43 protein-coding genes, 1 tRNA gene and 2 riboswitches are annotated in these 40,549 nt (G+C 67.8%); of the genes, 17 read left to right on the top strand and 27 right to left on the bottom strand.

The features are described from left to right. Positions 1-37: 37 nt before the first annotated feature. The 5 genes from QP045_RS19770 to QP045_RS19750 are packed head-to-tail and all read left to right on the top strand — an operon-like array spanning position 38 to position 2,276. Complete coding sequence (locus QP045_RS19770; protein ID WP_422516726.1) at positions 38-499, top strand: hypothetical protein; 462 nt, start codon at positions 38-40, stop codon at positions 497-499. Continuing rightward, a complete protein-coding gene (locus QP045_RS19765; protein ID WP_422516725.1) occupies positions 496-642 on the top strand; it encodes a hypothetical protein in 147 nt (48 codons plus the stop codon). Before QP045_RS19770 ends, QP045_RS19765 begins: the two co-directional genes overlap by 4 nt. Next, entirely contained in the window at positions 642-953 is a 312-nt protein-coding gene (locus tag QP045_RS19760; RefSeq protein WP_422516724.1) for a hypothetical protein, read from the top strand. The genes QP045_RS19765 and QP045_RS19760 overlap by 1 nt, the downstream gene beginning before the upstream one ends. Beyond that, the gene (locus QP045_RS19755) at positions 950-1,204 is read left to right on the top strand and encodes a hypothetical protein (RefSeq protein WP_422516723.1); all 255 of its coding nucleotides are present in this window, start codon (positions 950-952) and stop codon (positions 1,202-1,204) included. The genes QP045_RS19760 and QP045_RS19755 overlap by 4 nt, the downstream gene beginning before the upstream one ends. After that, positions 1,188-2,276, top strand: coding sequence for a tyrosine-type recombinase/integrase (locus tag QP045_RS19750; protein WP_422516722.1), 1,089 nt, complete (start codon positions 1,188-1,190; stop codon positions 2,274-2,276). Before QP045_RS19755 ends, QP045_RS19750 begins: the two co-directional genes overlap by 17 nt. Positions 2,277-2,301: 25 nt before the next feature. Here the strand turns inward: QP045_RS19750 and QP045_RS19745 are convergent. Both QP045_RS19745 and QP045_RS19740 read right to left on the bottom strand, forming a co-directional pair. Further along, positions 2,302-2,376, bottom strand: a tRNA-Gln gene (locus QP045_RS19745). Between the two features lie 44 nt (positions 2,377-2,420). Then, entirely contained in the window at positions 2,421-3,521 is a 1,101-nt protein-coding gene (locus QP045_RS19740) for a branched-chain amino acid aminotransferase (RefSeq protein WP_422516721.1), read from the bottom strand. A gap of 76 nt (positions 3,522-3,597) precedes the next feature. Here QP045_RS19740 and QP045_RS19735 point away from each other — a divergent pair, with 76 nt between their 5' ends. Then, positions 3,598-4,089 carry a MarR family winged helix-turn-helix transcriptional regulator gene (locus QP045_RS19735; protein WP_422516720.1) on the top strand — a complete coding sequence of 164 codons (492 nt, stop codon included), beginning with the start codon at positions 3,598-3,600 and terminating at the stop codon, positions 4,087-4,089. Here QP045_RS19735 and proC read toward each other — a convergent pair whose 3' ends face one another. The 7 genes from proC to cobU all read right to left on the bottom strand — a co-directional run bounded on the left by proC (position 4,090) and on the right by cobU (position 9,406). Beyond that, positions 4,090-4,899 carry a pyrroline-5-carboxylate reductase gene (gene proC / locus QP045_RS19730; RefSeq protein ID WP_422516719.1) on the bottom strand — a complete coding sequence of 270 codons (810 nt, stop codon included), beginning with the start codon at positions 4,897-4,899 and terminating at the stop codon, positions 4,090-4,092. It abuts the gene before it with no gap. Further along, a complete protein-coding gene (locus tag QP045_RS19725; protein ID WP_422516718.1) occupies positions 4,896-5,396 on the bottom strand; it encodes a YbjN domain-containing protein in 501 nt (166 codons plus the stop codon). Before QP045_RS19725 ends, proC begins: the two co-directional genes overlap by 4 nt. Positions 5,397-5,502: 106 nt before the next feature. Then, a complete protein-coding gene (locus tag QP045_RS19720; protein ID WP_422516717.1) occupies positions 5,503-5,805 on the bottom strand; it encodes an accessory factor UbiK family protein in 303 nt (100 codons plus the stop codon). Positions 5,806-5,825: 20 nt separating this feature from the next. Further along, complete coding sequence (locus QP045_RS19715) at positions 5,826-6,380, bottom strand: TspO/MBR family protein (RefSeq protein ID WP_422516716.1); 555 nt, start codon at positions 6,378-6,380, stop codon at positions 5,826-5,828. An 87-nt stretch (positions 6,381-6,467) separates the two neighbouring features. Next, the gene (locus tag QP045_RS19710) at positions 6,468-7,223 is read right to left on the bottom strand and encodes a TlyA family RNA methyltransferase (RefSeq protein ID WP_422516715.1); all 756 of its coding nucleotides are present in this window, start codon (positions 7,221-7,223) and stop codon (positions 6,468-6,470) included. 40 nt (positions 7,224-7,263) lie between these two features. Continuing rightward, complete coding sequence (locus QP045_RS19705; RefSeq protein WP_422516728.1) at positions 7,264-8,649, bottom strand: L-serine ammonia-lyase; 1,386 nt, start codon at positions 8,647-8,649, stop codon at positions 7,264-7,266. A 101-nt stretch (positions 8,650-8,750) separates the two neighbouring features. Continuing rightward, positions 8,751-8,840: riboswitch (glycine riboswitch) on the bottom strand. A 44-nt stretch (positions 8,841-8,884) separates the two neighbouring features. Further along, positions 8,885-9,406, bottom strand: a complete 522-nt coding sequence (cobU, locus tag QP045_RS19700) for a bifunctional adenosylcobinamide kinase/adenosylcobinamide-phosphate guanylyltransferase (RefSeq protein ID WP_422516714.1) — start codon at positions 9,404-9,406, stop codon at positions 8,885-8,887. Positions 9,407-9,476: 70 nt separating this feature from the next. On the opposite strand from cobU, the gene QP045_RS19695 reads away from it, so the two are divergent. From QP045_RS19695 to QP045_RS19685, 3 genes are read left to right on the top strand one after another with little or no spacing between them, the layout of a single operon-like run. Further along, positions 9,477-10,463 (top strand): aminotransferase class I/II-fold pyridoxal phosphate-dependent enzyme, encoded by a 987-nt coding sequence (locus tag QP045_RS19695; protein WP_422516713.1) that lies wholly within the window; start codon positions 9,477-9,479, stop codon positions 10,461-10,463. After that, a complete protein-coding gene (gene cbiB / locus QP045_RS19690; RefSeq protein ID WP_422516712.1) occupies positions 10,381-11,394 on the top strand; it encodes an adenosylcobinamide-phosphate synthase CbiB in 1,014 nt (337 codons plus the stop codon). Before QP045_RS19695 ends, cbiB begins: the two co-directional genes overlap by 83 nt. Continuing rightward, a complete protein-coding gene (locus QP045_RS19685) occupies positions 11,382-12,851 on the top strand; it encodes a cobyric acid synthase (protein WP_422516711.1) in 1,470 nt (489 codons plus the stop codon). Before cbiB ends, QP045_RS19685 begins: the two co-directional genes overlap by 13 nt. Here the strand turns inward: QP045_RS19685 and cobS are convergent. The 14 genes from cobS to cyoA form a co-directional block, all read right to left on the bottom strand. Continuing rightward, positions 12,822-13,532, bottom strand: a complete 711-nt coding sequence (gene cobS, locus QP045_RS19680; protein ID WP_422516710.1) for an adenosylcobinamide-GDP ribazoletransferase — start codon at positions 13,530-13,532, stop codon at positions 12,822-12,824. The genes QP045_RS19685 and cobS overlap by 30 nt on opposite strands. Then, positions 13,529-14,098: a histidine phosphatase family protein gene (locus QP045_RS19675; protein ID WP_422516709.1), complete on the bottom strand. Its 570-nt coding sequence runs from the start codon at positions 14,096-14,098 to the stop codon at positions 13,529-13,531. The genes cobS and QP045_RS19675 overlap by 4 nt, the downstream gene beginning before the upstream one ends. Continuing rightward, positions 14,095-15,108, bottom strand: coding sequence for a nicotinate-nucleotide--dimethylbenzimidazole phosphoribosyltransferase (gene cobT, locus QP045_RS19670; protein ID WP_422516708.1), 1,014 nt, complete (start codon positions 15,106-15,108; stop codon positions 14,095-14,097). Before cobT ends, QP045_RS19675 begins: the two co-directional genes overlap by 4 nt. Beyond that, positions 15,105-15,512, bottom strand: a complete 408-nt coding sequence (locus QP045_RS19665) for a DUF1636 domain-containing protein (protein ID WP_422516707.1) — start codon at positions 15,510-15,512, stop codon at positions 15,105-15,107. The genes cobT and QP045_RS19665 overlap by 4 nt, the downstream gene beginning before the upstream one ends. Further along, positions 15,512-16,057 (bottom strand): hypothetical protein, encoded by a 546-nt coding sequence (locus tag QP045_RS19660; RefSeq protein ID WP_422516706.1) that lies wholly within the window; start codon positions 16,055-16,057, stop codon positions 15,512-15,514. Before QP045_RS19660 ends, QP045_RS19665 begins: the two co-directional genes overlap by 1 nt. Positions 16,058-16,069: 12 nt before the next feature. Further along, positions 16,070-18,028, bottom strand: coding sequence for a TonB-dependent receptor plug domain-containing protein (locus QP045_RS19655; protein WP_422516705.1), 1,959 nt, complete (start codon positions 18,026-18,028; stop codon positions 16,070-16,072). Between the two features lie 114 nt (positions 18,029-18,142). Next, positions 18,143-18,329: riboswitch (cobalamin riboswitch) on the bottom strand. Positions 18,330-18,390: 61 nt separating this feature from the next. Beyond that, complete coding sequence (cobO, locus tag QP045_RS19650) at positions 18,391-18,996, bottom strand: cob(I)yrinic acid a,c-diamide adenosyltransferase (RefSeq protein WP_422516727.1); 606 nt, start codon at positions 18,994-18,996, stop codon at positions 18,391-18,393. Positions 18,997-19,069: 73 nt separating this feature from the next. After that, entirely contained in the window at positions 19,070-19,600 is a 531-nt protein-coding gene (locus QP045_RS19645; RefSeq protein ID WP_422516704.1) for a response regulator transcription factor, read from the bottom strand. Beyond that, positions 19,597-20,874 carry an ATP-binding protein gene (locus QP045_RS19640; protein WP_422516703.1) on the bottom strand — a complete coding sequence of 426 codons (1,278 nt, stop codon included), beginning with the start codon at positions 20,872-20,874 and terminating at the stop codon, positions 19,597-19,599. The genes QP045_RS19645 and QP045_RS19640 overlap by 4 nt, the downstream gene beginning before the upstream one ends. Further along, on the bottom strand, positions 20,871-21,575 hold the full coding sequence (locus QP045_RS19635) for an SURF1 family protein (RefSeq protein ID WP_422516702.1): 705 nt from the start codon (positions 21,573-21,575) through the stop codon (positions 20,871-20,873). Before QP045_RS19635 ends, QP045_RS19640 begins: the two co-directional genes overlap by 4 nt. Continuing rightward, on the bottom strand, positions 21,572-21,940 hold the full coding sequence (cyoD, locus tag QP045_RS19630; RefSeq protein WP_422516701.1) for a cytochrome o ubiquinol oxidase subunit IV: 369 nt from the start codon (positions 21,938-21,940) through the stop codon (positions 21,572-21,574). Before cyoD ends, QP045_RS19635 begins: the two co-directional genes overlap by 4 nt. Beyond that, positions 21,937-22,566: a cytochrome o ubiquinol oxidase subunit III gene (gene cyoC, locus QP045_RS19625; RefSeq protein WP_422516700.1), complete on the bottom strand. Its 630-nt coding sequence runs from the start codon at positions 22,564-22,566 to the stop codon at positions 21,937-21,939. Before cyoC ends, cyoD begins: the two co-directional genes overlap by 4 nt. A gap of 2 nt (positions 22,567-22,568) precedes the next feature. Next, positions 22,569-24,572, bottom strand: coding sequence for a cytochrome o ubiquinol oxidase subunit I (cyoB, locus tag QP045_RS19620; RefSeq protein WP_422516699.1), 2,004 nt, complete (start codon positions 24,570-24,572; stop codon positions 22,569-22,571). A 10-nt stretch (positions 24,573-24,582) separates the two neighbouring features. Further along, positions 24,583-25,674, bottom strand: coding sequence for a ubiquinol oxidase subunit II (gene cyoA / locus QP045_RS19615; RefSeq protein ID WP_422516698.1), 1,092 nt, complete (start codon positions 25,672-25,674; stop codon positions 24,583-24,585). A gap of 153 nt (positions 25,675-25,827) precedes the next feature. Between cyoA and QP045_RS19610 the strand changes: the two genes are divergently transcribed. Next, positions 25,828-27,156, top strand: coding sequence for an MFS transporter (locus tag QP045_RS19610; protein WP_422516697.1), 1,329 nt, complete (start codon positions 25,828-25,830; stop codon positions 27,154-27,156). A 221-nt stretch (positions 27,157-27,377) separates the two neighbouring features. Here the strand turns inward: QP045_RS19610 and QP045_RS19605 are convergent, their stop codons facing one another. The 3 genes from QP045_RS19605 to QP045_RS19595 are packed head-to-tail and all read right to left on the bottom strand — an operon-like array spanning position 27,378 to position 33,324. Beyond that, positions 27,378-28,835 (bottom strand): efflux transporter outer membrane subunit, encoded by a 1,458-nt coding sequence (locus QP045_RS19605; protein ID WP_422516696.1) that lies wholly within the window; start codon positions 28,833-28,835, stop codon positions 27,378-27,380. Next, positions 28,828-32,058, bottom strand: a complete 3,231-nt coding sequence (locus tag QP045_RS19600) for a multidrug efflux RND transporter permease subunit (RefSeq protein WP_422516695.1) — start codon at positions 32,056-32,058, stop codon at positions 28,828-28,830. The genes QP045_RS19605 and QP045_RS19600 overlap by 8 nt, the downstream gene beginning before the upstream one ends. Before the next feature lie 3 nt (positions 32,059-32,061). Next, the gene (locus tag QP045_RS19595; protein WP_422516694.1) at positions 32,062-33,324 is read right to left on the bottom strand and encodes an efflux RND transporter periplasmic adaptor subunit; all 1,263 of its coding nucleotides are present in this window, start codon (positions 33,322-33,324) and stop codon (positions 32,062-32,064) included. A gap of 12 nt (positions 33,325-33,336) precedes the next feature. Between QP045_RS19595 and QP045_RS19590 the strand changes: the two genes are divergently transcribed. Next, on the top strand, positions 33,337-34,095 hold the full coding sequence (locus tag QP045_RS19590; RefSeq protein WP_422516693.1) for a TetR/AcrR family transcriptional regulator: 759 nt from the start codon (positions 33,337-33,339) through the stop codon (positions 34,093-34,095). Positions 34,096-34,117: 22 nt separating this feature from the next. Here QP045_RS19590 and QP045_RS19585 read toward each other — a convergent pair whose 3' ends face one another. After that, positions 34,118-34,792, bottom strand: a complete 675-nt coding sequence (locus tag QP045_RS19585) for a Crp/Fnr family transcriptional regulator (protein WP_422516692.1) — start codon at positions 34,790-34,792, stop codon at positions 34,118-34,120. A gap of 236 nt (positions 34,793-35,028) precedes the next feature. Here QP045_RS19585 and QP045_RS19580 point away from each other — a divergent pair, with 236 nt between their 5' ends. The 6 genes from QP045_RS19580 to QP045_RS19555 all read left to right on the top strand — a co-directional run bounded on the left by QP045_RS19580 (position 35,029) and on the right by QP045_RS19555 (position 40,536). After that, a complete protein-coding gene (locus tag QP045_RS19580; RefSeq protein WP_422516691.1) occupies positions 35,029-35,328 on the top strand; it encodes a hypothetical protein in 300 nt (99 codons plus the stop codon). Positions 35,329-35,448: 120 nt separating this feature from the next. Beyond that, the gene (gene ccoN, locus QP045_RS19575) at positions 35,449-37,137 is read left to right on the top strand and encodes a cytochrome-c oxidase, cbb3-type subunit I (protein ID WP_422516690.1); all 1,689 of its coding nucleotides are present in this window, start codon (positions 35,449-35,451) and stop codon (positions 37,135-37,137) included. Between the two features lie 11 nt (positions 37,138-37,148). Next, positions 37,149-37,883: a cytochrome-c oxidase, cbb3-type subunit II gene (ccoO, locus tag QP045_RS19570; protein ID WP_422516689.1), complete on the top strand. Its 735-nt coding sequence runs from the start codon at positions 37,149-37,151 to the stop codon at positions 37,881-37,883. Continuing rightward, on the top strand, positions 37,880-38,044 hold the full coding sequence (locus tag QP045_RS19565) for a cbb3-type cytochrome oxidase subunit 3 (protein WP_422516688.1): 165 nt from the start codon (positions 37,880-37,882) through the stop codon (positions 38,042-38,044). The genes ccoO and QP045_RS19565 overlap by 4 nt, the downstream gene beginning before the upstream one ends. Next, positions 38,037-39,002 (top strand): cytochrome-c oxidase, cbb3-type subunit III, encoded by a 966-nt coding sequence (gene ccoP / locus QP045_RS19560; protein WP_422516687.1) that lies wholly within the window; start codon positions 38,037-38,039, stop codon positions 39,000-39,002. The genes QP045_RS19565 and ccoP overlap by 8 nt, the downstream gene beginning before the upstream one ends. Next, positions 38,989-40,536, top strand: a complete 1,548-nt coding sequence (locus QP045_RS19555) for a 4Fe-4S dicluster domain-containing protein (RefSeq protein ID WP_422516686.1) — start codon at positions 38,989-38,991, stop codon at positions 40,534-40,536. Before ccoP ends, QP045_RS19555 begins: the two co-directional genes overlap by 14 nt. Positions 40,537-40,549: the final 13 nt, after the last annotated feature.

Here is a 40,549-nt window from a genome sequence, read left to right as displayed (position 1 = left end):
CCCCCGCTTTGCCCTGTGACCCGGAAGGATGACCCTCATGCTGCACCGTCACGCTTTTCAGCAGCCCGCCCGCCGTCGACCGCCCCTGCCCCGGATAGCCGACGCCACACCGCTTTCGGCGAGCGGCTATCTTCGGCTGCGGCGCCTCGCCGCCGGCCTTACGGAATATGAGCTCGCGGAGCGGATGTGCGCGCTCTACGCGGCGACCGCGACCCGCCATCCCGGCATCTGCCTGCTCGATGTTACCAAGGCGATGTCGATCGTCGTCGGCGCGGTCGAGCTGCCGGGAGCCGTGGCTCGCCGGCCGGAGACAATCGACGCGCTCGCAGCCCTGATCCCGCTCGATCCGGCCGTGTACTGGCAGCTGGCGCACGGGCCCGCGGAGCGACACCCGCGCGTCTGCCGTGGTTGCGGCACCTCGACCCATGCTCAGGACATGCCCAGCTGGGCGACGGCGACCAGCTGCACCCGCTGCGATCCCGATGGAGAAGGCCTGTGACGGCCCGCCGCATTCTCAGGCGCCGTGCGATCACCCGCCGCGCCCTGCGCGGCCTGGTCCTCGCTGCCAGCATCCTCGTCGCCATGATCTGCATCCCCGTGCTGATCGTGAAGACCTTTGCCGACGCTCAGGGCCAACGGTGATGGGGCCGAGCACCGTGACGGCCGTGCCGGAGGCTGGCGAAACCGAGCCTAAAAACAGGCTCAGCATGGGCGACCGCGCCCGCCGGATCATGCTGCTGCGCCAGGCTGCCGACCTGTTCGGCACAGCCCGCGCTGCGGATGCCCTTGGCATCGAGCGCCGCTCCTTCCGGGCCAAGCTTGAGGCCGCACGCGGCGTCACCCCCGGCGACCTGAACGCCACAGCGGACGCACTCGACCGCCACGCCGCGGCTGCGGCCGCCCACGCCGCCGCCATCCGCGACACTCTGGAAGGACGAAAGGACGCCGCATGAGCGCAGAGTTCGACCCCAACGCGCGTCTGCAGAGCAAGGCGGGCATCTGCGCCTACCTCGGCCACATCAGCACGGCGACGTACGACATCTGGACGCAGAAGGGGCTGGTTCCCGGCCCGGTACGCGGGACCAACCGCTACGATCTGCGTGCCCACGACGATCTGCTCGACCGCCTCGGACGTGTCAGCTCCGGCACGCCGACGCTCTCGCCGCTGGAACAGTGGGAGGCGGAACATGCGCGTGCCGCTTAAGGGCATCTACGCCAGCAAGAAGAAGCTCGCCGACGGCACCCGCCGCACCTACTACTACCTGCGCGGCTTCGGCGCGCTGAAGCCGCAGGAGGGCGATGAGGCCGAACCATTCATGCCCGGCACCCCCGCATTCATGCGGGCCTTCCACGCCGCCATCCAGGCGCCGCGCATCGCCCGCACCCACGGCACGCTCCAGGCGATCATCGACGGCTATCAGCGCTCGCCGCAGTACCTGAAGCTCGCGCCTCGGACGAAGCTCGACTACGACGCAGCCCTGCTCCGGATCAGCGAGCGGTTCGGCAATCACCCGCTCTCGGTGATCGAAGACCCCAAGATCCGCGTGCGCTTCCTCCAGTGGCGCGACGATCGCGCGAAAACATCTGCGCGCCAGGCCGACGCCGTGCTGGGCGTCCTCCGGATCATCTTGGAGTGGGGCCGCGACCGTGGCCTGCTGATGCACAACCACGCGACCCGCCCAAAGAAGGTCTACAAGGCCGACCGCGCAGACAAGCTGTGGCTCCCCCCGGACATCGCCGCGCTGCAAGAGGTTGCCGAGCCTGAAATTAGGCTCGCCTTCGAACTCGCGCTGGGTACCGGCCAGCGCAAGGGCGATCTCCTGGCGCTGCCCTGGACGGCCTATGACGGGGAACGCATCCGGCTACGCCAGGCGAAGCGCAATCGCATGATCGACATGCCGGTCACCCAGTCGCTCAAGGCACTGCTGGACGCACAGCCGCGTGTGGCCAAGACGATCCTGACCCGCAACGGCAAGCCCTGGGGCAAGGTGAACTTCGACCATCGCTGGCGGGAGACGGTTGTGCGCGCTGGCCGCGACGGCCTTCACTTCCACGACCTGCGTGGAACTGCCTGCACCATCCTCGCCCAAGCCGGCGCCACGCCCTCAGAAATCGCCGCAATGCTGGGTTGGACCGTCTCCACGGTCGCCCGGATGCTCGATCTCTACCAGGCGATGACCGCGTCGCTGAGTGATTCTGCGGTCGCAAAACTCGAAGCGCGCACCGCCAAGTTGCGGAACGAGGTGCGGAACGCACCCGCTCCACACACCAAATAAGGGAAGAAAATGCTTAGAAATCAAATGGCTGGGGCGGCAGGATTCGAACCTGCGAATGCCGGTACCAAAAACCGGTGCCTTACCGCTTGGCGACGCCCCACCAGCCGCGGGCCTTATACCGGGCCCGGGCGTTGTGGAAAGGGGTTATCCTTCGATCCGCTCAAGCCAGCCGTAGGGATCTTCGGAACGGCCCCGCTGAAGGCTCTCGAGCGCGTCGCGCAACGCCAGCGTGCGCTCTCCCGCGCCGCCGTTACCGATCGAGAAGCTGCCCGTTGACGAGGATACCTTGCCGATCGGCGTCACCACCGCAGCCGTGCCGCAGGCGAATGCCTCGCGCAGGCGCCCGCTGCGGGCGTCCGCCTCCCACTGGTCGATGCCATAGCGTTCCTCGCGAACGGTGATGCCCTGGTCGCGCGCCATCCGGAGGATCGAATCACGGGTGATGCCGGGCAGGATCGTGCCCGTCAGCGGCGGCGTCAGCATGCTGCCGTCGTCGAACACGAAGAAGATGTTCATGCCGCCGAGTTCCTCGACCCAGCGCCGCTCGGCCGCGTCCAGGAACACGACCTGGTCACAACCCTGGCGGATCGCCTCGGCCTGCGCGACCAGGCTCGCGGCATAATTGCCGCCGCACTTGGCGTCGCCGGTGCCGCCGGCCGCGGCCCGCGTATATTCCTGCGACACCCACAGCGAGACGCTCGGCGCGCCCCCCTTGAAGTATGCGCCGACCGAGGAGGCGAGGACGATGTAGAGATATTCGGCCGAAGGCTTCACGCCCAGGAAGACCTCGCTCGCGAACATGAAGGGTCGGAGGTACAGCGCACCGCCCTCGCCCTCCGGGATCCAGTCACGCTCAATCCGCGAGAGCTCGCGGCAGGAAGCGAGGAACAGCTCCTCCGGCAATTCCGGCATGGCCAGGCGTCGCGCCGAACGCTGGAAGCGCTTCGCATTCTCCTCGGGCCGGAACAGGCCGATGCCGCCGTCCTCCAGACGATACGCCTTCAGCCCTTCGAAGATTTCCTGGGCATAGTGCAGCACGGCTGCTGCAGGGTCCATCTGGACGGGGCCGCGCGCGACGATCCGGGTGTCGTGCCAGCCCTTGTCCTCCGACCAGCGGGCGATCGCCATGTGGTCCGTGAATACCCGGCCGAAACCCGGGCTTACCAGCTTCTCCGCCCGCTCGCTGGCCGGAAGCGGCGATGCGTTGGGCGTGAGTGGAAAGCGCGTATCGGGCTGGTCGTTCATGATGTGCTCCGCAAGCGGACGGCGCGGTGCCGTTCCGGCTTGCCGGGGCCTAAGCCCACTGGCAGAACAGGTCAACATGACTGTCCCAAGCCACGCTGCCACGGCGCAGTTCCTCCGCGAGACGGAGATCCGGCGCGGATTCGAATTGCTCTACTTCGGGCACGCCAACCTGTGGCGCGTGACCGACGCGGAGCTGGAGGCGCACAAGCTGGGACGCGCCCATTACCGCGCGCTCTATTTCATCGCGCGCAAGCCGAGCCTGTCGGTCAGCGAGCTGCTGCGCCTGCTGGCAGTCACCAAGCAATCGCTCGGGCGCGTGCTGGGCGACCTTTCCGAGCGCAAGCTGGTGGAGAGCCGCAGCGACGATCGCGATGCCCGCAAGCGGCTGCTCCGGCTGACGCCGGAGGGGGCTGCCCTGGAAGCCCGCCTGTATCAGCTGGTCCGCGAGCGGCTCGCCCGGGCCTATCAGGCAGCCGGCCCGGAGGCGGTCGCCGGCTTCTGGACCGTGCTCGAAAGCCTGATCCCAGACAGCGACCGCACCATGATCCGGGCGCTGGGCGACCGCTGATCAGCCGCGCGCGGCGGCCGCCATCTCCGCGTTGCGCCGGGCCGATGCCGCCAGCGTCTCAACCAGCAGGCGGCGGAGCGCATCCTCCCGATCCAGCACGTTCAGCCCCTCGCGCGTGGAGCCCCCCGGGCTCGCGACACGATCCGCCAGCGTCGCGGGGTCGACATCCGCACCGCTGGCCAAGGCGCCCGCGCCTTCCACCGTCGCAATTGCCAGGCGACGTGCCTGTTCCTCGGGCAGGCCGAGCGCCGCGCCGGCCGCGCCCATCGCATCGATGAACCGGAACACGAACCCCGGCCCGCATCCCGACAGCGCGGTGACGGCGTCGAAGAGCCGCTCTTCCGCGATCCATTCGACCAGCCCCAACGGGGCCATCAGCGCCGTCGCCGCATCGCGCAGCGCCGCGTCCTGGCTGTCGCTATGGAGCGCCACCACGCCCTTCCCGATCGATACCGGCAGGTTCGGCATCGCGCGGACGATCGCGTCGGCCTGAAACCGCGCCGCAAGGGCCGAATTCTCGACCCCGGCCAGGATCGAGAGCAGCAGCCTGGGTCGCAGCTGCGCGACCGCGGTCGCGGCCACCACGTCGATCTGCTGCGGCTTCATGCCCAGCATCACCGTCGCCGGTGCGGGTGCGTCGGCCGGCACCTCGGTCACGACCCGGATACCGTCGATCGAAAGCGTGCCGCTGCGGTTGATCACCGTGACGTTCGGCGCGGCGACGGTTCCCGCCTCCAGCCAGCGGCGCAGCATCGCGCCCGCCATGTTCCCGCAACCGACCAGCCACAACGGCCCCGGCAGGGGCGTCATGCCTCGCCCCGCGTCTCGATCATCGACGCGGCAATCGCCTCGCGCGGGGTCTTTCCACCCCACAGCACGAACTGGAACACCGGGTAGAAGCGCTCGCACTCGTCGATCGCGGAGTCGACCAGCACCTCTGCCTGCTCCAGCGAGAGGCCGGTTTCCTCGACGTCGATCATCGCGGCGTGGCGGAACAACAGGATGCCGCTCGACGACCAGAGCTCGAAATGGCCGATCCAGAGCTGCTCGTTGATGAGGCCGATGGTCTCGTAGATGGCATTGCGCCGGTCGTCCGCGACGCGCACGTCTGGAAAGGCCAGGAACTGAAGCACCCCGTCCTCGGCGCGCCAGATCGCGCGCAGCTCGAACTCGGTCCAGCTTCCCTTGACCTTCGCAACGATCTCGTCCTCGTCGCGCTGGTGCGACCAGCCGTGTGCGGCGAAGTAGCGCTCCAGCATGTCGATCGGAGCGGCAGCGTCGCGATCATCCTCGGCTTCGTCGAGCATCAGGTCCTTTCCCGGTGGGCGGTCATCATGGTTCAGAAATGCCAATCGGCGCGCGCCGACACAAGGTCGACGCACGCCGCTGGTCCAGAAAGCTGGGGAAAAGTCGTTAGCCGATGCTGTCGCCGGCAAGCGGCTCTGCTGCCGGCGGCGTGCTCGTCCCCGGGGTCGCGAGCCGCGCCTCCAGTGCTTCGACCCGTGCCTTCAGCGCATCCGCCTCGTCGCGTGCCGCGACTGCCATCGCCTTTGCGACCTCGAACTCGTCACGGCTGACGAAGTCGAGTCCGCCCACCAGCTCACGGATCCGCTCGCGCGCGGCGCTCTCACCCTCGCGTGCCATCCCGGCCAGCGTGCCGGCCGCACCGTTCACGAACTTGGCAAAATCGTCGAAGATCCGGTTTTCGGATTGCATGTATCAGGTCCTTCCCGCGTCTAGAGTGCCATTTGGGCAGACGAGGTCGCGGGCACAAGGGTTTCGGCATCCGGGTTGCGGCGATCGATCTCCCAGGTGAGCGCCGTCGCAAGCAGCAACCAGGCGATATAGGGGGCAAACAGCATCGCCGCGCGCGGCCGCACCCGGGCGAACAGCCAGGTGGTCAGCAGCACGGCCGCAAACAGCACCAGGACCAGGACCAGCGCTGCGGACACCTTGTGGCCGGCGAAGAACAGGGGGTTCCAGACCAGGTTGAGCACGAGCTGGATCAGGAAAGCGGCAATCGCCACCCCGCGCCCCGCCGCTCCGCGCGCGTCCAGTATCATCGCAAGGGCAATGCCCTGCAGCAGGTAGATCAACGTCCAGGCGACCGGAAATGCCCAGTCGGGCGGCGTGAACCAGGGCTTGTCGAGCGCGACGTACCAGGCGTTGTCCGACCCGGCGGGAACAAGGCTTCCCACCGCGATCCCCAGCAACAGCACGAACGGCACCGTCACGATCGCCCAGCGCAGGAAGCCCGCGCGCAACTGCGCCCTGGATGCGATCTCGTTCACCCGCTCAATCCTGTCCTTGCCCTGGGCGCCGTGTCTGCGGTGCGGGCGGGCGCATTGCAAGCATCCGCCGGGGCGCCGCGATTGTCCCTATTCGGGACCTGCCGCTTCGCCGGGGGCATGGGCGGCGATGAGGAATTCGACATTTCCCTCTGGCCCGGTGATGGGGCTGGGCGTCACCCCCTCGACCCGCCAGCCGCGCCCGGTCAGCCAGTCCGCCACCTCCTGGCATACGCGCGCATGGACCTCGGGATCGCGCACGACCCCGCCCTTACCGACCTCTGCACGTCCTGCCTCGAACTGCGGCTTCACCAGCGCGAGCAGCCGGGCGCCCGCCCGCGCAAAGCCGAGCGGCACGTCCAGCACCTTGGACAGCGCGATGAAGCTGGCGTCACACACGATCAGGTCGACCGGCTCGGGGATGTGGTCAGGCGTGAGCAGCCGGGCGCTGGTCTGTTCATGGACGATCACCCGCGGATCCTGCCGCAGCTTCCAGGCGAGCTGGTTGGTGCCACTGTCCACCGCATAGACCCGGGCAGCGCCGCGCGTCAGCAGCACGTCGGTAAAGCCTCCGGTCGAGGAACCGACGTCGATCGCCACCGAACCCTCGACCGTCCAGCCGAAATGGTCGAGGCCGTGCGCCAGTTTGATGCCGCCGCGCGAAACCCAGGGATGGTCGCGTCCGCGGACATCCAGCGCGGCATCGTCCGCCACCTGCTGTCCCGGCTTCTCGATCTTGCGGTCCCCGATGAACACCAGGCCGGCCATCACCAGCGCCTGCGCGCGGGTACGGCTTTCAGCGAGGCCACGGTCGACAAGCAGCTGGTCGGCACGGATCTTTGGCATCGCCGGCGCATGGACCGGAATGCCCACGGCAGCAAGCCGGTCAGCAGGCGACGACGTTCACCGCCAGCCCACCCAGGCTCGTCTCCTTATATTCGGATCGCATGTGGTCACCGGTCTGGCGCATCGTCTCGATCACGGCGTCCAGCGGGACGATATGGCTGCCGTCGCCGTGCAGGGCCAGGTGGGCAGCGTTGACAGCCTTTACCGCGCCCATCGTGTTGCGCTCGATGCAGGGCACCTGCACCAGCCCGCCGATCGGGTCGCAGGTGAGGCCAAGATTATGCTCCATGCCGATCTCGGCGGCATTCTCGATCTGCTGGTTCGTGCCGCCGAGCACCGCCGCCAGCCCTGCCGCCGCCATCGAACAGGCGACGCCGACTTCGCCCTGGCACCCCATTTCGGCCGCCGAGATGGAGGCGCGCTTCTTGTAGAGAAAGCCGATCCCCGCCGCGGTCGCGAGCAGCGTGCGGGATCCCTCCAGCGTCGCCCCTTCCACGAACTCTTCATAATAGCGCAGCACCGCCGGGATCACCCCGGCCGCCCCGTTGGTGGGAGCGGTCACGACGCGGCCGCCGGCCGCATTCTCCTCGTTCACGGCCAGCGCCCACAGGCTGATCCACTCCATCACCGACGCAGGCGCGGCGCGATCGCTGCGCGCGGAAAGCGTGGCATGCAGCGCCTTCGCCCGGCGGCGCACGTTTAGGCCGCCTGGCAGGATGCCTTCGGTCGCGCAGCCGCGGTCGATCGACGCGATCATCGCCGCGCGCACCGCATCCAGGAACGCGTCGGTCTCCGCCTCGCTGCGCCACGCGCACTCGTTGCGGCGGACGATCTCGCCGATCGAGAGGCCCGTCTCCTCGCCGACCTCGAGGAGTTCGGCGCCCGAAGCAAAAGGGTGTGCGACGATGGCATTGGCGATCTTCAGGGTGCCGCCCTCTTCCAGCACGACACCCCCGCCGATCGAGAAATAGGTGCGGGTGAACTCGCGACCTTCGCCGTCCCAGGCCGTGAAGCGCACCGCATTGGGGTGGCCGGGCAGGAATTCATGCGAAAAGACGATGTCGTCCGGGCGAAACGGCACCGACAGGCGCCCTCCCAGCAGCAGCTGCTGGTCCTCGCGTACTCCTTGCAGGATCCCCGTAATCGCTTCGGGATCGATCGTGTCGGGAAGATGGCCCGCCAGTCCCAGCACCACCGCGCTGTCCGTGGCATGGCCGCGCCCCGTCAACGAGAGCGAGCCGAACAATTCGCAGCGGACCCCGACCGGGTCCAGCGCCTCCAGCGCCGCCTCTGCAAAGGCGTGGGCCGCCCGCATCGGGCCGACGGTGTGGGAACTCGACGGGCCGATGCCGATCGTGAACAATTCGGTGACACTGATGGCGCGGCGCACATCGGTACGGGGGTCGAGTAGGGTCGCGTCGGGCATGATGAACTCCCCGCCTTCCGGCGGTTCCATGCCCCTTCTGTCCTTCCTGCCTGAGATTGTTATCCCGTCGGCGGACGCGCGCGCGCCACTCTCCAGATGTTGATGACGACCGGTCCTTCTGCCTGAAAGTTTCCGGGGCGGTTGCTCCTTCGGCGCCGGGCTGGAAGTCCGGTCTCTCCCATGTCGTCCCTGCAAGCTTCCGGCCGCAGCCCCCGGGTGTCAAGCGGGATCGGCTTTACTTCACCACGATCGGGATGCCGGCGACGGTCATGTGGACGCGGTCCACCGCGGCCGCGACCCGCTGGTTGATGGTGCCCGCCAGGTCGCGAAACTGCCGCGCCAGCGCATTGTCGGGCACGATGCCCAGCCCGACTTCGTTGGCGACCAGCAGCACGCGCGCACGTGCCACGCCGATCGCCGCGAGCAGCGCCGCCAGATGCGCCTCGGCATCCTCCTCGCCCAGCAACAGGTTGGACGCCCACAGCGTCAGGCAGTCCACCAGAAGCACCGTGTTGTCGCCGTCCCCCTCGCGGATCGCATCCGCAAGGTCGATCGGCGCCTCCAGTGTAGTCCAGCGGTTGTCGCGATCGGCCTGATGCCGCCGGATACGGTCCGTCATCTCGGCGTCGAACGCCTGCCCTGTCGCGACGAACACCAGCCGCTCGCTTCCCGCCTCCGCCAGCTCTTGCGCATAGCGGCTCTTGCCGGATCTGGCGCCGCCCAGCACCAGCATCGTGCGGTCGGATACGGTCGTCATCGCGTTGCCCCTTGCCTGTTGCGCCGGCAATGCTGATGGAGGCCCGCACCCCCCAAGTCGAGGCTTCGCGTTGCGCGCATTCAAGTTCCACGGCGGTTGCCTCGAAGAGGCGGCACAATGCTTTCCGGAAGCGCCGCGGCCGTGGCTCGATCTCTCGACCGGGATCAACCCCCTCCCCTGGCAGGCCCCAGAGCTTCCTGCCTACGACCTGCGCGCCCTGCCCTCGGCGGCATCCACCGCAGCGCTCGAGGCCGCGGCGGCGGCCGCGATCGGCGCAGAGCGGCTGGCGATCACCGCCCTTCCCGGCACTGAACTGGGCCTCCGCCTCCTCGCCGGCATCGGCCTGCCCGCACCCTATCATTATGTCGCGCCCGGCTACCGCACCCATACAGAGGCCTTGCCCGGCCCGAACCCGGTTGCGCCAGATGCGCTGGATACAGTGACCGAAGGCACGCTGCTGCTCGCCAACCCGAACAATCCGGACGGGCGCCTCTTGGCACCGGAAGCGCTGCTATCTCTAGCGCGGAGCCTATCCTCCGCGAATGGCGTGCTGGTCGTGGACGAAGCCTTCGCCGACGCCACCCCCGGGGTGAGCGTGGTCCCCCACCTCTCGCCCGACGATCGCGTGCTGGTGTTCCGATCGTTCGGCAAGTTCTTCGGGCTCGCCGGCTTGCGGCTCGGCTTCGCCTGCGGTGCCCCGGATCTTGTCACGGCGCTGCGTCAAAGACTGGGCAGTTGGCCGGTCTCCGCCAGCGCCATCGCGATCGGAACCGCCGCCTATCGCGACGAAGCCTGGATCGCGGAAACACGCCACCGCCTCGCCAAGTGCCAGCAGGCGCTCGACACCGTGCTCAAAACGCATGGACTTTCACCGCGCGGGTCCTGCCCCCTGTTCCGGCTGGTCGAGACGCCCGATGCCGACGACCTCTTCCTCCGTCTCGCGCGCCACGGCATCCTGACCCGCCCCTTCGACTATGCACCCGATTGGCTGCGCATCGGCTTGCCCGCGGACGCCGCAGCGCTCGAACGGCTCGACCGGGCCTTGTCCGATCGCTGAGCCCGTCGCCCTGCTCGCGCTCGCGCTCGACGCTGCCGTCGGCTGGCCGGAGCGCCTCTACTCGCGGATCGGCCACCCCGTTGGCGGCTTCGCGCGGGTAATCGGCGCGTGCGAAGCCCGATGGAACCGCCCGGACCGCTCAGAACGCTTTCGCCATCTCGCCGGAATCGCAACGGTCGCGCTGGTGGTGGGGATAGCCGTCGCCGTCGCCGCGCTGGCCCAGTGGGTCGCCCAATACACGCTCGGCGCGTGGAGCTGGGTCGCGGTCGCGATGCTGGCCGCCCCCGCGCTTGCCCAGCGCAGCCTCGACGATCACGTCCGCCCGGTCGCAGCCGCGCTGGAAAACGGAGAATTGGCGGCCGCGCGATCGGCCGTCGGCCGCATCGTCGGGCGCGACACCGCCACTCTCGACGACACCGGCGTCGCCCGCGCCGGCATCGAGAGCCTGGCGGAAAGCTTCTGCGACGGCATCGCCGCGCCCCTGTTCTGGCTGCTGGTGCTCGGGCTCCCGGGCATATGGGCGTACAAGGCCATCAACACCGCCGACAGCCTGATCGGCCATCGGGAGCCGCGGTGGCGCGCGTTCGGCTGGGCATCCGCACGCATCGACGACCTCGCGAACCTCGCTCCCGCGCGCATCGGCGGGGTCATCCTCTGCATCGCCGGCGGCGGCGGATGGCGCACCATGTTCGCCGACGCGCGCAAGCACGCATCCCCCAACGCCGGCTGGACCGAGGCGGCGATGGCGGGCGCCTTGCGCGTGGGGCTCGCCGGGCCGGTCGCCTATGACGGGGTGGTCGTGGCAAAGCCCTGGATCGGCGGCCGCTTCGCCGATCCCCGCCCCCGCGACCTCTCCCGCGCGCTGCGCGTCTATCGGCGCGCGTGCCTGCTCCTCTGGCTGATCGCAGGAGCCGTCGCATGGGCGCTTTGATGCTGCAGGGCACGGGCTCCGATGTCGGCAAGTCGGTGCTGGTGGCCGGCCTGTGCCGGGCGCTTGCCAATCGCGGCCTGCGCGTGCGCCCCTTCAAGCCGCAGAACATGTCGAACAATGCGGCGGTCACGCCCGACGGCGGCGAGATCGGGCGCGCGCAGGCGACCCAAGCCATGGCCGCGCGCGTCCCGCCAAGCGTCGACATGAACCCGGTGCTGCTGAAGCCTCAGGGCGACCGCACCTCCCAACTGGTGGTGCATGGCAAGGTGCGCGGCACGCTCAAGGCCGCGCAATGGCGCCAGGGGCGCGAGGGCCTGCTCGCCGACGTGCTCGCCAGCTACCGGCGCCTTGCGGCAGGGGCGGACATCGTCGTGATCGAAGGCGCCGGCTCCCCTGCCGAGATCAACCTGCGCGCCAGCGACATCGCCAACATGGGCTTTGCGCGCGCGGCCGGCGTCCCGGTCGTGCTGATCGGCGACATCGACCGGGGCGGCGTGATCGCGTCGCTGGTCGGCACCCGCGCGGTGATCGATCCGGACGACGCCGCCATGATCCACGGCTTCCTGATCAACAAGTTCCGCGGCGATCCGGCCCTGTTCGAAGACGGCTATCGCGCGATCGAACAGCGCACCGGCTGGCGCGGCTTTGGCGTGGTGCCGTGGCTGGCGGATGCCGCGCGGTTGCCGAGCGAAGACGCGGTCGTGCTGCAGCGGCCGAGCCGTGCCGCCGGGGATCGCATGGTCGTCGCCTGCCCGGTCACCGCGCACATCGCGAACTTCGATGACCTCGATCCGCTCCGGCTGGAGCCGGGCATCGAACTGGTGATGGTGCCTCCCGGCACCCCGATCCCGGCAGAGGCCGCGCTGATCCTCCTCGCCGGGTCCAAGGCGACCATCGCCGACCTGAAGTTCCTGCGCGCGCAAGGATGGGACATCGACATCCTCGCGCATCATCGCCGCGGCCGCCCCGTGCTCGGGCTCTGCGGCGGCTACCAGATGCTGGGGCGTGGCATCGCCGACCCGATCGGGCTCGAAGGCCCGGCGGAGCGGATCGAAGGGCTCGGCCTGCTCGACGTTGAAACGGTCCTCGAGGGCAGCAAGGCGCTGGTGGAGGTGCGCGGCACCGCCCGCGGTGCGCGGTTCGAGGGCTATGAAATGCATCTCGGCCGCACCGAAGGGCCCGATACCGAACGGCCGGCGGCGCGCTTCGACGACGGGCGTCTCGACGGTGCCGTCAGCGCCGACGGGCTGGTGACCGGAAGCTATGTCCACGGCCTGCTTGCCCTCGCCGAACAGCGGCGGGCGTGGCTTGCGCAGCTTGGCGTGGAGGGGTGCGGCCCGGATCACCGCGCGTCGATCGACGCTGCGCTCGACGCCATCGCAGCGCAGCTCGAACGCCACATCGACATCGACGCGCTGCTCGCGCTCTCAGAGCTGGCCGATCGCCACCACGGCTAGCAACAGGCCGGTTTCCACCACTTCGATCCCCGCGCCATGGGCATCGCCGGTCACGCCGCCCAAGCGGCTCCGGAACCACATCCCGACGGCCAGCATCAGCACCGGTGCGGCGATCAGCGCCGGCACGCCCACGCACGCACCCGCCAGCACGAGCGCCCAACCCAGGATGTCGCGCTTCCGCACGGCACGCGCGACGCTCGCGCCCAGGCCGGGCTTGAGCGCCGGCAACCAGCGCGCCCAGGCGAGCGGCCCGATGCGGGCGGCAAAGGGCACCAGCACCAGCGCCATCCAGTCCCCGGACAGCGCGTGGAGCAGCACCAGCTTTGCCAGCAGCTGCAACACGATCGCGACCACGCCGAAGCTGCCGACCTGCGGATCCGCCATCACCGCGAGCAGCCGGTCGCGATTGCCATGCGCGGCACCGATACCGTCCGAAACATCGGCCAGCCCGTCCAGGTGCAGCGCCCCCGTCACCATCACCCAGCACGCGAGCGCCGCAAGCGCGCCGACCCAGGGATCGATCAGCGCCCCCATCCAGCCCGCGCCCGCTACCAGTGCGCCGACGATCAGGCCCACGACCGGATACCAGCGGATCGTCGCCGCAAAATCGTCGGTATTGCTAGCAAACGACGGAATCGGCAGCCGGGTGAGAAACCCGATGGCGAGCAGCAACCGCTTCACGGGCGCAGCGCCGTGATCTGGGCAGCAGGCGCCGCCCCCCGCCACAGGCGGAGCGACAGCACCGACCCATAGGGAAGGTCGAATGCCCAGGCTTGCCGCCGATCGAAGCCGCACGCCGCGACAAGCGCAGCCCGGATCGCCCCGGCATGGCTCACCACCAGCGCAGAGGCGTCGATCGCGTCGATCGCTTCGCCGACCCGCGCCACGAGCGAGGACCACCGCTCCCCGCCGGGGGGCGGGTCGGCATCGGGGTCTTCCCAGAAGCGGGCAAGCGCATCGGGCGCCACGGCCGACGCAAACAGCCCGTCCCATTCGCCGAAATCGAGTTCCCGCCAGCGTGGGTCGACCTGCAGCGACAGGTTCCGCTCCGCCGCGATCGCCTTGCCGCAATCGGCGGCACGGCGAAGGTCGGAACTGACGACCCGCCGCACCGGCACGGCCTCCGCCGCCGCACGACATTTCGCAATGCCGGCCGGGATGACCTCACAATCGGTGCTGCCGAGCAGGCGTCCGGTCAGTGCCGGCTCGCCGTGGCGCATCAGGTGGAAGTCGATCGGGACGGTCACGCCGCCGCGACACCCGCCTCGGTAAAGCTCGCCATCTGGTTGTGCGCGGCCAGCGCGGCGCGCACGATCCCCGCAGCGACAGCGGCGCCGCTCCCTTCGCCCAGCCGCATGTCGAGCGACAGGATCGGGGTGAGTTCCAGCCGCCCGAGCATGCGGGCGTGGCCCGGCTCCGCCGAACAATGTCCGGCGAGGCAATGGCGCGCGATCTCCGGGCTGAACCGCGCCAGCGGTGCTACCGCCGAACAGCAGATGAACCCGTCCAGCAGCACCGGCACCCTCGCCTGTCGCGCCGCAAGCACCGCCCCCGCCATCGCGGCGATCTCGCGCCCGCCAAGCCGGCGAAGGATTTCGAACGCGCTGGTCGCGTCGATCGAGTGCCGCGCCAGCGCCGCGTCGACCGCGTCCAGCTTCGCGCGAAACGCGGTGCCATGGACGCCGGTGCCGGGGCCTACCCAGTCCGCAGCGGTCCCGCCAAAGCTCGCCGCGCTCAACGCGGCGGCTGATGTCGAATTGGCGATGCCCATCTCGCCCAGGACCAACAGGTCGATGCCCGGCTCCACGACTGCGGCACCCCGGTTGATGGCGTCGAGGCATTCTTCCGCGGACATTGCCGGGGCCTCGACGAAGTCCGCGGTCGGACGATCGAGATCGATCGCCACCACCCTCAGCTCCAGTCCGGCCGCGCCCGCCAGCGCGTTGATCGCAGCGCCACCCGCTTCGAAATTGGCGACCATCTGCACGGTGACTTCCGGCGGGAACGCGCTCACCCCGCGCGCCGCGACGCCGTGGTTTCCGGCGAACACCACCGCACGACCGCGCTCGAGCCGGGGCTGCGCACGCCCCTGCCACCCGGCCATGAAGAGCGCGATCTCCTCCAGCCGGCCGAGCGAACCGCGCGGCTTGGTCAGCACCTCCTGCCGTGCGGCCGCCGCCGCTCGTGCCGTCTCGTCGATCTCGCGAAGCTCGCCCAGCGCGCGTTCGAACGCGGCGACGGTGTCGAACCCGCTCATGCGACGACAAACCCGGCGGGAGGGGTGCGGGTAAGGAAATGCCCCTTCACGCCTTCCGGCCAATCCCGATACGGCACCTGCCCCGCCTCGCTGTCGGCATAGAGCACGGCATAGTCCAGGATGGCGCGCGCGGCTTCCTGATCGGGTGTGAACCGGCCGAGGACATATCCGACCTTGTCGGGCCCACGCAGGTGGACGGTGCAGGCATCGGTGCATGCGAACAGGCACGGCATCTCCTGCACGGCGACGCCCTCGTACCTGCGGTCGCTTGCCTGCACGGCGCGCAAGGCTTCCACCAGCAGCGCCCCGTCGCGGCGGGCATCAGCACCCGCCCCCGTGTCCGAGGATCGGCGGCAGGTGTTGCAGGCGACCACCGCGGGGCCGGGCGCTACTGGCTTCAGCATCATGCGAGAACATACTCCGATCGCGGGCTGGGCATTCCGGCTGCGGTCAGCAACCGATGGAGAAGCAGCAGCCCCGCAAGGACTGCTGCATTGCGGACGAACTGGCTGAGCAGGACGTCCCCGGCAAAGGCTGCCCAGCCGCCATCAAGCGCGAACGCCCCCGCCAGGATCGCGACCTTGAAGGCTACGAACGCGGCGAGATAGCCCAGGACGAGCCGGGCTGCGAACGAACGCGGCGCGCGTGTCGCCGCCGCATGGGCAGCAAGCGCGCCCACCAATGCGGCGATCCCGATCGCCCCGCCCCAGGCAAGGCTGTTCGCCGTGACCGGATATTCCAGCCAGCAAAAGCCGACCAGCTGGCTCGCCGCCCAGGCTGCGATCGCGACCGACACGCCGTCGCGCGTCCGCATATACATAGCGGCCAACGCCGCGAGCGCGGGGAACGGGGTGGCGCACTTGAACACCAGCGTCGTCGCGACGCTCGCCAGTGTCAGCAGCATGATCCACGACGCCGATACGCGCCGCGATGAAGCAATGTCGGTCATGCATCCATTCCCCTAGAAGCGGCCGCGCAGGCCGGCATAGACGCTGCGGCCGAGCGTGCCGTAGCGGTAGACGGTGGTATAGTTCTCGTCGAACAGGTTCTCCACCCGCGCGACCAGCCGCACGTTCGGGCTGATCGGAAGCTCGCCGCGAAGGTCCACCAGCGTATAATCGTCGAGCCGCGTGGTGTTTGCGGCATTGTCATAGCTCTTGCCTGCCCAGCGCAGCGCCACGCCCAGCGACGACCCGCTCGGCAGCCGGTAAGTCGCCGATGCGTTGGCGGTGTAGCGCGGGCGCCGCGGCAGCCAGTTGCCAAAGCTTGCGCCCGGCGAGCGGTTCTCAGCCTCCGTCCAGGTGAAGTTGCCGTCTGCCGTCACCCGGGCGCCAAGCCGCGCACTGGCGTTCGCCTCGACGCCGCGTGCAAAGGCACGCGCGATATTGTCGTAATAGCCCCAGCGCGGCAGGTCGGTGCCCGGCACCACGCACAGCGGGTCGGGCGTGGCGCCGCAGCCGATATAGTCGATCTGGTCGCGCGTCCGCCGCTCGAAATACGTGGCCGCGACGGTGACGGCGCGCGCGAACAGCCGCTGCTCGACCCCCGCTTCCCAGCTGCGCGCACGCTCCGGGTTCAGCCCCTGGTTCCCGTACTCGGAATAGAGCTGGTACAGCGTCGGCGCCTTGAAGCCTTCCGAATAGCTGGCGCGCAGCATCATGTCCCAAGGCAGCGCCCAGGCACCGCCCGCGGCGAACAGCGTCTTGCTGCCATAGCGGTTGTGATCGTCGTGCCGCAGCCCGGCGGTGAGCGTCACCCCGTCGATGACCATGCCGTTCACCTGCCCATAGATGCCGGTCAGCTCCGCCTTGCCGCGCGCGGGATCGGGAAGCGGATCGGCAAGCGATGCCGACGGCGATACCGAGTGGAAGCGCGAGCGTTCGTTCTCGATCCCGAACACCGCATTCCATCCGGTCGCGATCGCAAGGCTGCCCTGATATTCCAGCCGGTTGTTCCGGCCCGCCGCGTCGAACGTCTGCGGCCGCTCGCGTGTCGGATCGAAATTGTCGCGGTTGGTATCGGTATAGCCATAGGCGAAGCGGTTGCGGAGCCGCCCGCCGAGCAGGTCGACGTTCAGGCCCGCATAGCCGACGAACTCGCGGTTGCGCGAATACTCCAGCGTGTCCCCGGCAAAGCCGTCGATGTCGACGCGGCCGTCGGCGTAATAGCCGCGCACTTCCGCGCTGACGCCCGTCGCCAGGTCGAGCTTCGCACGCCCCTGCGCGCTGCGGTTGCGATAGCCGTCGCGCTCGCGGCCGCCAAAGGCGGGAGCGACGGCCGAAATCCCGTCCGTGGTAAAGGTCTGGCCGCCGACCCGCCAGGCGAGCGGGCCGGTGCTGCCACCGACTGCGGCGCGGGCGCTCACCGTGTCGCGCGATCCCCCTTCCACGTCGAAGCTCCCCTCCAGCTTCGATGTCGGCAGCGGCGTCACGACGTTGACCACGCCGCCCAGCGCCTGGCTGCCCCACAGGATCGACTGCACGCCGCGCAGCACCTCGATGCGCGACGCATCGCCGACCAGAAGATTGGCGAAGTTATAGCCGCCACCCGTCGACGACGGGTCGTTGAGCTTGACGCCGTCGATCACGACCACCGTCTGGTCGCCCTCGGCACCGCGGATGCGGACCGAGGTCGCGGTGCCATAACCGCCGTTGCTCGACAGCGTCACGCCCGGGCTGCGCAACAGCAGGTTGGCGACGCTCAGGTCCTGTGCCTGGTCGATCGCTTCCTTGTCGATCACCGTGACGGCGGCGGCGATGCGGTCGGAAGCAGTCGGCGTGCGGTTGGCGGTGACGATGATATCGCTGGACTCGGGCGCGGTGGCGACGTCGGGCAGCGAAGCCTCCTGCGCAACGGCGGGAAGCGAGAACAACAGCGGCAACGGAACAAGAATTCGGATCACAAAAACCCCCTTCAACATGCAACGCCCGCTGGTTGCAGGGGAAGAAGGCGCACGCCCTCGCCCCCGCAAACATGCAGGCTGGCGATGTCGTCGCTCGGGTTTCCCCGTCCGGTCGGCGCACCCTGGCCGATCGAAGGACGACTGCGTCAGGCAGGTCTCCTGGCTCGCGGGTCACAGCCGGTCCGTGCCGCCTTCTCAGGGAAAACTCCCCAATGGCGTGTGGCACGGTGGCTCGCCGCGTACAGTTGCAGGGGCAGCCGGGGTTTTCCCGTTCCCTTTTCATCCCCGTGTCCGGGGAACCTGTCGCAAGCCGCCCGGTAGTCCCGGCGCGGCGGTGGGTCAATTGCGTTCCGCGACGGCAGCCTTGCGCCGTCCGCCGGTCAGAACTCGATGCCGGCCTGCGCCTTCACGCCGTCGCGAAAGGGATGCTTCACCTGCGTCATCTCGGTGACGAGGTCCGCCATCTCGATCAACGCCGCCGGCGCGTTGCGGCCGGTGACGACGAAATGCTGCATCGGCCCGCGCGCAGCCGCGGCCTCCAGCACCTCTTCGACCGGCAGATAGTCATAGCGAAGGACGATGTTCAGCTCGTCGGCGATGACCATGTCATAGCTTGGATCCTCCAGCATCCGCTTCACCGCTTCCCACGCGGTGCGCGTGACGGCGATGTCGCGGGCGCGGTCCTGCGTGTCCCAGGTGAACCCCTCACCCATCGGCCGGAACTCGACATGATCGGAGAGCGCATCGAACACCGCCTTCTCGCCGGTATCCATCGCGCCCTTCACGAACTGGATGATGCCGACCTTCATGCCGTGGCCGACGGCACGGACGGCAAGACCCAGCGCAGCCGTGGTCTTGCCCTTGCCCGGGCCGGTGTGGACGATCAGCAGACCCTTCTCGATCGTCTTGGTCGCCATCATCGCCTGGCGCGCGAGCTGCACCTTGCGCATCTTCGCGTTGTGACGCGCGTCCCTGTCCTGATCCAATCCGCTCACTCCGCTAAACCCCGCCCGCCCTCGCGAGGCGCGGCGCGATGGTCAAGCGTGGTGGCCCGCTCAATCAGGAAAGGTGCCGCTTCTCCAGCTTCCGCGCGAGCGTGCGCCGATGCATGCCCAGCCGGCGTGCGGCCTCCGACACGTTGAAGTCACTGGCGGCGAGCGTCTGGTGGATATGCTCCCACTCCACCGTCTTGATCGACGTGGGCGTGGCGGAAACCCCCACCTGCGCATCCCCGTCCGAGCGGTCGAACGCCGCCTCGATCTCGTCGGTGTGCGACGGCTTGGTCAGGTAGTTGGTCGCGCCCAGCTTGATCGCCTCGACCGCCGTCGCGATGCTCGCAAAGCCGGTGAGGACAACGATCCGCATCTCCGGGTCGGCGGAATGGAGCTGCTCCACACAGGCCAGGCCCGACGCGCCGCCCAGCCGCAGGTCGACCACCGCGAAGGCGGGCGCAAAGCTCGTGACGATGGCAGCAAGGTCATCGAAGTCGGACGTCATCTCGACCCGATAGCCACGGCGCTCGAACGATCGCGCCAGGGTGCGTGCGAAGACAGCGTCGTCCTCCACGATCAACAGCCTGCGTTCGGTCATTCCGGTTCCTCCAGCGCCAACGATGCGATCGGAAGCGCCAGCACGACCTCCGCGCCGCCCTCGGCGCGATTGTGCACCTCCAGCGTGCCGCCCAGCGTGCGCAGCACATTGGTCGCCAGGAACAGCCCCAGGCCACCCGCTTCCTTACTGCTTCGATAGGGCTGGCCCACGGTTGCGAGCAGATCCTCCCGAAAGCCGCGCCCATCGTCCCGCACGGCCAGGATCAATATGGGGCCATCCATCACCGCTGCCAATGTGATGGCGCCCGCACCCGCCTCTGCCGCATTGTCGAACAGGTTGGTGAGCGCCTGCGCCAGCGCGCGATCGGCCACGATCAGGCGGTCGGGCGAGACCCGGTTCTCGAACGTCAGCGGCGCGGGGCCGCTGCGCCGCCAGTCGTCGACGACCCCTTCCAGGAAGCGGCGAAGGCTGGTGCGCACCGGCGCCTCGCCGGTCACCTCGCCGGCCGCGAACAACACGCCGCTCAGGATCCTCTTGCAGCGCGCGATCTCGTCCCGCATCTCGTCGACCTCCGCCGCAAGCCGCGGGCTGCCGGCGATCTCCGGCTCCTGGCGCCAATCCCCCAGCGCCACCGAAAGCGACGCGAGCGGCGTCCCGAGCTCATGCGCGGCGCCGCTTGCCAGCAACCCCATGCGCACGATGTGGTCCTCCTCGGCTGCGCGCTGCCGGATCGCGGCCAGGTGCGCGTCGCGATCGCGGACGTTGCGCGCCATTCGCGTGACGAATGCCACCAACAGGATCGAGGTCAGGGTGAAGTTGAACCAGTTGGCCGCCATGAACGCGGGCGACAGTTCGCTTGCGAGTTCCGCCGGCAGCGCGAGCGGCCGGTGCGCCACCGCCAGTGCCGCGAACGACAGGCTGGTGATCGCGACCAGCGCCCAGCTCGACCATACCGAGAGCAGGACCGCGCCGATCACCACCTGCAACAGGTAAAGCGTCACGAACGGGTTGGTCGATCCGCCCGACAGGTACAGCTGCACCGTCAGCACGGCGACATCCACCAACAGCGAGGCGAACATCTGCGCGTTGGTCGTAGGGCGGCCGCGCGTGAAGATGGCGACCAGGTTGAGCGCGACCAATACGGCGAGCGCCGCCAGCATCGGTTCGATCGGAAGCGCGATGCCGAACCCGAAGTGCGCACCCAGGATCGCGGCAAGCTGCCCGCCGACGGCGATCCAGCGCAGCTGGACCAGAAGCCGCTGGTTCCGGCTCCCCGCATCGAGGTCCGAGAGAAAGACGATGCCGCGCGTCATTCGGTGTCTGCCGCGGCTCCCTTCCCCATGCGCCGGACGATGAACACCATGACGAGCAAGCCGGCTGCCAGCCCGAACCAGGTCAAGGCGTAGCCCAGATGATTGTTCCGGAACCGCACCACCGTCAATCCGCCACGCGGAAAGCCTGTCTTCGGTCCGCTCGCGTCGATGAAATAGGGCGCGACGTTCGAAAGGCGGTGCTCGGCGGCGATCGCGGCGACGTCGCGGGAATACCAGCGGCCCGACGCGGGATCATTGCTGCGCAGGAACGCGCCTTCGGGCTCGGTCACGCGAAGCAGCCCTTCGACCCGGACCGGGCCTTTGGGCGGCGGCGCCTTGCCCCGCATCTCGGGCGGGACAAAGCCGCGGTTGACGAGGACGGTGAACGCGCCAGTGTCGAGCGGGGACAATACCCAATAGCCGCCACCCAGCGCAGTGGTCGCCTGGACGAAGGTGTCGGCACCGGCACGGTAGCGGCCCTGGGCGACGACGCGGGTATAGGAGTCCCGATCCCCGATGTCGGGCCAGCGGTCGGGCCCGGGGGCTGCGACAGGTGGAGCATGCAAGCGCTGCTCCACCTGTGCAATCAACGCCAGCTTCCAGCTGCGGCGTTCCAGCTGCCATACGCCCAGCGCGACCAGCGCGGCAAAGACGAGGCAGATTAGCGTGCCCAGCGCGAGCCGGGCGACACGCCGGGTCACATCGATCCCATGGCCTCGGACGCCATGTCAGGCATCATGTTGAGGTTCATGTGGTACATGACCCACAGCGAGCCCGCGACGACGATCACGACGATGATGACCGTGAAGATCAACGCCATCATCGTCCAGCCGCTCTCGGACTTGGTGTTCATGTGCAGGAAGTAGATCATGTGCACCACGATCTGCACCATCGCCATCGCGGTCACGATGCCGGCGGTCCAGCGCGGGTCGGAAATGGCGTCGGTCATGACGAGCGCGAAGGGGATCGCGGTCAGCACGACCGACAGCAGGAAGCCGATCACATAGTCGCGACGCGTGCCATGGGCCTCGCCGCTGGCGTGATGGGCGACGGGTTCCGCGCTCATCGCAGCACTCCCAACAGATAGACAAAGGTGAAGACGCCGATCCAGACGACGTCAAGGAAGTGCCAGAACAGCGACAGGCACTGCAGCCGGCGCTGGTTGGCGGCGATCAGGCCGCCGCGGCTCACCTGGACCATCAACACCACCAGCCAGATGATGCCGAAGGTGACGTGCAGGCCGTGGGTAGCGACCAGCGTGAAGAACGCCGACAGGAATGCACTGCGCCACGGACCCGCACCCACATGGAGAAGGTGCGAGAATTCGTAGAGCTCGATGGCAAGGAACGCGAGACCGAACAGGCCGGTCGCGGCGAGCCAGCCGAGCGTGCCCCGCTTGTTCTTCTCGCCGGCCGAAATCATCGCGAAGCCATAGGTGATCGACGACAGCAGCAGCATGGCGGTGTTGAGCGCCACCAGCTTCAGGTCGAACAGGTCCTGCGGTCCAGGACCGCCGGCCAGGCTGCCGCTGTACACCCCGTAGCAGGCGAACAGCATCGCGAAGATGAGGCAGTCGCTCATCAGGTACATCCAGAAGCCCAGCATGGTGCTGGCCCCGGCGTCGTGATGATGCTCGTCCGTCTCGTAGAACATGGGCGCCTCGGCGCCGGGCGGAATCGTGGCCTCGGCCATCGTTATGCTGCTCCTGCCGCGGCGAGCTGACGCCGGTAGGCCTCCTCGGTGGCGGCTACTTCTTCGGCCGGGATGTAGAAGTCCCGGTCATAGTTGAAGCTGTGGATGATCGTCGCTGCGATCACACCCAGCAGCCCGAGGGCGGCCAGCCACCACATGTACCAGATCATGCCGAACGCGCAGACCGCGGACAGTGCGGCGACGATGATACCGGCGCCCGTGTTCTTGGGCATGTGGATGGCGCGGTAGCCACCGGTCGGACGAACGGCGTTGCGGCTCTTCATGTCGTACCAGGCGTCCAGGTCGTGGACGACGGGCGTGAACGCGAAGTTGTAGGCCGGCGGCGGCGACGAGGTCGCCCACTCCAGCGTACGGCCACCCCAGGGATCGCCCGTCACGTCCCGCAGCTGGTCGCGACGCAGGATGCTGACACCGAACTGGATCAGCATGGCGAGAATGCCGACGGCGATCAGTGCCGCGCCGAAACCTGCGATGACGAACCAGATCTGGTACGACGGATCGTCGAACACGCGCAGGCGGCGGGTAACGCCCATCAGGCCCAGGATATAGATCGGCGCGAACGCGACCCAGAAGCCGATGACCCAGCACCAGAAGCTGATCTTCCCCCAGAACGGGTCGAGGCGGAAGCCCAGCGCCTTCGGCCACCAGTAGTTCACGCCTGCGAACAGGCCGAACAGCACGCCGCCGATGATCACGTTGTGGAAGTGCGCCACCAGGAACAGCGAGTTGTGGAGGACGAAGTCGGCCGGCGGCACCGCCAGGATGACGCCCGTCATGCCGCCGATCACGAACGTCAGCATGAATGCGATCGTCCACATCATCGGCAGTTCGAAGCGCACGCGCCCCTTGTACATGGTGAACAGCCAGTTGAAGATCTTCGCACCCGTCGGGATCGAGATGATCATCGTCGTGATGCCGAAGAAGGAGTTCACGCTCGCGCCCGAGCCCATCGTGAAGAAGTGATGGAGCCAGACGAGGTACGACAGGATCGTGATGACGAGGGTCGCGTAGACCATCGACGTGTAGCCGAACAGGCGCTTGCCCGAGAAGGTCGAGGTGACTTCCGAGAAGATGCCGAACGCCGGCAGGATCAGGATGTAGACCTCCGGGTGACCCCAGATCCAGATCATGTTCACGTACATCATCGGGTTGCCGCCGAGGGTGTTCGTGAAGAAGTTGGTGCCGACGTAGCGATCGAGCGACAGCAGCGCGAGCACCGCGGTCAGGACCGGGAAGGCGGCAACGATCAGGATGTTGGTGGCAAGCGAGGTCCAGACGAAGATCGGCATCTTCATCAGCGACATGCCCGGCGCGCGCATCTTCACGATGGTCGCGATCAGGTTGACGCCCGACAGCAAGGTACCGACGCCGGCGACCTGCAACGACCAGATATAATAGTCGACGCCGACGTCCGGGGAATAATCGAGGCCCGACAGCGGGGCCATCGCCAGCCAGCCCGTGCGCGCGAACTCGCCCACGAACAGGCTCATCATCACCAGCACCGCGCCGAACGCCGTCATCCAGAAGCTGAAGTTGTTCAGGAACGGGAACGACACGTCGCGCGCGCCGATCTGCAACGGCACCACCAGGTTCATGAGGCCCGTGACGAACGGCATCGCCACGAAGAAGATCATGATCACGCCGTGGGCGGTGAAAACCTGGTCGAAGTGATGGGCGTTCAGATAGCCCTCGCTACCCCCAAAGGCCATGGCCTGCTGGAGACGCATCATGATCGCGTCGGCAAAGCCGCGCAGGAACATGATCAGCGCCAGGATGATGTACATGATCCCGATGCGCTTGTGGTCGACCGTGGTGAACCACTCCTTCCAGAGATAGCCCCAAAGCTTGAAATAGGTGAGCGCCGCCACGAGCGCGAAGCCACCCAGCATCACCACCGCAAAGGTGACGATCAGGATCGGTTCGTGGATCGGGAAGCTTTCGAGCGTCAATCGCCCGAAGATGGTCTTGAGTATGCTGTCTGACATGGTTCGGCCTTTATGCGCGGTCGGCCGCGCTCGCGCCCGGGGTGCGGGGGCGAAGAAGCTGGGTCATATTGCGATTGGCCGGGGATCCGGGATCCCGCGTGCCCTCGGCCGGGCCGGTCGGGTGCGACTGGTGTTCGCCACCATGCTTCTCTTCATTTTCCTTGAAGAGCGCACCCTCGGGCTCGCCGGGCTGGGCCGCACGATTGTTCACGCCGGGCTGGCCGCCGTGGCTCATGCCGTGACCCATGTGGCTGTCGCACGGACGCTTGGGATCCGGGCACATCTGGACGATGCGATCGAACAGGCCCTTCTCGATGCTGCCGAAGTGCATCGGCGGGACCTTTTCGGACGGCTTTTCGAGCTTGAGATAGGTCGCCGCGTCGAGCGGGGTCTTGGACGTCTTCGTCTCCGACACCCAGCGCGCGAAGCCTGCATCATCGACCGAATGGGTGATGAAGCGCATCTGGCTGAAGCCCGCGCCGCTGTAGTTCGACGACATGCCCTGGAACTGGCCAGGCTTGTTCAGCACCGCGTGGAGCTTCGTCTCCATGCCGGCCATGGTGTAGATCATGCCTGCCATCGCCGGCACGTAAAAGGCGTTCATCACGCTCGACGAGGTCAGCCGGAACTCGACTTCGCGGCCGACGGGCACGACCAGTTCATTGACCGTCGCCACGCCCTGCTCGGGGTAGATGAACAGCCACTTCCAGTCGAGCGACACGACCTGCACCTGCAGGGGCTTCGTGTTCGGCTTGATCGGCTGGTCGGCGGAGATTCGGCTGAGCGGGCGATAGGGATCGAGGAGATGGGTCGAGGTCCACGTCAGCGCGCCCAGCGCGATGATGATCAGCAGCGGCGCCGACCAGATCACCAGCTCGAGCATGATCGAGTGGTCCCAATCCGGCTTATACTCGGCATCCTTGTTGCTGGCGCGATAGCGCCACGCGAACAGGACGATCAGCACCATCACCGGGACGATGATCAGCAGCATCAGCCCGGTCGACCACAGGATCAGGTCGCCTTGCTGACGCGCCACGTCGCCAGAGGGGTTCAACACCACCATGTCGCAACCTCCAAGAAGGGCGACGAGCGGCAGGCTCATGCCGCATCGCGCGGCAACAGAGGGCAATAGGCGGGACATCACCGGGGCGCCTAGCCCTCTGTTCGCACATGCGGAATAGGACAATTTGTCCTATCCCCGTTCGGCGCCCCGCAGCCTATCGGGGCCACGAACGTTCGGAGAGTTGAATACGTAATGGCTCAGGCCCATGCCTCGTCCGCGCAATTGGAGCGCGATGCCCGCGCCGTGAATTCCAGCGGCCACGATGACGTGCACCCGGGAGAGATCGCCGTCGGCGTGATCATCGGGCGCACCTCGGAATTCTTCGACTTTTTCGTGTACGCGATCGCCTCGGTGCTCGTGTTCCCGAAGCTCGTCTTCCCCTATATGGAGCCGGTACAGGGCACGCTCGCCTCGTTCGCGCTCTTCGCCCTCGCGTTTATCGCGCGCCCGATCGGTAGCCAGATCTTCATGGCGATCGACCGGCGCTACGGCCGCAGCACCAAGCTGACGATCGCGCTCTTCCTGCTCGGCACCTCCACCGTCTCGGTGGCGTTCCTGCCCAGCTATGCGCAGGTGGGCGCTGCCTCGGCGGTTCTGCTCGCGATCTTCCGGATCGGCCAGGGCGTCGCTCTGGGCGGCAGCTGGGACGGCCTTGCGTCGCTGCTCGCGCTCAACGCACCCCCGCACAAGCGCGGCTGGTATGCGATGGTGCCGCAGCTCGGCGCCCCGATCGGCCTGATCGTGGCGAGCGCGCTGTTCGCCTTCTTCCTGGGCACGCTCGACTCAGAGGATTTCCTCAGCTGGGGCTGGCGCTATCCGTTCTTCGTGGCCTTTGCGCTCAACGTCGTGGCACTGTTTGCCCGTCTGCGCATGGTCGCGTCGCCCGAATATTCCGAGCTCTTCAAGTCTCGCGAACTGACGGCGTCGCCGGTTCCTGCCACGCTCAAGAGCCAGTGGCGCAACATCGTCATCGGCGCATTCGCACCGCTGGCGAGCTTTGCGCTGTTCCACATGGTCACCGTGTTCCCGCTTTCGTGGGTCGCGGTGTTCACGCAGCAGAGCATCACCCGCTTCCTGGTGATCGAGATGGTCGGCGCCGCCTTTGGCGTGCTGGCGATCATCTGCTCGGGCCTGCTCGCGGACCGCATCGGTCGCCGCTCGGTGCTCGGCTACACCGCTGCTGCCATCGCGATCTTCGCCTGCGTCGCCCCCCTGCTGCTGAACGGCGGCGAGGTCGGTGAGACGGTGTTCATGATCGTCGGCTTCATCCTGCTCGGCCTGTCGTTCGGCCAGTCCTCGGGTGCCGTCACCAGCAACTTCCCGAAGCGCGCGCGCTACACGGGTGCGGCGCTGACCTCGGACCTCGCATGGCTGTTCGGCGCCGGCTTCGCGCCGTTCGCAGCGCTGTGGCTGGCAGAGACCTTCGGCCTCATCGCGGCCGGCGGTTACCTGCTGTCGGGCGCGATCGGCACGCTCGTTGCCCTTGCCCTCAACCGCGAACTGGCCCGTCGCCTCGACTGAGGCCGGTTCGCAAGACTGGTACGAAGAGGCGGCGGGGAGCGATCCCCGCCGCCTTTTTCTTTGCTCCGCTCTGGCAAGGCCGGGCGCCCGATGCGCTCCCGCGGGCGAGGCAACACCCTTCCCCGTCGTCCGACGATTCCCACCCAATGCAAAACGGCCGGTGCGGGAGGTTCATCCCGCACCGGCCGTGCATTGCTATCTCCGGGGAAGCGCCCCCTTGGCTATTGGGTGGCGACCTCGCGGATACCGCCGCCCAGCGCCACATAGAGCGAGACCCCGTTCTGGAGCTCGGCACTGCGCAGCGCGATCAGCTGCTGCTCGGCCGCGAACAGGTTGCGCTCGGCGTCCAGCACCTCGAGGTAGATCGAGATGCCGTTCTGGTAGCGCAGCTGTGCCGTGCGGGCGAGGCGGCGCTGCGCCTCCACTGCCCGGGTCTGGGCGGTAATCTGCTCGGCATAACGGCGACGCGCCACCAGCGCATCGGCGACTTCGCGGAACGCTTCCTGCACCGTGCGCTGGTACGACGCGACCAGCTCGTCCGCCTGTGCGCGGCTGAGTTGCAGGTTCGCCTCGCGCCGGCCCCAGTCGAAGATCGGCAGGTTCAGCGCCCCGCCAAAGGACCAGGCCTGGGCGCCGCCGCGGAACAGGTCGCCCAGGTCCGGCGACGCGAACCCGTAGTTGCCGGTCAGCGAGATGTTCGGGAAGAATGCCGCACGCGCCGCGCCGATGTCGGCATTGGCGGCGCGCAGCTGCAGCTCCGCACCCAGAATGTCGGGGCGGTTGACCAGCAGCGCCGAAGGAAGCCCCGGGTCGATCGCGTTGAACTGCGCCGACTGGCTGAGCGGCCGCGCCTCCGGCAGCGGCCCGTTCAGGGGGCCGCCGATCAGCACCGTCAGCAGGTTCTCGGCCTGTCCGGTGGTGCGCTGAAGCTCGGCAAGCTCCGTTTCCGCCTGCGTCACGAGCACGGCCGACTGGTCGAAGTCGACGGTCGAGGTCACGCCCCGCTCCATCCGCAGCCGCGCGATCCGCAGCCCTTCCCGACGACCCTGCAACGTGCGCTCGGCAAGCGCGATGCGCTCCTCGCCCGCACGGATCGTCAGATAGGTCGCGGCCACCTGGCTCACCAGCGACAGGCGGAAGGCACGCTCGGCCTCCACGGTCGCGAGATAGCGTGCCCGTGCGGCATCGCTCAGGTTGCGGACCCGCCCCCAGAAGTCGATCTCGAACGACGTGACCGCCACGCCGACGTTGAGCTGGGTGATCTCGATCGCATCCGGCCCTGCCGCCTGCTCCCCGTCGCCGGTGCCGCCGCCAAGCGCATCGCCAAAGCCCAGCGAGTTGAGCGGCGTGCGCGTGCGCGTGGCACGGCTCTGCAGGCCGAGTTCGGGCAGGCGCTGGGCATCGGTGATCCGATACTGCGCGCGTGCCTGCGCGATCCGGGCGACCGATTGCGCGAGGTCGCGGTTATTCGCGAGCGCAGCGGCGATGTACGTCTCCAGCCGCGCATCGCCGAAGAACTCCCGCCAGCCGAGTTCGGTGGCCAGGCGGCTCCCCGGGGTGGCGGCAACCGCCTCGGGAAAGGTCTGGGACACGGGTGTCACCGGCTGCCGGTACTGGGGTGCGAAGTTACACCCCGCGAGCATGGTGGTCGCCGCTAGGGCGGTGACGAGCTTACGCATTCTTGGGCTCCCCGGCGGGGCCGTCGCGTTCGGCGTGGCGGCGGGCTTCCTCCGCCTCCTCGCGCGCGTCCCACGCCTCATAGTCATGGTCGCGGGCCAGCCACTTCTTCGCCGCGATGTAGAACACCGGCGTGAAGAAGATGCCCAGCAGCGTCGCGGTGATCATGCCGCCCATCACGCCCGTACCGACGGCGTGGCGGCTTGCCGCGCCCGGCCCGGTCGCGATCACCAGCGGCACCATGCCAAGGATGAAGGCAAAGCTGGTCATCAGGATCGGCCGCAGTCGCTGGCGTGCCGCTTCCGTCGTGGCTTCTTCCGCGGTCCTGCCGTCGCGCTCATCCTCGATCGCGAATTCCACGATCAGGATGGCGTTCTTCGCTGCAAGGCCGATGATCGTGATCAGCCCCACGTTGAAGTAGACGTCGGCCGACAGCCCGCGCAGCGAGGTGAAGATCACCGCGCCGAGCACGCCGAACGGAACCACCAGCAACACCGCAAGCGGGATCGGCCAGCTGTTGTAGAGCGCGGCGAGCAACAGGAAGACCACCACCATCGAGAGGCCGAGCAGAAGGCCGATCTGGCCGCCCGCCTGCTTCTCTTCATAGGCGGTGCCCGTCCACTCATACGCCAGGCTGCCCTTCAGCACCTCGCCCGCGATCTTCTCCATCTCTTCCAGCGCAGCGCCGGACGACTGGCCCGGCGCCGCCTGGCCAGAGATCGTGACCGCCGGATAGCCGTTGTAGCGGTCCAGCTGCTGCGGGCCCGAGGTCCAGCGAACCGTCGTGAACGCCGAGAAGGGCACCATGTCCCCCGTGGCCGTGTTGCGGACACGCAGGTTCAGCACGTCTTCCGGCTTCATGCGCTGCGAGGCTTCCGCCTGCAGATAGACGCGCAGCACATTGCCTTCGCGGCTGAAGTCGTTGGCATAGGCAGAGCCGAAGGTGATCGACAGCGTCGCATTCACGTCCGCGATCGACAGGCCCAGCGCGCGTGCGCCGACCCGGTCGATATCGACATACAGCTGCGGCGCATCGCCCTGGCCTTCCGGCCGGACACCGGCGAGCACCTTGCTCTGGGATGCCTTGGCAAGGATCGCGCCGCGAGCGGCCAGCAGCGCTTCACGGTTGGTACCGCTGCGGTCCTCGATCTTCATCGAGAAACCGGTCGCGTTGCCCAGCGACTGGATCGCCGGCGGGTTCAGCGGGAACACCGTCGCCGACGCGATGCCCGACACGAAGCCGAACGTCTTGCCGATGATGGCGTCGACCGAGTTTTCCTTGCCCTTGCGGTCGTCCCACGGCTGCAGGTCGATGAACGACAAGGCCGCGGCCTGTCCCTGGCCAAAGAAGTTGAAGCCGATGATGGAAACGATGTTCCGAACCTGCGGCTGCTCCTTCAGGAACGCTTCCGTGGTCCGGACTGCCTCTTCCGTCCGCTGCATCGTGGCACCGGGTGCCGCGTCATAGTTGACCATGAAATAGCCCTGGTCCTCGGTCGGCAGGAAGCCGCCGGGCAGGCGCAGGAACATCAGCACCGTCACCGCCAGGACGACGGCGAACACCGCCATCCAGCGCACCGGCCGCGACAGCATCGTGCCGACGGTCCGGCCATAGCGATTGGTGGCGCGACCGAAGCGGTTGTTGAACCAGTTGAAGAACCGCTGCGGGATGCCCCGCCAGCCGGGCTTCGGCTCCGGCGGATGCTCGCCCGGCAGATGCGCCTCGTCGCGCTTCAGCAGCTGGCCGCAAAGCGCCGGGGTCAGCGTCAGCGCCAGCACGGCCGAGAAGAAGATCGACACGGCCAGCGTGACCGAGAACTGGCGATAGATGCCGCCGGTCGAACCGGGGAAGAACGCCATCGGCACGAACACCGCGATCAGCACCAGCGTGATGCCGATGATGGCGCCACGGATCTGGCCCATCGCCTTCACGGTCGCCCGGCGGGGGCTCAGCCCCTCCTCCGCCATGATGCGTTCGACGTTCTCCACGACGACGATGGCGTCGTCGACGAGGATGCCGATCGCCACCACCATGCCGAACAGCGACAGCGTGTTGATCGAGAAGCCGAAGAGGTAGAGGCCCAGGCACGCGCCCGCGAGCGCGATCGGGACCACAACCGCCGGGATGATCGTCGCACGCCAGTTCTGCAGGAACACGAACATCACGATGAACACCAGGATCATCGCCTCGACCAGCGTGTGGATGACGCTGTCGATCGACGCGTTGATGAACGGCGTCGTGTCGAACGGCACCTTCCATTCCATGTCGGGCGGGAAGTTCGCCTGCAGTTCGTCCAGGCGCTTGCGCACCGCCTCCGCGGTGGCGACGGCGTTCGCGCCGGTCGCCAGCTGCACGCCCATGCCGGCGATCTCGCGACCGTTCAGCATCGCCTTGAAGCCATAGCTTTCGGCGCCGAGCTCCACCCTCGCCACGTCGCGCAGGCGAATGGTCGCGCCGTCGGTGTTGGAGCGGACGATGATGTTCTTGAACTGCTCCACGTCGGTGAAGCGGTTCTGGGTCACGATCTTGGCGGCGAACTCCGCCTCGCGCGTGATCGGCTGATCGCCCAGGCTGCCGCCCGCGGTCTGGCTGTTCTGCTCCTGCACCGCCGCCAGCGCTTCGGACGGCGAGATGCTGTACCCCGCGAGCTTTTCGGGATCGAGCCAGATGCGCATCGCATATTGCGAACCGAACAACTGGATGTCGCCCACGCCCTGCACACGGCGAAGCTCGTTGACGATGTTGTTGGAGGCATAGTTGCCCAGCTCCACGACCGGGATGTTGCCGGTCTTGGAGGTGAGCGCCACCACCATCAGGAAGCCCGAGGTGTTGTCGGTGATCTGGATGCCCAGCCGGCGGACGTCCTCCGGCAGGCGCGGTTCGGCCCGGTTCAGGCGATCCTGCACCTCGACGCGCGCATCGTTCAGGTCGGTCCCGGACTCGAACGTCAGCGTGATCTGGGCGGTGCCGTTCGATCGGCTGACCGAGTTCATGTACAGGAACCCGTCGATGCCGTTCATCTCGCGCTCGATGACCGAGGTCACGTTGCGGTCGAGCGTCTCGGCATCAGCGCCGTTATAGGTGAACGCCAGGTTCAGCGCCGGCGGCGCGACCTGCGGGTACTGCTCGATCGGCAGCCCGCGGAGCGCGATGATCCCGGCCAGCGCGATGAAGGCCGCGATGACCCACGCAAAGACCGGCTTGTAGACGAAAAAGCGATCCATCGATCAGCGTCCCGATGCCGGGCTGCTGGCGGCGCCGGGTTGGCCGGGCTGACCGGGCTGGGCAGCCGTGCCGCCCTGGCCGGGCTGGCCGGCCGGACGCCCGGCGCCAGCCGCCGCAGGCTTGGGCTCCTCGACGCGCACCTTGCCGCCCGGCTGCACCTTCTGCCAGCCGTCGACGATGACGCGCTCGCCGGGCTTCAGGCCAGAGCGGATGATCCAGTTGCCGCCGGTCTGGCCGCCCAGCTGGATCGGACGGACGCTGACGCTGCCATCCTGCCCGACGACGGACACGGCGGCGTTGCTGCCGTTGATCTGGACGGCACGCTGCGGCACCGTGATGCCGTCGATCGTGCCCGCCAACAGCCGGCCGCGGACGAACTGTCCGGGCAGCAGGCGGCGTTCGGGGTTGGGGAAGCTTGCGCGCAGCACCTGGCTGCCGGTCTCGGGATCGACGGTCAGGCCGGCGAAGTTCAACCGGCCGATCGGCCCATATTCCTCACCGCTTTCCAGGACCAGCCGCACCTCGACACCGGTCAGCGTCGGAAGCTTGATCTGGCCGGCACGTGCCTGGCTGAGCAGCGTCTGCAATTCAGAGCTCGACTGCGAGAACACGGCATAGACTGGGTCGAGCTGCTCGATCGTCGTCAGCGGGGTGGCCTGGGCAGCGCTCGCCAGCGCGCCCTCGGTCGCCTGCGCCCGGCCGACGCGGCCGCTGATCGGCGCCCGCACCGTGGTATAGCTCAGCTCCAGCTGCGCGCGCGTCAGCGTCGCGCGGGCGTCGGCAACACTCGCCTCCGCCTGGCGAAGCGTCGCCTGTGCCGCCTCGAATTCCTGTGCGCTCACCGCCCGCTCGTTGATGAGCGGCCGATAGCGATCCACGACCTGGCGCGCGTTCAGGCGCGTAGCCTCGGCACGCTGCACGGCGGCCTGCGCCTGCTGGACGGCGGCCTGGCGGTCCCGCGGATCGATGCGGAACAGCGGCGTGCCCTCCTTCACATCGGTGCCCTCCTGGTACAGGCGGCGCTCGATGATACCGTCGGTCCGCGCGCGCACCTCGGCCGACCGGATCGCCTCGATGCGGCCGGGCAGGTCCACGATGTTCGGGACGGCTTCGGCACGTACGGTGACGGCGGTGACCAGGGTCGGGGGCGGCGCTGCCGGCTGCTGGGCGCTGTCGCCGCCACTGCCACACGAAGCGAGCGCAAGCGCGCTGACGGCGACGACCAGCGTCCGGCCGGGCCGGCCGAAGGAGGGGGCGATGATCACAAACGATTCTCCATGAGGGCAGCCCGAGCAGGCGGCGCTTCTGTACCGCTCCGAACAGATAAATCAACTGAACCGTGCATTTTAATCGCCGATGCAGTACGGCAGTTCTCAGCGAAGCCTGGAGCTACCGAATTGAAATCTGGTCAACGCCGGGGCGCCGGCCGTCCGACACGCGAAGAAGCCGCCGCGATCAATGACCGGGTGCTGGAGGGTGCACGCAACGCCTTCTGTCGGCAAGGAATATCAGGCGCGTCGATGGACGAGATCGCCACCGCCGTCGGCGTCACCAAGCACACGATCTACCGCCGCTACCCCAGCAAGGCAGCGCTGCTGGAGGCGGTCGTCGAGCGCGATCTGTCCCGCTTCGAAGCGGAAATGCGCTCCGTCCCCAGCACCGACACCGCGGCGGAAGACCCGATCCTGGCACTCAAGGAGGTGGCCCGCCGCTTCTTCCAGTCGTGCATCACGCCAGAGGACGTCGCCTTCGTGTCGTTCCTCCACGCCGAAGGCGCCTTCTCCGACGACATGCGCCGCAAGCTGGGCGAGTGGGGCAAGGTCGCCAACGCACCCTTGCGCGAACGGATCGAGCAGGCACAGGCGGCCGGCTGCATCCGCCCTGGCGATCCAGCAAAAATCTGCGAGGTTCTGGTCGACCTCATCGACGGCGGCGCGCGGCGGTCCGACCTTGCGACCGGCGATGTCCATGTCTCGAACGAACGGTTCGAGGAGCGGTGGGAAATCTTTGCACGGGCGATGTTCCTGCCCTGCTGAACCGGCCCGCTCCGACCCCGACCTATCCGGCGGCCTCGCCCTCCGCCAGCAGCCGGTCGGGATCGAGGATGCGGACCCGCTTGCGCCCGGCGGCGACAATGCCCGCCCTCTCCCACCGGCTCACCAGCCGGCTGACGGTGTGGAGCGTGGTGGCGGTCAGCTCCGCCAGGTCCTGGCGCGACAATCCCACCTGCACCGCGCCGTCGACCGGCACCTCGTCGGCTGCAAGCCGGATCAGCGCGCGCGCCAGCCGCTGCGCCACCGGCAGCGTCGACACTTCGTGGAGGCGCTGCAGCATCTCCTCGTTGCGCTCCGCGATCATCTCGACGAAATTGGCGGCGAGACCGGGATGCGCCCGCACCAGCTCCCGCATCCGCTCCGAAGGCCAGCTGAGCGCGCGGACATCGCTCAACGCGGTGACCGTCGCGGGATAGGGCACCTCCCGGAACGCGGCGACGCAGCCGGGCATGGCGCCCGGGCCGAGCAGGTGCACGGTCATCGCCGTACCCTGGGTGGAGGTCCGCCACACCCGCACGCGGCCGTCCGTCACCAGCAGGAACTGGTCGGCCCGATCCTCCTCGTACATCAGGACCTGGCCTGCGCGGTAGGATCGCGCGCTTGCCGCGCGCCGCACCTGGTCCTCCACCTCCGCAGGGATGGCGTCGAACAGGCGGCACTTGCGCAGCGAGGTCGGCACGGCGGTCAGTCCTTCCGCGCGAAGAGAAAACGCGCCCCCTTGCAAAGGACGCGGACGTTCCACGGCCTTCCAGATCACCCTGTGACTAGAAAACCGACCGCGCAGCTTCGTTGATGAGCGTCAAACTTCGTTGTTTGACCGCCGTCAAATCCGATTTCTTCCGGTCATGCCATTCCCAATCCGCAATCTCGGGCGCCGATCTGCGTCAGGACTGCTGGCACAGAGGGGAAGTCGCGATGCCGATCGGAATAGTCACGGGCACCTATGGTCTCTTGATCCTGGCGACCCTGATCTCAGGCTATTTCGCCTTTCTGCACGCCAATACATTGGCACGGGAAGCGCAGACGCCGGACAATGACATCGTGGCCGGAAACAGCCGCCCGACAGGCCGTCGGCGCCGGGCGCGCCGGTCCGTCCTGGCGGTTATCATCTTCAACCTCAGCTGGATCGGGCTGGTGTTGATGATCGGCCTCCACGCCAGCGGAACGCTCTCGACGCTGGTGCAGTCGCAGGATGTCACCGTGCAGCGGCCCTAGCGGCCGGCAACCAAGGGGGCCGCGGTCGCACACCGCGCTTCTTGACGGAAATCAATGTGGCAGGGGGCCGGGCAGCCGAGGGCCCCCATTAGCTGGAACGGCTGCTCGAGCGAGGGGCTCATGGACAATATCATCACAAACGCCGGGGCCTGGTTGGTCCTGGCCATCCTGGCGCTGTTCGGCGCGGCGCTGGCCGTCGACGCGGGCTTCGCCGTTCACATGGGGATCATGGCGATCGCGGCGCTGGCCGCATCGTTCCTGACGATGGCAAAGGGCGATTTCAACGCCCTGCCCGGCCGCTTCGCCGGCCCGGCGGCGCTGCAGAGCCGCTATTATGACGACGTGATCCGCTGGGGCGTGATCGCCACCGTATTCTGGGGCGTGGTCGGGTTTCTGGTGGGCGTGGTCATCGCGCTCCAGCTCCCCTTCCCGGCCCTCAACCTCAACAACGAGTTCACGACCTTCGGGCGCCTGCGGCCGCTGCACACGTCGGCGGTGATCTTTGCGTTCGGCGGCAACGCGCTGCTCGCGACCAGCTTCTACGTCGTGCAGCGCACCTGCCGCGCGCGCCTGTTCGCGCCCAAGCTCGCGAACTTCGTGTTCTGGGGCTACCAGCTGTTCATCGTCCTGGCCGCGACCGGCTACATCCTCGGCATCACCGAGGGTAAGGAATATGCAGAGCCCGAATGGTACGTCGACCTGTGGCTGACGCTCGTCTGGGTCTGCTATCTCGTCGTCTTCGTCGGCACGCTGGTGAAGCGGTCGGAACCCCACATCTACGTGGCCAACTGGTTCTACCTCGCCTTCATCATCACCATCGCGATGCTCCACATCGTCAACAACCTGTCGATGCCGGTCTCGCTGCTGGGCTCCAAGTCCTATGCCGCCTTTGCGGGCGTGCAGGATGCGCTCACCCAATGGTGGTACGGCCATAACGCGGTCGGTTTCTTCCTGACCGCCGGCTTCCTCGGCATGATGTACTATTTCGTGCCGAAGCAGGCCGAACGCCCGGTCTACAGCTACCGGCTGTCGATCATCCACTTCTGGTCGCTGATCTTCCTCTACATCTGGGCGGGTCCGCACCACCTCCACTACACCGCGCTGCCCGACTGGGCGCAGACGCTCGGCATGGTGTTCTCGGTGATGCTGTGGATGCCCAGCTGGGGCGGCATGATCAACGGCCTGATGACGCTCAACGGCGCCTGGGACAAGATCCGTACCGACCCGATCATCCGCATGATGGTCTTCGCGCTCGCCTTCTACGGCATGGCGACCTTCGAAGGCCCGATGATGTCGATCAAGTCGGTCAATTCGCTCAGCCACTATACCGAATGGACCATCGGGCACGTCCACTCGGGTGCGCTCGGTTGGAATGGCATGATCACCTTCTCGGCGGTCTATTACATGGCGCCGCGCCTGTGGGGTCGCGAACGGCTCTACTCGCTGCGGATGGTCAACTGGCACTTCTGGCTCGCGACGCTGGGGATCGTTCTCTACGCCTCCTCCATGTGGGTGGCGGGCATCACCCAGGGCCTGATGTGGCGCGAATATGGGGAGGACGGCTACCTCGTCTACGCCTTCGCCGAAGTCGTCTCCGCGATGAAGCCCTACTACGTGATCCGCATGGTGGGTGGCCTGTTCTACCTCGCCGGTTCGCTGGTGATGGCGTGGAACGTCTACAAGACGATCAAGGGCGACCTGCGCGAAGAGGCTCCGATGAGCGACGCCGCCTATGATCCGGAGGCGGACCGCCCGATCGTGCGCGCGCCCGCCGCCGCCGCCGCCCCCCAGCCCGCTCCCGCCGAGTAAGGACAAGGTCGATGGCTTCCAAGTTCCTCGATCACAAGAAGATCGAACGCAACGTGACGCTGCTCGGCGTCCTGTCCTTCCTGGTGGTGATCATCGGGGGCATCGTGGAAATCGCCCCGCTGTTCTGGATCGACTCCACCGTGGAGAAGGTGGAGGGGGTCCGCCCCTACACCCCCCTCGAGCTCGCCGGCCGCAACATCTACATCCGCGAGGGCTGCTACAATTGCCACAGCCAGCAGATCCGCCCCTTCCGGGACGAGGTCGAGCGCTACGGGCACTACAGCCTCGCGGCAGAGAGCATGTACGACCACCCGTTCCAGTGGGGTTCAAAGCGGACCGGGCCGGATCTGGCCCGGGTCGGCGGCCGCTATTCCGATGAATGGCACGTCCAGCACCTGAAGGACCCGCGCTCGGTGGTGCCGGAATCGATCATGCCGCCCTACGCCTTCATGGCCGACCGGGATCTTGACGCCGGCGACATGACCAGGCACCTGACGGCGATGCGCCGGGTCGGCGTCCCCTACACGGACGAGGACATCCAGAAGGCGCAGCAGGACCTGCAGCAGCAGGCACTGGCCGACGGCGACGCCAGCGACCTCATCCGTCGCTACCCCAAGGCGCAGGCCCGCGACTTCGACGGCGATCCCAACCGGCTGACCGAGATGGATGCGCTTGTCGCCTATCTCCAGATGCTCGGCACCACCGTCGATCTCCGGTCGGCGGAGGCACAGGAGCAGCCCCGGTGAACTACAGCGATCTGCGGCATTTCGCAGACAGCTACGGCCTGGTCTTCATGAGCGTAGTCTTCCTCGTGCTGGTTGGGTGGACGTTCCGCCGCGACGCCGGGAAGCACCACGACCAGGCCGCCCACAGCATCTTCGAGGAAGAGGACCGCTCCGATGGTTGAGCGCAAGCGGATCGACGAAAAGACCGGCACCAGCACGGTCGGCCACGAATGGGACGGCATCGAGGAACTCGACACGCCGATGCCGCGCTGGTGGCTGATCACCTTCTATGCCTGCATCCTGTTCGCGGCAGTCTATGTCGTGCTCTACCCGGCATGGCCGCTGGTCGACCGTGCGACGACGGGCGTGCTCGGCTGGAGCAGCCGCGGGCAGCTCGCAAAGGAGGTCGCCCGCGAAGGCGTGCGCCGCGCTCCGATCGAAGAGGCGCTGGCCCGCATCCCGATCGAGCGCCTCCCCGAGAATAGCGAGCTGTTCCAGACCGCGGTCGCGGGCGGCAGCGCCGCCTTCAAGGTCCATTGCGTCCAGTGCCACGGCGCCGGTGCCGCGGGCACCACGGGCTATCCGAACCTCAACGACGACGACTGGCTGTGGGGCGGCGACCTCAAGGCCATCCACCAGACGCTGGTGAACGGCATCCGGCAGCCGGGCAATGACGAAACCCGCACCTCGGTGATGCCGGCCTTCGGTCGCGACGGCCTCCTGCAGCCTGCCGAAGTGCAGGACGTGGTCAGCTACGTCCGCGTCATTTCCCATCAGGAAAAGCCAAGCGAAGCAGCCCGCCGCGGCGCGACCCTGTTCGAGAACAACTGCGTCGCCTGCCACGGACCGCAGGGCAAGGGGTTGCGCGAGTTCGGTGCGCCGAACCTGACCGACGGCATCTGGCTCTACGGCGGCGACCGGGATTCGCTGACCCAGACCGTGACGAACTCGCGCTACGGCGTGATGCCCGCCTGGGGCCACCGCCTCGACCCGGTGACCATGAAAATGCTCGCGGCCTATGTCCATTCGCTGGGCGGCGGCGAGGCGTTCGTACCCGAGACGCCGGCAGCCGTTGCTGCCGCCACGTCCAACCCGGAGGCGGCCACACCGGTCGCGCAACCGCGAAATGTCCAACCCTGACGACCTCGCCGGCCCCAAGCAGAAGCTGTTTGAGGCTCGCGCGAAAATCTTCCCGAAGGCGGTCGACGGCAGCTATCGCCGCCTGAAGTGGGCGGCGATGCTCGTCACCCTGACGATCTATTATGTGACGCCGTGGCTGCGGTGGGATCGGGGGCCCTATGCCCCCGACCAGGCCGTGCTGGTCGATATCGCCCACCGCCGCTTCTTCATGTTCTCGATCGAGATCTGGCCGCACGAGTTCTATTATGTCGCCGGCCTCCTGATCATGGCCGGCATCGGCCTGTTCCTGGTGACGTCGGCCGTCGGCCGCGCCTGGTGCGGCTATGCCTGCCCGCAGACGGTGTGGACCGACCTGTTCGTCCACGTCGAGCGCTTCATCGAAGGCGACCGCAACGCCCAGATCCGGCTGCAAAAGGCACCCTGGAGCGCCGCCAAGCTCGCCAAGCGCGTCACCAAGCACGGCATCTGGCTGCTGATCGCGGTCGCAACCGGCGGCGCCTGGATCTTCTACTTCGACGATGCGCCTCGCCTGTTCGGCCAGGTCGTCACCGGCGAGGCACCGCTTCCCGCCTATCTGACGATCGCGATCCTCACCGGCACCACCTATGTGCTGGGCGGCCTGATGCGCGAGCAGGTGTGCATCTACATGTGCCCCTGGCCGCGCATTCAGGGGGCGATGCTCGACGAAAAGTCGCTGCTGGTCACCTATAAATATTGGCGTGGTGAGCCGCGGACCCACGGCCTCAAGCGCGCCGCCCCGGCCGTGCGCCGCCCCGAGGTCGCGGACCAGGGCGCGGAGCCGCAGGCGGGCGTGCCCTCCCTGGTCGCGCTTGCCGCCGATCCGCAGAAAACCCCGCGCATCGGCGACTGCATCGATTGCAACGCCTGCGTGGCCGTGTGCCCGACCGGCATCGACATCCGCAACGGCAGCCAGATCGGCTGCATCACCTGCGGCCTGTGCATCGATGCCTGTGACCAGATCATGGAAAAGATCGGCCGCCCGCCCCGGCTGATCGGCTACAGCACCATGGCCGACGAACAGATCGCAAGCGAGGGCGGCCAGCCGGTTCACCCCTTCCGCCGCTTGCTGCGGTTGCGCACGATCCTCTACACGCTGGTGTGGGCCGGGATCGGCATCGGCATGTTGTTTGCGCTCGGCACCCGCACCCGCATCGACCTGTCGGTCAGCCAGACCCGCAACCCGCTCTACGTCCGCCTGTCGGACGGCAGCATCCGCAACAACTACACGATCAAGGTCCGCAACATGGAGAACCGCCCGCGCGAGGTGGAGATCCATCTCTCCGGCCTGACAGGCGCAGCCATGTGGAACGACGGCGGCACTCGTGAGACCGCCGGCTCGGTCGTCCGGCTGAAGGTCCCGGCCGACCAGGTCGCCCGCACCCGCGTGTTCGTCGCCGCACCCGCCCAGGGCCCGGCGCGCGAGGACGTGGCCTTCACCGTCCGCGCGCTCGATCATGAGGGCGGCGAGGACACCGACCAGAGCTTCTTCGAACGCCCGGAGACCGGACAATGATCAGCCCCCGCCC

The organism is Sphingomonas sp. 3-13AW, assembly GCF_049311085.1.
Lineage (GTDB): Bacteria > Pseudomonadota > Alphaproteobacteria > Sphingomonadales > Sphingomonadaceae > Sphingomonas.
The sequence above is the reverse complement of the archived record's forward strand: the minus strand, read 5'-3'. Positions and strand labels throughout refer to the sequence as shown.

Excerpts from the sequence above, each read along its gene's own strand:
- ccoO (WP_422516689.1), top strand. The coding sequence starts at position 37,149 with ATGGCTTCCAAGTTCCTCGATCACAAGAAGATCGAACGCAACGTGACG.
- QP045_RS19655 (WP_422516705.1), bottom strand. The coding sequence starts at position 18,028 with ATGTTGAAGGGGGTTTTTGTGATCCGAATTCTTGTTCCGTTGCCGCTG.
- QP045_RS19600 (WP_422516695.1), bottom strand. The coding sequence starts at position 32,058 with ATGGATCGCTTTTTCGTCTACAAGCCGGTCTTTGCGTGGGTCATCGCG.
- QP045_RS19755 (WP_422516723.1), top strand. The coding sequence starts at position 950 with ATGAGCGCAGAGTTCGACCCCAACGCGCGTCTGCAGAGCAAGGCGGGC.
- QP045_RS19660 (WP_422516706.1), bottom strand. The coding sequence starts at position 16,057 with ATGACCGACATTGCTTCATCGCGGCGCGTATCGGCGTCGTGGATCATG.
- QP045_RS19645 (WP_422516704.1), bottom strand. The coding sequence starts at position 19,600 with ATGACCGAACGCAGGCTGTTGATCGTGGAGGACGACGCTGTCTTCGCA.
- QP045_RS19555 (WP_422516686.1), top strand. The coding sequence starts at position 38,989 with ATGTCCAACCCTGACGACCTCGCCGGCCCCAAGCAGAAGCTGTTTGAG.
- QP045_RS19740 (WP_422516721.1), bottom strand. The coding sequence starts at position 3,521 with ATGAACGACCAGCCCGATACGCGCTTTCCACTCACGCCCAACGCATCG.
- QP045_RS19725 (WP_422516718.1), bottom strand. The coding sequence starts at position 5,396 with ATGCTCGACGAAGCCGAGGATGATCGCGACGCTGCCGCTCCGATCGAC.
- QP045_RS19640 (WP_422516703.1), bottom strand. The coding sequence starts at position 20,874 with ATGACGCGCGGCATCGTCTTTCTCTCGGACCTCGATGCGGGGAGCCGG.
- QP045_RS19665 (WP_422516707.1), bottom strand. The coding sequence starts at position 15,512 with ATGCTGAAGCCAGTAGCGCCCGGCCCCGCGGTGGTCGCCTGCAACACC.
- QP045_RS19710 (WP_422516715.1), bottom strand. The coding sequence starts at position 7,223 with ATGCCAAAGATCCGTGCCGACCAGCTGCTTGTCGACCGTGGCCTCGCT.
- proC (WP_422516719.1), bottom strand. The coding sequence starts at position 4,899 with ATGACGCCCCTGCCGGGGCCGTTGTGGCTGGTCGGTTGCGGGAACATG.
- QP045_RS19760 (WP_422516724.1), top strand. The coding sequence starts at position 642 with ATGGGGCCGAGCACCGTGACGGCCGTGCCGGAGGCTGGCGAAACCGAG.
- QP045_RS19720 (WP_422516717.1), bottom strand. The coding sequence starts at position 5,805 with ATGCAATCCGAAAACCGGATCTTCGACGATTTTGCCAAGTTCGTGAAC.
- cyoC (WP_422516700.1), bottom strand. The coding sequence starts at position 22,566 with ATGGCCGAGGCCACGATTCCGCCCGGCGCCGAGGCGCCCATGTTCTAC.
- cyoD (WP_422516701.1), bottom strand. The coding sequence starts at position 21,940 with ATGAGCGCGGAACCCGTCGCCCATCACGCCAGCGGCGAGGCCCATGGC.
- cobT (WP_422516708.1), bottom strand. The coding sequence starts at position 15,108 with ATGAGCGGGTTCGACACCGTCGCCGCGTTCGAACGCGCGCTGGGCGAG.
- ccoN (WP_422516690.1), top strand. The coding sequence starts at position 35,449 with ATGGACAATATCATCACAAACGCCGGGGCCTGGTTGGTCCTGGCCATC.
- QP045_RS19610 (WP_422516697.1), top strand. The coding sequence starts at position 25,828 with ATGGCTCAGGCCCATGCCTCGTCCGCGCAATTGGAGCGCGATGCCCGC.
- QP045_RS19705 (WP_422516728.1), bottom strand. The coding sequence starts at position 8,649 with ATGCCCGACGCGACCCTACTCGACCCCCGTACCGATGTGCGCCGCGCC.
- QP045_RS19770 (WP_422516726.1), top strand. The coding sequence starts at position 38 with ATGCTGCACCGTCACGCTTTTCAGCAGCCCGCCCGCCGTCGACCGCCC.
- QP045_RS19580 (WP_422516691.1), top strand. The coding sequence starts at position 35,029 with ATGCCGATCGGAATAGTCACGGGCACCTATGGTCTCTTGATCCTGGCG.
- QP045_RS19605 (WP_422516696.1), bottom strand. The coding sequence starts at position 28,835 with ATGCGTAAGCTCGTCACCGCCCTAGCGGCGACCACCATGCTCGCGGGG.
- cobU (WP_422516714.1), bottom strand. The coding sequence starts at position 9,406 with ATGACGACCGTATCCGACCGCACGATGCTGGTGCTGGGCGGCGCCAGA.
- cyoB (WP_422516699.1), bottom strand. The coding sequence starts at position 24,572 with ATGTCAGACAGCATACTCAAGACCATCTTCGGGCGATTGACGCTCGAA.
- cyoA (WP_422516698.1), bottom strand. The coding sequence starts at position 25,674 with ATGAGCCTGCCGCTCGTCGCCCTTCTTGGAGGTTGCGACATGGTGGTG.
- QP045_RS19750 (WP_422516722.1), top strand. The coding sequence starts at position 1,188 with ATGCGCGTGCCGCTTAAGGGCATCTACGCCAGCAAGAAGAAGCTCGCC.
- QP045_RS19685 (WP_422516711.1), top strand. The coding sequence starts at position 11,382 with ATGGGCGCTTTGATGCTGCAGGGCACGGGCTCCGATGTCGGCAAGTCG.
- ccoP (WP_422516687.1), top strand. The coding sequence starts at position 38,037 with ATGGTTGAGCGCAAGCGGATCGACGAAAAGACCGGCACCAGCACGGTC.
- cbiB (WP_422516712.1), top strand. The coding sequence starts at position 10,381 with ATGCACCCGATTGGCTGCGCATCGGCTTGCCCGCGGACGCCGCAGCGC.
- QP045_RS19735 (WP_422516720.1), top strand. The coding sequence starts at position 3,598 with ATGACTGTCCCAAGCCACGCTGCCACGGCGCAGTTCCTCCGCGAGACG.
- QP045_RS19590 (WP_422516693.1), top strand. The coding sequence starts at position 33,337 with ATGAGGGCAGCCCGAGCAGGCGGCGCTTCTGTACCGCTCCGAACAGAT.